Here is a 56,425-nt window from a genome sequence, read left to right as displayed (position 1 = left end):
CGCGGCGACCAGCACGTCGCGGACGTAGCCGTCGGTGGTGTCGAGCGTCAGCGCGAACTTCTCGTCGCCCTCGTGCGCGGCGAACTTGCGGACCTGGTCGACGTAGGCGCGCACGTAGGTCTCGATGAGCCGGCGGATGTCGGCGTCGGAGATCGCCTTCTGCCACGCCAGCAGCGCCAGGCTGGCCACCAGCCGCTTGACGTCCCAGGTGAAGTGACCGACGTAGGCCTCGTCGTAGTCGTTGACGTCGAAGACGAAGACGCCGTCGTCGTTCATGTAGGTGCCGAAGTTCTGCGCGTGCAGGTCGCCCTGGATCCACACGCGGGACGTGCGCTCGTCGGCCCACGGGTCGTCGTCGTGGACGATGTCGGCGTAGAACAGGCAGGCGCTGCCCCGGTAGAACGCGAACGGGTCGGACGCCATCTTGCGGAAGCGGCGGCGGAACTCGGCGGGGCTGCGCTCCATCAGGTCCGAGAACGCGTCGACCAGGACGTCGACGATCTGCGCCTGGCGCTCCTTGGGGTCCCGTCCGCGCAGTTCCTCGGTGATGCTCGCCATGCTCTCTCCCTCGATGATCGGACGGTCCCCGCCACGGCCGGGATGTTTCCGGTCATTCTGCCGAATCCGCACCGGTCCGGGAGGTGAACAGCGCACGCACGGCGGGTTCCGACCGCACGAGTTCCAGGGCGGTCTCGGCGTGCCCGGGGACGTAGCCGTTCCCGATGAGCATCGTGACGTCGGCGGCCAGCCCCTCCGCGCCGAGCGCGGCGGCCGGGAACGAGGTCGCCATCGAGAAGAACACGACGGTGCCGCCGGGCGCGGTGGCGAGGATCGCGCCGTGCTCGCAGCCCGGCACGTCCACGCACACGATGGTGACGTCGGCCGGCTCGCCGACGGCCGCCGCGACCGCCACCGGGTCGCGGGCGTCGGCGCGCACGACGGCGTCGGCCAGGCCCGAGGCCGCCAGCCGCTCCTCCTCCTCGGCGGTGGGCACCAGCCCGATCACCCGGGACGCGCCGGCGCGCCGGGCGGCGGCCAGCGACAGGCACCCGCTCTTGCCGGCCGCGCCCAGCACCAGCACCACGGGGCCGTCCTCGCGCGCCGCCACGACCCGGCGGGTGAGGGCCGGCGCGCCGCACACGTCCATGACGGCGAGGGCCAGCGGCACCGGCAGGTCGTCGGGCAGGACGGCGGCGATGGAGCGCGCGAACAGGATCGCGTGGCCCCGCGCGGGCACCTGCTCGGACCGCCCGTCCCACTCCGCGAGCCCGTCGGTGACGGCCAGCGGAGTGAGGGTCAGGGACACCAGGGTGGCGACGCGGTCGCCGGGCTTCAGCCCGAGCGGCGAGTCCGGCCCGGCCTCCTCGACCACGCCGACGAGCATGCCGCCCGACCCGGTCACCGGGTTGTGCATCTTGCCGCGCTCCCCGATGATCCGCAGCACCTCGGCCCGGATCGCGTCCGGGTCGCCGCCGAGCGCGGTGTGCAGCTGGCGGTAGGACGCGGCGTCCAGATTGAGGCGCTCGACGCCGATCCGCACCTCGTCCGGCCGGATCCGCGGGTCGGGATCCAGCCGGAGCGCGGCCTGCGGCAGGACGCCCGCGGGCTCCAGCACCCGGTGCAGCCCGACCGCGGTCCCCGTCCCGCCTCCGGTCATCGCCATGCCGCCTTTCTCCCAACATCGGGTGGTGTTACGCAAGATATGCAGGGCACCCCTGGTTTCATCGAAAGTCTTCCCGTAACGTCGGCGGCACACAAGACTTTTATGCGATCAATGTGAGGCGAGGAGGCGGTCGACGATGACCACTGCCCTGCACCCGGACGCCCTCCAGTCCGAGGAGGCCGCGCGCCAGCCCTACGCCTACCGGCGCCGGCCGCTGGCAGAGCCCGACTGGCGGCGCCTGCCCGGATGGCGGGACGTCACGGAGGCCGAGTGGGAGTCGGCGCAGTGGCAGCGCGCCCACTGCGTCAAGAACGTGCGGCAGTTGCGCCGGGTCATGGGCGACCTGCTCGACGAGCGCTTCTACGCCGACCTGGAACGCGACCAGGCCGAGCGCGCCACCATGTCGATGCTGCTGCCGCCGCAGATGCTGAACACGATGGACGCCTCCTCCACCGAGGCCTTCTACGCCGATCCCGTGCGCCGCTACATGCTCCCGGTGTTCAGCGACCGGCGCACCGACTGGCCGTCCCACCCGCACGCCTCCCGCGACTCGCTGCACGAGGCCGAGATGTGGGCCGTCGAGGGCCTCACCCACCGCTACCCCACCAAGGTCCTGGCCGAACTCCTGCCGACCTGCCCGCAGTACTGCGGCCACTGCACCCGCATGGACCTGGTCGGCAACTCGACTCCAAACGTCGACAAGCACAAGTTCACCATCAAGCCGCCGGACCGGCTCGGCGCCATGCTGGACTACCTGCGCCGCTCCCCCGGCGTCCGCGATGTGGTCGTCTCGGGCGGCGACGTCGCCAACATGCCGTGGGCGCGCCTGGAGTCGTTCGTCGACTCGCTGCTGGACATCGACAACATCCGCGACATCCGGCTGGCCAGCAAGGCGCTCATGGGGCTGCCGCAGCACTGGCTGCAGGACGACGTCCGCGCCGGGATGGAGCGCCTGGCGACCAAGGCGAACGCGCGCGGCGTGCAGATCGCGATCCACACCCATGTCAACGCCGCCCAGTCGGTGACGCCGCTGGTCGCCAAGGCGGCCCGCGCGATGCTCGACACCGGCATCCGCGACGTCCGCAACCAGGGCGTGCTGCTGCGCGGCGTGAACGACACGCCCGAGGCGCTGCTCGACCTGTCGTTCGCGCTGCTCGACGAGGCCGGGATCCTGCCGTACTACCTGTACATGTGCGACATGATCCCGAGCAGCGAGCACTGGCGGCTCGCGGTCTGGGAGGCGCAGGAGCTGCAGCACGCGATCATGGGCTACCTGCCCGGCTTCGCCACCCCGCGGATCGTCTGCGACGTCCCCTACGTCGGCAAGCGCTGGGTGCACCAGCTCGCCGACTACGACCGCGAGCGCGGCATCTCCTACTGGACCAAGAACTACCGCACCGGCCTGGAGCTTGCCGACCCGGACGCTCTGACCAGGCGCTACGAGTACCACGACCCGATCTACACGCTGCCGGAGGAGGGTCAGGAGTGGTGGCGGCAGCGGTCGGGGACGGTCTGAGCCGTCGCAGCCGACGCCTTTACGTTGTAGATCCGAAACATGGCGGATTAGGCTGGGACGGGTGACCCTCGACCTGACCTCCCGTTTCCCGCTCGGCGCGTCGGTGACGGCCGCCGCCCTGGAGGACGACCCCCACCCGCACCTGGCCCGGCTCCGCGAGCGCGAACCCGTCTCCTGGCTGCCCGCACTGGGCGGCTGGCTGGTGACCGCCCGCGGCCCGGCGCTGGCGGTCATGCGCGACGCGGCCTCCTACACCGTGGACGACCCGCGCTTCTCCACCGCCCAGGTCGTCGGGCCGAGCATGCTGTCGCTGGACGGCCCCGCCCACACCCGGCACCGCGACCCGTTCGCCCGGCCGTTCCGGCCGGCCCGGACGCGGGAGCGGTTCACCGCGTTCGTCGAGGCCGAGACCGGCCGGCTGGTCGGCGCCCTGGCACCGGCCGGCCGGACCGAGCTGCGCGGCGAGCTGGCCGGGCCGCTCGCCGTCGCGGTCGTCACCGAGGCCCTCGGCCTGCACGGGGTCGACGCCGCGACCGTCCGCTCCTGGTACGGCGCGTTCGTGGAGGCCGTGTCCGCCATCACCGCCGGCGGCGCGGCGCCCGCACGCGCCGACGAGGCGTACCGGCTGCTGCGCGCGGCCGTCGAGGAGGCGATCGCCGCGGCCCGCCCCGGGTCCCTCCTGGCCGAGGCCGCCGGGGCCGACCTGGACGCCGCCGAGGTCGTCGCCAACGCCGCGATCCTCATGTTCGGCGGCATCGACACCACCGAGGGCATGATCGTCAACGCCGCGCTGCACCTGCTCGGCCACCCGGACCAGCTCCGGCTCGTCCTGGACGACCCGGAACTGCTTCCCGCCGCGATCGAGGAGTCGCTGCGGCTGGAGCCCTCGGCCTCGGTCGTCGACCGGTACGCCGTCCGCGACGCCGAGCTCGGCGGGGCGGCGGTCCGGGCGGGCGACCTCGTGCGGGTGTCGATCGCCGGCGCCAACCGCGACCCGTCGGTGTTCCCCGACCCCGACCGCTTCGACGTGCGGCGCGGCAACGCCGCCGAGCACCTGGCGTTCGCGCACGGACCCCACTTCTGCTTCGGCGCCCAGCTGGCCCGGATGGAGGCCCGCACAGCGCTCGCCGCGCTGCTGGGCCGCCTGCCCGGCCTGCGGCTCGATCCCGCCCGCCCCGCCCGGCCGCACGGGCTGGTGTTCCGCAAGCCCGCGCGGCTGGACGTCCTCTGGGACGTCTGAGGACCGGTTGTGGACCGTTCCCGGCGTCGCTCCGCGCCGCGCCGCTGTGGGAGCATTCCCCCATGATCGTGGAACGCCGCGTCGAGCTGCGCTTTTGCCAGGAGAGCCGGGACGCGCAGACGCACGTCAACCTGTCCGCCGTGCGCCAGGACGGCCGCTGCCTGTGGGTGGCGGGCGACGAGACGGCCACCATCGAGCGGCTCACCGCCGTCAGAGGCGAGGACGGGCGCGTCACCGGCTACGACGGGCAGGCCACCATCGCGCTCGCCGACCTCGTCCCGCTGCCGGCCGGCGCCGACGAGGAGGCCGACATCGAGGGCCTCGCCCGCGCCGACGGGTGGCTGTGGGCGATCGGCTCGCACAGCCTCAAGCGCAAGAAGATCAAGCCGGGGAACGGCGACGCCAAGGCCCGCAAGCGCCTCGCCACCGTCGTCCGGGAGGACAACCGCTTCATCCTCGCCCGCATCCCCCTGGTCACCGGCGACGACGGGCTCCCCAGCGCCGTCGCCGAGGACGGCGGGCGGACCGCGGCCGTCCTCGGCCTGGACAAGGACTCCATCGCCGACCTGCTGGCCGGCGACCCGCACCTCGCGCCGTTCCTCGCCATCCCGAGCAAGGACAATGGCCTGGACATCGAGGGCGTCGCCGTGCACGGCGACCGCCTCTACATCGGGCTGCGCGGGCCCGTGCTGCGCGGCTGGGCGGTGCTGGTGGAGATCCGCCCGGACTCCCACCCGCGCGACCCGCGGCGCCTGCGGGCGCTGCCGATCGGCGACGACGGCGAGCCCTACCGCACCCACTTCCTGGACCTCGGCGGCCTCGGCGTCCGCGACCTGTGCCCGCACGGCGACGACCTGCTCGTCCTCACCGGGCCGAGCATGGACCTGGACGGCCCCGTGCGGCTCGTGCGGTGGCCGGGGGCGGCCCGCGCCGACGCCGGGTCGATCGTCGCGGCCGACGAGCTGGAGGTGCTGGGCGAGCTGCCCCACGGCGACGGCGACGACCACGCCGAGGGCATCGCCGTGCTGGACGAGCCGGGCACCCGCCTGCTGGTCGTCTACGACAGCCCCGCCCCGGACCGGCTCACGGCGGACGGCGGCGTCCTCGCCGACGTCGTCGAACTCGGCTAGCGGGCCCCAAATAAGCGCTCGCTTTCAGACTCTGCTTGGATGGGCCCCGGTACCCGGCGGGAGTCGAGAGGGCGGGAACAGAGCATGATCGAATGGTCCGAGGAAGACCTGATGATCCGGGACGCGGTGCGCGACTGGATCGACGCGGAGGTCCGCCCGAACCTGGACGCGCTGGAGTCGGGCGAGCTGCCGCCCTACGACCTTCTCCGCAACCTCTACAAGACGTTCGGCATGGACGAGATGGCCCGCTCGTCCTTCCACGCCCGGCTGGCCAGGGAGCGCGAGGGCGGGCAGGACGGGGGCTCCGCCTCCGCCGAGGACTCCGGCGACGACCGGCCCGGCGGCGGCAACGCGGCGATGTCGATGCTGCCGGTCATCGAGCTGTGCAGGGTCGCGCCCGGCCTGGTCTCGGCGATGGGCGTCGGGCTCGGCCTCGCCGCCGGGACGATCATGAAGCGCGGCACGCCCGAGCAGAAGGAGCGCTGGGCGCTCCCGCTGCTCACCATGGACAAGGTCGGCGCCTGGGCGATCACCGAGCCGAACTCCGGGTCGGACGCGTTCGGCGGGATGCAGGCCACCGCGCGCAAGGACGGCGACGAGTACGTCATCAACGGAAGCAAGACCTTCATCACCAACGGCCCCTACGCCGACACGATCGTCTTCTACTGCAAGCTCGACAACGGGGACGCCCCGCGGGACAGGGAGATCCTCACCTTCGTCCTCGACCGGGGCATGCCCGGCCTGGAGCAGAGCAGGCCGCTGCGCAAGATGGGGCTGCACTCCTCCCCCACCGGCGAGCTGTTCCTCAACGACGTCCGCGCGGGCGCCGACCGGCTCCTGGCCTCCGGCGCGCAGGGCGGCAAGGAGTCGGCCCGCCAGAACTTCGTCACCGAGCGCGCCGGAGTCGCCGCGATGGCGCTCGGCGTCATCGAGGAGTGCCTGAAGCTGTCGGTCGAGTACGCCAAGACCCGCGAGCTGTGGGGGCAGCGCATCGGCGACTTCCAGCTCATCCAGCTCAAGCTGGCGAAGATGGAGGTCGCGCGCCTCAACGTGCAGAACCTGGTGTTCCGCCACATCGAGATGCAGCGCGCCGGGCGCTCCCCGACCCTGGCCGAGGCGTCGGCGATGAAGCTCTACGCCGCGCAGGCGGCCAGCGAGGTCGCGCAGGAGGCCGTGCAGCTGTTCGGCGGCAACGGCTACATGAGCGAGTACCGCGTCGAGCAGCTCGCCCGCGACGCCAAGTCCTTCCAGATCTACGCCGGCACCGACGAGATCCAGGTCACCCACATCGCCCGCGACCTGCTGTCGCGCTGACCGCCCCGTCCGAGAAGGCGCCGCGTCCGCTCGACGCCGCCCCGCCCGCGAACTTCCGGGGACCGGGCGGCGTCGAAAAGGTGGAGGGCGGGTGAGGGCGATCGCCCGCCCTCGGCCGACGGGCCTTTCTGGACAGCCGACGACGGGGACTGGATACTCACAGCTATGGACGGTCAGCCCTCATTCCCGGTGAGAGCGTCCGACACGGAGCGGGACCGGGTGCTGCGCGTCCTCAGCGAGCGCGTGGCCGAGGGCCGGATGTCGAACGAGACGTTCGAGCGCCGTGTCGACCAGGTGCTGCAGGCGCGCAACCAGGCCGAGCTGGCCGACATCGTGCACGACCTGCCGAACTCCAGCCGCGTCGTGAACCGGCTGACCGGCCTCATCTCCTCGGTCTCGCAGGCGACCGCGCGGATCGAGGCGGCCTGGCGGGCCCCGCGGCTGCCCAAGTTCATGCTCCCGCCGCGCGAGCTCGGCCGCATCGTCGTCGGCCGCGCCCCCGCGTGCCAGTTCATCCTCACCGACCTCACCGTCTCCCGGTTCCACGCCGAGATCTACCGCGCGGACGAGGGCTGGATGATCTCCGATCTGGGGTCGATGAACGGCACCCGCGTGAACGGGTACCGGCTGACCGGCCCCGCCCGCGTCCGGCCAGGCGACGAGGTCGGCTTCGGCAACTCCGCGTTCCTCGTCACCGCCCCCTGATCCGTCCCGGGTCTTGACGGAACCGTAAAGAGTCCTTACTTTCACCTCCAAGTTAGGAAACCTTCTTAACTCGGAGGAGCCGCCGTGTCCGTGCCCGTCCCCGGAACGCCCAGCCTGCTGCGGGCGATCAACGACCGCGCCGCGCTGGAGGCGCTGCTCGCCCGGGGGCCGCTGACCCGGCCGCAGATCTCCGACCTCACCGGCCTGTCCAAGCCCACCGCCTCCCAGCTGCTCGCGCGGCTGGAGCAGGCCGGGCTCGTCGTCCGCGACGGCGTCCGCGAGGGCCTGCCCGGCCGCACCGCCGGGCTGTACCGCATCAACGGCGCCGCCGCCCACGTCGCCGGCGCCGACGTCACCCCCGCGCGGATCCGCGTCAGCGTCGCCGACCTCGCCGGGACGGTCGTCGGCGAGCACACGCTGCCCACCCCCGGCCGCACCGGCGTGGACGTCGTCGCCCGGATGGCCGCCGCGCTCGACGGCGCCGCCGCCGCGGCCGGCCTCACCCGGGACCGCCTCGACCGGGCCGTCGTCGGCATCCAGGGCGCCGTCGACCCCGCCACCGGCCGCCTCGGGTACGCCTCGCACATCCCCGGCTGGCACATCCCCGACCTCGTGGACACCCTGAGCGGCGGGCTCGGCGTGCGCGTCGCGATCGAGAACGACGTCAACCTCGCCGCGCTCGCCGAGCGGGCCGGCGGGCGCGCCGAGGGCGCGTCGGACTTCGTCCTGCTGTGGGTCGCCGACGGCGTCGGCATGGCCGTCGTGCTGAACGGGACCCTGCACCGGGGCGCGACCGGCGGCGCCGGAGAGATCGGCTACATGCCCGCCGTCGGCGCCCCGCTCATGCGGGACGTGCGGCGCACCCACACCGGCGGGGTGCACAGCCTCACCGGCGGGGCGGCCGTGCTGAGGCTGATGCGCGAGCACGGCTTCCGCGGACGGGACGCCGCCACCGCGCTCAGCCGCGCCGCCGCCGACGTGCAGACCGCGGGCCGGCGCACGGCCACGGACGCGGGCGCCCGCGCGGAGCGCGCCCTCACCGAACTCGCCACCAGGCTCGGCGCCACGCTCGCCACGGTCGTGGCCGTCATCGACCCCGCGCTCGTCGTCCTCACCGGCGACGTCCTGCGCGCCGGCGGCGAGCCGCTGCGCGCACGCGTCCAACAGCACCTGCACAGCCTCACGATCCCGCGCCCCGAGGTGCGGCTCAGCACCGTGGAGGGCAACCCCGTCCTGGCCGGGGCCCTCCAGCAGGCGCTCCGGGAGACCCGCGACGAGGTCTTCACCACCACCGTCCCCTGACCCGTCCTCACCCCGCCGTTCCCCACCCCCCGAAGGAGAACCGGAGTGCCCACCACCACAACGCGCCCGCTCGCGGCGGTCGCCGCCGCCACCGGGCTCGTCCTCGCGGCCGCGTGCACCGCCGGCGGCGACCAGTCCGGCAAGGGCCCGGCGTCCGGCGAGAAGCAGACCATCGAGGTCTGGCACGGCTGGAGCGCCCCGCACGAGGTGAAGGCCTTCCAGGACGCCGTCGCCGGCTTCAACCAGACCCACCCCAACATCACCGTCAAGCTCGTCAACGGCCAGACCGACGACCGCATCACCAACGCCATCCGCGGCGGGAACCCGCCGGACGTGGTGTCGTCGTTCACCACCGACAGCGTCGGGCAGTGGTGCAAGAGCGGCGCCTGGCAGAACCTCTCGCCCTACATCGCCAAGTCCGGGCTCGACCTGAACCAGTTCCCGAAGGCGGTGCGGAACTACACCGAGTACAAGGGCGTCCGCTGCGCGATGCCGCTGCTGGCCGACGCCTACGGCCTCTACTACAACAAGAGGCTGATGAAGGGCGAGCAGCCGCCGAAGACGATGGGCGAGCTGACCGCGCTCGCCAAGAAGCTCACGGTCCGCTCCCCCGACGGGACCATCAAGGTCGCCGGGTTCATGCCGTCCGTCCAGTACTACGAGCACCAGGTCCAGCACCTGGCCCCGCAGTTCGGCGTCAGGTGGCTGACCGGCGACGGCAGGGCCAACTTCTCCGGCGACCCCGCCTTCCAGGCCTACCTGAAGTGGAACAAGAGCCTCATCGACTGGTACGGCTACGCCAACGTCAAGAAGTTCCTGCGCTCGATGGGCCAGGAGTTCGAGTCGTCCAACCCCTTCGAGAAGGAGCGGACGGCGATGGCCGTGGACGGCGAATGGCGCACCAAGTTCATCCAGAAGGAGGCGCCCGGGCTCGACTACGGCACGGCGCCCGTCCCCGTCTCCGACGACCGCGCGAGCGCCTACGGCGGCGGGTTCGTCACCGGCACCGTCATCGGGATCCCGCGCGGCGCCAGGCACGCCCCCGCGGCCTGGGAGTTCGTCCGGTACCTCACCACGGACACCGGCGCGCTGGTCACCTTCGCCAACGCGCTCGGCAACGTGCCCTCCACGATCCCGGCGCTGTCGTCGCCGAAGCTGACGCTGCCGCCGCAGTTCCGCACGTTCCTCGACGTCTTCAGGAACCCCAACAGCTCCACCACGCCGCCGACACCGAACGGCAACGACTACGTCGTCCGGTTCGAGAAGTTCACCCAGGAGGAGTGGGAGCCCGGCAAGGTGAGCGACCTCGGCCAGGCGCTGAAGAGGCTCGACGGCGAGGTCGACGACTCCCTCAAGCTCGCCGGAGGCTGACCGTGGCATCCGGCTCAGCGCGCCTCCCGCTGCCCGGGGCGCGGCGCGGGACGGCGGCGGCGCGGGCGCGACGGCGCCGGCGGCTCCGGGTCGCGGCGTTCCTGTCCCCCTGGCTCGCCGGGTTCGGCCTGTTCTTCGTCTACCCCCTCGCCGCCACCGTCTACTTCTCCTTCACCCGGTACAACCTGTTCACGCTGGAGTACGTGGGCCTCGACAACTACGCCTACCTGCTGCACGACCGCGACGCCTGGACGGCGATGCGCAACACGCTGTGGCTGGTCGCCGTGCTCGTCCCGCTGCGGGTGCTGTTCGGCCTCGGCGTCGCCCAGCTGCTCACCAGGGTCAGGCGGGGCGCCGGCCTGCTGCGCTCGGTCCTCTACCTGCCGTACCTGGTCCCGCCCGTCTCGGCCACGGTCGCGTTCGTGTTCCTGCTGAACCCCGGCACCGGCCCCCTTCCGGCCCTCGCCGCGCGGCTCGGGATCCCCCTGCCCGACTTCTTCAACGACGCCGCCTGGGCCAAGCCCGGCCTGACCCTGCTCGGCCTGTGGGCGGTCGGCGACGTCATGATCATCATGCTGGCGGCGCTGCTGAACGTGCCCGCGTCGCTGTACGAGGCGGCAGCGATCGACGGCGCCGGCGCCTGGGCCCGGTTCCGGCACATCACGCTGCCGACCGTGTCCCCCGTCCTGGCGTTCTCCGCCGTCACCGGCGTCATCGAGACGCTGCAGTACTTCACGCAGCCGATGGTGGCGGGCAAGGTGGCCTCCGGGCGCGCCGACCTGCCCGGGGTCCAGTACTCCCCCGGCTACCCCGACGGCTCCACGCTGACGTTCCCGCAGTGGCTGTACGACCAGGGGTTCCGCCAGTTCAACATGGGCTACGCGTGCGTGCTGGCGCTCGTCATGTTCGCCACCGCGATGGCGTTCACCGTGTTCCTGCTCCGCCGGTTCCGCGCGTTCGCCGGAGAGGAGGCGCGATGATCCCCGGAGGGCGCGCCCGCCGGGCGCTGCTGTGGCTCGCCGTGCACGCCACCGCCGTCGCGGTCGGCGTGATGTTCCTGGCGCCCCTGGCGTTCATGCTGCTGACCGCCGTGATGACCGACCGGCAGGCGCTCAGCGGCGAGCTGTGGCCGCGCGGCTGGCACCTCGCCAACTTCGCCGAGGTGTTCAGCGGCGACATGGTCCGCTGGACCGTCAACAGCACCGTGTACGCCGGCCTGTCCACGGTGTTCATGCTGGTCTCCAGCGTGCCGGTGGCGTACGCGCTGGCCCGCTTCCGGTTCCGCGGACGGGGCCCGGCGCTCGTCGTGGTGATCTCGGCGATGATGCTGCCGCCGCAGGTCACCATGGTGCCGCTCTACATCGTGTGGGCCCGGTTCGGGCTGACCGGCACGCTGTGGCCGCTGATCATCCCGCAGCTGTTCGGGGACGCGTTCTCCATCTTCCTGCTGCGCCAGTTCCTGGTGACGATCCCCCGCGAGTACGCCGACGCCGCCCGCGTGGACGGCTGCGGCGAGCTGCGCACGATGCTGCGGGTCGTCCTGCCGATGGCGAGGCCCGCCCTGGCCGCGGTGGCGCTGTTCCAGTTCTTCTACTGCTGGAACGACTACTTCCGGCCGCTGGTGTACGCCGACCCCGACCACTGGACGCTGGCCATCGGCGTCGCCACGTTCCGCGCCGCCCACCATGTCGAGTGGAACCTCACCATGGCCGCGACGCTGCTGACCATCCTGCCGGTGCTGGTCGTGTTCTTCCTCGCCCAGCGCGTGTTCATCCAGGGCGTGACCTTGACGGGAGTGAAGGGTTGAAGCTGACGGTCATCGGGGGCGGGTCCACCTACACCCCGGAACTGGTCGACGGGCTCGCGCGGGCGCACGCGGCGCTGCCGGTGTCGGAGCTCGTGCTCGCCGACCCCGACGCCCGGCGGCTGGAGCTCGTCGGCGGGCTCTCCGCGCGGATGCTCGCCCGCGCGGGCCACCCCGCCCGCGTCGTCACCACCGGCGACCTGGACGCGGCGGTCGCGGACGCGACGATCGTCGTGATCCAGCTGCGCGTCGGCGGGCAGGCCGCCCGGCACGTCGACGAGACGCTGCCGCTGGCCCGCGGCTGCGTCGGGCAGGAGACGACCGGCGCCGGCGGCCTCGCCAAGGCGCTGCGCACCGTCCCGGTCGTGCTGGACATCGCCGGGCGCGTCGCCGCCCGCGCCCCGCACGCCTGGATCATCGACTTCACCAACCCGGTCGGCATCGTCACCCGGGCCCTGCTGGACGCGGGGCACCGCGCGGTCGGCCTGTGCAACGTCGCGATCGGGTTCCAGCGGCGCGCGGCGGCGCTGCTGGGCGTCCCGCCCGAACGGGTCGGCCTCGGCCACGCGGGGCTCAACCACCTCACCTGGGTGCGGTCGGTCCTGCTGGACGGGCACGACGTCCTGCCGGACCTGCTCGACCGGCATCCCGGCGAGCTCGCCGCCGTCTCCGGCCTGCCCGCCCCGTTCCTGCGGACGCTCGGCGCCGTCCCGTCGTACTACCTGCGCTACTTCTACGAGCACGACCGCGTCGTCGAGGAGCAGCGGGGCGCGCCGTCGCGGGCCGAGGAGGTCGCCGCGCTCGAACGCGATCTGCTGGAGGCCTACGCCGACCCCGCGCTGGACACCAAGCCCGCCCGGCTCGCCGAGCGCGGTGGCGCGTTCTACTCCGAGGCGGCCGTGCAGCTGGCCGCGTCGCTGGTCGGCGGCCGCGGCGACGTGCAGGTCGTCAACGTGCGCAACCACCGCACGCTGCCGTTCCTGGACGACCGCGCGGTCATCGAGGTCCCGGCGCGGATCACCGGGTCCGGGGCGGTGCCGCTGCCCGTCCCCGCCATGGAGCCGCTGCTCGCCGGCCTGGTCGCGCACGTGTCGGCGTACGAGGAGCTGGCCCTGGACGCGGCGCTGCGCGGCGGGGTGGACCGGGTCGCCGCCGCGCTGCTCGCGCATCCGCTCGTGGGGCAGGCGGACGCGGCCGAGCGCCTCGCCCGCGACCTGGTCGCCGCCAACCGTGCCCACCTGCCCTGGGCCGCCTGATGGCCGCGGGCGTCCTCGTCGCCGTCGACGGCGGCAACAGCAAGACCGACGCGGCCGTCGCCACCACCGCCGGCGAGCTGCTGGCCACCGTGCGCGGCGACGGCTTCCGCCCGCAGGCCGACGGGCTCGACGCCGCGCTCGACACGCTGACGGCGGACATCGGCAGGGTGCTGCGGGACGCCGGGGTCCGGCCCGGCGGCGTCGTCCACCTGGCCGCCTACATGGCCAACGTCGACCTGCCGGGCGAGGAGGAGCGGCTGGAGAAGCTCCTGCTGTCCCGGGGCGCCGCGCCGAGCGTGACGGTCGGCAACGACACGTTCGCGCTGCTGCGCAGCGCCGTCACCGAGGGCTGGGGCGTCGCGGTGGTCTGCGGCGCCGGCATCAACTGCGCGGGCGTCGCCCCCGACGGGCGCACCGCGCGGTTCCCGTCCCTCGGCGCCCACACCGGCGACTGGGGCGGCGGCGGCGAGCTCGGCCGCTCGGCTCTGTGGCACGCCATCCGCGGAGAGGACGGCCGGGGACCGGAGACGGCGCTGACCGCCGCGGTCGCCGCCCACTTCGGTCTGGCCCGCGCCATCGACGTGGGCCTCGCCCTCCACCTCGGCGAGATCGAGCAGGGGCGGCTCACCTCCCTGGCGCCCGTCCTGCTCGACATCGCCGAGGCCGGCGACCCGGTGGCCCGCGGCGTGGTGCTCCGGCTGGCGGAGGAGGTGGCGATCCTCGGCTCGGTCGCGCTGCGCCGCCTGGACCTGCTGGACGCCCCCGCCGACGTCGTCCTCGGCGGCGGGGTCCTGGCGGCCCGCCGGCCGCTGCTGATGGAGGCGGTCGCGGACCGCTACGCCGACCTCGCCCCCCGCGCCCGCCTGCTGGTCCCCGAGGACCCCCCGCTGCTCGGCGCCGCGCTCCTCGCCCTCGACCACGTCGCCGCCCCGCCGTCCGCCCACGCGGCCCTGCGCACCGCGTTCCGCCGCCGCTGACCCGCGGTCGGGCCGCCGTCGCCGGGATGCCTACCATGGCGATGGACGGGTGGTCCGGAGACCTGGATCCGCTGAACGGCCCCCGCCCTTGACGTTGTAAGGTTCCGCCGGTGCGGGAGGGGGACGCCGTGGAGATCGGGTTCGCGGTGCCGGGGTCCGGCGCGTGGGCGACCCCGCGCAACCAGGTGACGGTGGCGCGGCGTGCCGAGGATCTCGGCTACCGCTCGCTGTGGACGCTGCAGCGAGTCCTCAACCCGGCCGGGTCGACCGACCTCACCTACCGCAACGTCCCCGACCCGCTGATCACCCTGGCCTACCTCGCCGCCCACACCTCCCGGGCGCGGCTCGGCGTCGCGGTCGTGAACCTTCCGTTCTACGCGCCGCCGATCCTCGCCAAGCAGGCCGCCACCCTCGACCACGTCAGCGGGGGACGCCTGGACCTCGGGCTCGGGATCGGCTGGATGCGCGAGGAGTTCGCGGCGGTCGGCGCCCCCATGGAGCGCCGCGGCGCCCGCGCCGAGGAGTTCATCGCCGCGCTGCGCGCCCTGTGGGCCGGCGGGTCCGGGGACCCGGCGCGATTCCACGGCGAGTTCTACGACATCCCGCCCGTGACGATGGACCCGCCCCCGCTCCAGCCGTCCGGGCCGCCGATCCTGCTGGGCGGCGGCGCCGAACCCGCCCTGCGGCGCGCGGGCCGGCTGGCCGAGGGCTGGGTCAGCTCCAGCCGCGCCGACCTCGCCGCGATCGGCCGCTCCGTGGAGGTGGTGCGGGAGGCCGCCGAGGAGGCCGGGCGGGACGCGTCCGCGCTGCGGTTCGTGTGCCGGGGCGCGGTCCGGGTCCGCCCCGCGGGGCGACAGGAGCGGCGCCCGCTCACCGGCTCCTTCGAGGAGATCCGCGGCGACTTCGGGGCGCTGGCGCGGCAGGGCGTCACCGAGCTGTTCGTGGACCTGAACTTCGATCCGGAGATCACCGGGCCGGACGCCGATCCGGACGCGTCGCTGGACCGCGCCCTGGAGGCGCTGGAGGCGTTCGCGCCGGGCCGATGACTACAGGGGCGGCCGCCGCGCCTCCCAGGGGGTGCTGAGCACGACCGTGGTGCGCGTCGCGACGTTCGCGGCGGCGCGGATCTTCTGCAGCAGGTCCTCCAGCTCGTTCGGCGAGGCGACCCGGACCTTGAGGATGTAGCTCTCCTCCCCCGCCACCGAGTGGCACGCCTCGATCGCCTGCAGGTGCGCCAGCCGGTCGGGGGCGTCGTCGGGGGCCGCCGGGTCGATCGGCTTGATCGACACGAAGGCGGTCAGCGGCAGGCCGATCTCCCGGTTGTCGAGCTGGGCGGCGAAGCCCTTGATGACGCCGCGCTTCTGCAGCCTCCGGACGCGCTGGTGCACCGCCGACACCGACAGGCCCGTCTCCTTGGCCAGGTCGGTGAAACTCATCCGCCCGTCGTCGGCCAGCAGGGCCATGATCTGACGATCGATCTCCTCCACGCGGGAAATCTAGCGCGCCGGGGCCCGTGCGCGGGCCCCCGTTCGATCACGGATCGGCTTTCCCGCAGGGGCGGGAGCGCAGCGCCGACGGCGCGCGGCTAGCGGCGGGCGCTCCGCAGCGGCCCGCAGCTGCCGCGCACCACCAGCTCCGTCGGCAGCACGACCGGGCCTCCCCTGCCGCGCCGGGCGGGCTCGCGCAGCAGCAGCTCGCAGGCGCGGTAGCCGATGTCGTGGCCGGGCCTGGCCACGGCGGTCAGCGGCGGATCGCACAGCTCCGCCCACGCGACGTCGTCCACCATCGCGATGGACACGTCGGCCGGCACCCGCAGGTCGAGCTCGCGGGCGACCAGGACGGCGGCCTCGCCGAGCAGATGCCCGGCGGCCAGGACGGCGGTGACGTCAGCGCGGCGCTGCAGCAGCCCGGCGGCGGCCGCGTAGGCGGCGTCGCGGGCGGGACGGGCGGCCACGACGAGGTCCTCCTCCGCGGGCAGGCCCAGCTGCGCCAGGGTTTCGCGGAACGCCCGCTCGCGCGCGCCCGCGGGACGGCCCGGCGCGCCGCCGAGGAACCCGATGCGGCGGTGCCCGAGCCCGGCGAGGTACTCGGTGAGGGACCGCACGCCGCCCGCGTCGTCGGCCAGCACGGACGGGACGTCGGGCAGCCCGGGCAGGACCCGGTCGGCGAACACGACGCTGGAGCACACCCGGGCCGCGGCGCGCCAGTCGGCCTCGTCCCCGGCGGGCAGCGCGATGATCCCGTCGACCCGCTGCTCGACGAGCCGGTCGACGATCTCGGCCTCGCGGGAGGGGTCGCCGTGCGCGGCGTCCACGATGACGTGCTCGCCGAGGGTGCGGGCGCAGGCCAGCACACCCGCGACCACCTCGGCGCAGAACGGGTCGGTGACGTCGGGGACGACCAGGCCGATGCCGCCGCTGCGGCGCAGCTTCAGGCCCCGGCCGAGGGCGCTCGGCCGGTAGTCCAGCTCGCGGGCCGCGGCCAGCACCCGCTCGCGGGTCGCGGCGCTCGCCGAGCCCGTCCCGGAGAACACCCGCGACACCGTGGCGATGCCGACGCCCGCCGCCGCGGCCACGTCCTTGATCGTCGCCGACCGCCGATCCGCCACCCGCGCACCGTCCCTTTCCGCCCGTTTCGATCATCTTCTCACGATGACGTCTCCCCTGGAAACGATTCCATGATGTTTACTCCAGCCAATACGACATATCCCCTGCTCGGCGGGGGAACGGCGGAAACGTTTCCAAAGGGGTTCGGATGGCCAAGATCGTGCTGGACCGGGTCGACAAGGTGTACGGCGGCGGAGTCAAGGCCGTCGACGGGCTCGATCTGGAGATCCGCGACGGCGAGTTCATGGTGCTGGTCGGGCCGTCCGGCTGCGGCAAGTCCACCGCGCTGCGGATGATCGCCGGGCTGGAGGAGATCTCCGGTGGGAAGATCTCCATCGGCGACCAGGTCGTCAACGACCTCGCGCCGAAGGACCGCGACATCGCGATGGTGTTCCAGAACTACGCCCTCTACCCGCACATGACGGTCGAGCAGAACCTCGCGTTCGGCCTCAAGCTGCGCGGCACGCCGAAGGCGGAGATCAAGCAGAAGGTCCGCGACGCCGCCAAGATGCTCGGCCTGGAGCAGTACCTGTCCCGCAAGCCGGCCGCGCTGTCGGGCGGCCAGCGGCAGCGCGTCGCGATGGGCCGCGCCATCGTCCGCCAGCCGCAGGCGTTCCTGATGGACGAGCCGCTGTCCAACCTCGACGCCAAGCTCCGCGTCTCCATGCGCGCCTCCCTCAGCCAGCTGCACGAGCGGCTCGGCGTCACCACCGTGTACGTCACCCACGACCAGGTCGAGGCCATGACGCTCGGATCGCGGGTGTGCGTGCTGCGCGAGGGCAAGCTCCAGCAGGTCGACACCCCGCAGCGGCTGTTCGACAACCCCGTCAACCTGTTCGTGGCCGGGTTCATCGGCTCGCCCGCGATGAACTTCGTGCTCGCCGACCTCGAGACCGGCGACGGCGGGGCGCGGGTCTCCTTCGCCGGCTACACGCTGCCCGTCCCGGCCGCGGTCATGGACGACAAGCCGGGCCTGGGCGACTACCTCGGCAAGAAGGTCATCCTCGGCATCCGCCCGTCGGACTTCGAGGACTCCGCGCACGCCCAGCCCGGCTGGGCGCCGATGGCGGTGCGCAGCAGCGTCACCGAGGAGCTCGGCAGCGAGATCAACGTGATCTTCACGATCGACGCCCCGCCGGTCGAGCACAAGGACACCGCCGACCTGGCCGAGGACGCCGCCGAGGGCGAGGCCGAGGCGATCCCGCTGATCGACAACAAGGCGCTGTGGACGGCCCGCGTCAACTCCCGCTCGCACGTGCGCCCGGGGCAGGACGTGGACCTCGCCGTCGACACGCGCCGCCTGCACTTCTTCGACCCGTCCAGCGGTCTGGCCATCGGGCACCCCGACGTCGCCGAACGGCACGGCGCCGCGGACCTGCGCAAGTCCGGCTGACCGTCCCGCTGCGACAGGGCGGTGCCCACGGCCTCGGTGAGGCCGTGGGCACCGTTGTCCCGGCGGGCGTCACTTCACCGAGCCGGCGAGGACCCCCTGGACGAAGTAGCGCTGGAAGGCGAAGAACACGATCAGCGGGACGACCAGCGACAGGAACGCGCCGGGCGCGAGGATGTCGATGTTGCCGGTGAACTGCCGCATCTGCGACTGCAGCCACTTGGTCATCGGCTGCGACCCGGTGTCGGCGAACACCAGCGCGACCAGCAGGTCGTTCCACACCCACAGGAACTGGAAGATGCCGAGCGAGGCGATCGCCGGGCCGCCCAGCGGGAAGATCACCCGGCGGAAGATCGTCCACTCCGAGCCGCCGTCCATCCGCGCCGCCTCCAGCAGGTCCCGGGGGATCGCCGCGAAGAAGTTGCGGAGCAGGAAGATGGCGAACGGCAGCCCGAAGGCCACGTGGAACAGCACGACGCCGGTGATCGAGCCGAACATGTGGAAGCTTCCGAACTCGATGTAGCCGTACAGCCTGGCGACCGGGATCAGCGCGACCTGGACCGGCACCACCAGCAGCGCCACGACGCCGAGGAACAGCCAGTCCCGGCCGGGGAACTCCATCCAGGCGAACGCGTAGGCGGCCAGCGAGGCGATCGCGACCACCAGCAGCGTCGCCGGGACGGTGATCAGCACCGTGTTCCAGAACGAGTCGACGAAGTCGCCCTTGTCCAGCAGCGCGCCGTAGGACTCGGCGGTCAGCTGCGCCGGCTTGGCGAACACGTTCCACCAGCCGTCGGCGTTGTTGTCCTCGTTGGAGCGCAGCGAGGCGACCAGCAGGCCGAGGGTCGGCACCAGCCAGAACAGCGCGACCAGGACCAGCAGCGCCTGCGCGGCGCCGCCGCCCGCCCTGCCGACGATCCGCGCGGCCAGGCCGCGCCGCGGCGCTCCCGCCGCGCCGCCGCCCTCCGCCCCGGAGGGCGCCTGCGGGGCCTTCTCCGCGGTGCTCATTTGCGCTCCTGCCGCATTCTCCGGATGTTGAACAGCATGGCGGGCAGCACCAGCACGAACAGCAGCACGGCGATGGCGCTGCCGGAGCCCTGGTCGTTGCCGCCGCCGAACGACTCGGTCCACATCTGCAGCGCCAGCACGCTGGCGTTCGGATCGCCGCCGCCGATGATGTAGACGAGGTCGAAGACCTTCAGGACGTTGATGACCAGCGTCACCAGCACCACCATCAGGACGGGCGCGAGCAGCGGGATCGTCACCCGCCGGAACACCTGCCACTCGGTGGCGCCGTCCACCCGCGCCGCCTCCAGGGCGTCGCGCGGGATGGCCGCGAGCCCGGCGGCGATGAGCACCATCGCGAAGCCCGACCACACCCACAGGTACGACCCGATGATCGCCGGGGTGATGAGGGTGTCGCCGAGCCACTCGGCGCCCTGGTAGGCGGTGGTGAAGTTGTCCTTGGGCAGCCGGATCGTGTACGTCCCGGCGGGCACCTTCCGCATGGTGAAGGTTCCGTCGGCCTCCGTGGTGGCCTTGGCGACGACCTTGCCGCCCTGGACCGCCTCGACCCGGATGCCCGGCAGGCCGGACTCTCCGGAGTTGGGGGCGTTCTGCTGGCCGCCCCCGCCCCGGGTGAAGTCGAACCAGACCGTGCCGGTCAGCCGGCCCGGCCCGGCCGCCGGGGGCGGCGCGGCGGGCTCGGCGCCCTTCGGCAGGTACTCGGGCTTGATCTTCAGCAGCGGGACGAGCGCGCTCTGCCCCGCCGAGTACGGCCGCACCGAGACCACGGCGCCGCCGTCCTGCCGGACCGGCGAGTTCCCGCCGTTGCGGGGCCCGGCCCCCGGGTAGGTGGTGTCCTGCCGGAACATGTCGTGGACCGCGACCATCGCCGCGTTCGCCACGCCCTTGTCCGGGTCCTGCTGGTACACCAGCCGGAAGATCACGCCGGAGGCGAGGAACGAGATCGCCATCGGCATGAACACCACGAGCTTGAACACCGTCGCCCACCGGATCCGCTCGGTGAGCACGGCGAACACCAGGCCGACGATGGTCACCACGGTCGGCGCCACGACGACCCAGATGGCGGTGTTGCGCACCGCCACGAGGTTGTCGTGCCCCTTGAAGACCCCGGTGTAGTTGTCGACGCCGACGAACGAGCCGCCCGAGGCGTCGAAGAAACTGCGGATCACCGAGTAGACGATCGGGTACACGACGAGGAAGCCGAGCAGCAGCAGCGCCGGCAGCAGGAACGTCAGGGCCAGCCACGACGGCGGGGTCAGCCGCTCGCGCGCGCCGCGGGCGCCCCTGCCGGCGGGCGGCGCGTCGATGGCGGCGGCGCCGCCGGCCGTCGCGGCCGGCGGCACCTCCTCATTCGGAGCCTTCATCCAGGGATTCCCTACTTGTAGGCCCTACTTGTACGCCTTGGCCGCCTCGGCCTCCAGCTTGGCCTGCGTGCCCTTGACGTCGGTCGGGTTCTGCACGAACTGGCGCAGCGCCTCCCACTCGCCCTTGCCGGGCGTCGCGCCGAACGCGGCGGGAGCCAGGTCGGACATGTCGTAGCGGGCGGCGTCGCCGGCCTGCTGGAGCTGGGTGATCAGCTGCTTGGCGATCGGGTCGGAGTAGGCGTCGGGCTTGACGTTCTTGTTCGGCGTCAGGTAGCCGCCGAGCCCGGCCCACACCGTGCCCGCCTCGGGCGAGGCGAGGTACTTCATGAGCTCCTGCGCGCCCTTGCCGTCCTTCAGCGCGACCGCGACGTCGCCGCCGAGGATCGCCGGGGCGGTGCCGCCGGCCTTCGGGAACGCGAAGACCTTGGCGTCCGTGCCGACCTTGGCCTTGGTGGTGCCGATGTTGGCGGCGGCGAAGTCGCCGCCGTAGACCATGGCGGCCTTCTGCTGGCCGAACACCTGGGTGACCGACTCGTCGAACTTGGTCTTGGTCGCGGTCGCGACGCCGCCGTTCAGGTAGTCGGGCTTGCCCCAGACCTCGGCGAGCGTCTGCAGCGCCTTGCCCACGCTCGGGTCGGTCCACTTGATCTCGTGCTTGGCGAGCTTGTCGTAGTTCTCCGGCCCGGCCTGCGACAGGTAGACGTTCTCGAACCAGTCGGTCAGCGTCCAGGAGTCCTGCGGGCCCGCGGCGAGCGTGAACGGGGTGGTGCCCGCGTCCTGCAGCGTGCCCGCCGCCTTGGTCAGGTCGGCCCACGCCGCGGGCGGCTGGACGCCGGCCTCGTCGAACGCCGCCGGCCGGTACCACAGGATCGACTTGTAGGCGGCCTTGACGATCACGCCGTAGGTCTTGCCGTCGGAGGAGCCGAGCTCCTTCCAGTACGGCGCGAAGTTCTGCCCGACCTGCGAGACCACGTCGTCGCCCAGGGGCTTGAGCGCCCCCTTGCCGGCGTACTGCTGCATGAGGCCCGGCTGCGGCAGGATCGCCACGTCCGGCGGGTTCTTGGCCTCGATGCGCGGGCCGAGGTAGGCGTCGGTGTTCTCCCCGGTGGAGGCGTAGTTGACCTTCGCCCCGGTCTTCTTCTCGAACGCCTGCAGGACCTTGCGGAAGTTCGCCTCCTCCGGACCGGTCCACTTGGCCGCGACCTCGATGGTGGTGCCCTTCAGCTCACCCCCGCCGGAGGGCGACGACCCGTCCCCGTCCTTGTCGTCGCCGCCGCAGGCGGCGGCCGCGGACAGCAGCAGTCCCGCCGCGACGGCGACTCCCGTCACGCGCCTGCCGACGCCGGCGGAGCCGTGTCGGGGGGTGCGGGGGGAGGTCCCCCCGCCGGCAAAGCTGACCCTCATTCCTCATCCTCCCTGGCCGGAGCGGCGTCGCCTGTTCCCCAGATCGACGCGCCGGACTCGATATCGAAGAAGTGCAGGCGTCCGGTGTCGACGCGGATCGTCACCGGGTCGCCCACCTTCACGCGGGTGCGCGGGCTGAACCGCGCGACCAGGTCCGTGCGGGGGCTCTCCAGGTCCCCCAGCACGTCGGTCCCCGCGTCGCGCGCGAGCTCCTTGGTGTCCTCGGTGACGACCTGGGACGCCTCGATCGCGAAGTGCACCAGCACGTCCGAGCCCATCGCCTCGACGAGGTCGGCGGTGGAGGCCAGCCCGGATCCCTCGGGCGTCTCCACGAGCTCGGAGTCCTCCATGTCCTCGGGGCGGATGCCGACGACGACGTCGCCGCCGAGGTGGGATGCCAGGGCCGGACGCTCGGTCATGACCTCGGCCGGAAGCGCCAGGGTCTGGCCGCCGATCTCCAGGCGCGGGTTCTCCGCGTCGCCGGACAGCGTGCCCTGGACCAGGTTCATGGCCGGTGAGCCGATGAATCCGGCGACGAACAGGTTCGCCGGCCGGTCGTAGAGCTCCTGCGGCGCGGCGACCTGCTGCAGGCGCCCCTTCTTCATCACCGCGACCCGGTCGCCGAGCGTCATCGCCTCGGTCTGGTCGTGGGTGACGTAGATCGTGGTGACGCCGAGGTCGCGCTGGAGGCGGGCGATCTCGGCGCGCATCTGGACGCGCAGCTTGGCGTCGAGGTTGGACAGCGGCTCGTCCATCAGGAACGCCTGCGGCTCCCGGACGATCGCGCGGCCCATCGCGACGCGCTGCCGCTGCCCGCCCGAAAGGTTGCGAGGCTTCTTGTCCAGGTAGTCGGTCAGGCCCAGGGTCCGCGCGGCCCGGTCGACCTTCTCGCGGATCTCGGCCTTCGGCAGCTTGCGCAGCGACAGGCCGAAGCCGATGTTGTCGCGCACCGACAGGTGCGGGTAGAGGGCGTAACTCTGGAACACCATCGCGACGTCGCGGTCCCGGGACGGCACCCGGTTGACGACCCGCCCGCCGATCGTGACCTCGCCCTCGGAGATCTCCTCCAGCCCGGCGACCATCCGCAGCGCGGTGGTCTTGCCGCAGCCCGACGGGCCCACCAGGACGAGGAACTCCCCGTCGGCGATGTGGAGGTTCAGGTCGGTCACGGCCCGCGTGCCGTCGGGATAGACCTTCCCGACGCTGGTCAGGTCGACCTCTGCCACGGCGTCTCCTCTTCGTCACGGCACGTCGATGCGGAAGAAAGTCGACTTACTCCCGCGTAACAGTGCAACAAGGAGGTACAGGGCCGGACACCCGGATCGCAACCGGCGGAGGCACGCTCCGGCGCATTTGATACAGAGATCGTTACCGAGCCGTTTCCGTCTCAATTTGCGCTGCCCGAAAACAGCACGTGGGCATGAACGCAAACCCGTTCATGCCCACGGTCGTCCGGGCGCCCGAAGCGCCGGACCGGCGTCAGCCCACGACCACCAGCCCGCGCTCGGTGACGTTCATCGGCGCGTAGCCCTCCTCGGTGCACACGACGATGTCCTCGATGCGGGCGCCGTGCGGGCCGGGGTAGATGCCGGGCTCGATCGAGAACGCCATCCCGGGCTCCAGCGGCTCGCGGTTGCCGGCGACGATGTAGGGTTCCTCGTGCGACTCCAGCCCGATGCCGTGGCCCGTGCGGTGGAAGAAGTGCTGGCCGTGCCCGGCGGCGGCGATGATGTCGCGGCCAGCCGCGTCCACCTCCTCCGGCGTCGCCCCCGGCCGCACGGCCTCGCAGGACGCGCGCTGCGCCTCCTCCAGCACCGCGAAGTACGCGCGGTACTCGGCGGGCGGCTCGCCCACGCAGTAGTTGCGGGTCGAGTCCGAGCAGTAGCCGCTCGGCATCGTCCCGCCGATGTCGACCACCACGGGCTCGCCGGGACGGATGACCCGGTCCGACAGCTCGGCGTGCGGGTTGGCGCCGTTCGGGCCGGAGCCGACGATGACGAAGTCGACCTGCGCGTGCCCCTCGGCGATGATCGCGTCGGCGATGTCGCGGCCCACCTCGCGCTCGGTGCGCCCGGCCCTCAGCAGGTCCGGGACCCGGCGGTGCACCCGGTCGATCGCCTCCCCCGCCTCGCGCAGCGCCGCCACCTCCGCCGCGCTCTTGCGCATCCGCAGCTCCCGCAGCACGCTCCCGGCCGCGACCTGCTCGGCGCCGGGCATCGCGCCGCGGAACCGCAGCGCCATCACCGCCCACATCCGGTCGGCCACGCCGACGGTCCCCACGTCCCGCGGGAGGCGGCCGGCCACCAGCGCGTAGGGGTCGTCGGTCTCGTCCCACGGCACCAGCTCCAGCCCGATGGACCCCGCCGGCGACTCCTGCGCGGCGGGAAGCTCCAGCCGGGGGACGACCAGGAACGGCTCGCCGCCGGCCGGGACCACCAGGCAGGTGAGCCGCTCGAGCTGCTTGGCGTCGTACCCGGTGACGTACCGCAGGTCGGGGCCGGGTGTCAGCAGGACCGCCCCGAGACCCGCCTTCACCGTCGCCTCGCGCACCAGGCCGACACGCTCGCGCGGATACAACTCCGTTGTCACATCCGTCTCCATATCCCAGCTCCTCTCCAGTGGCCGGTACCAGGATCCCAGGAGCGTCCGGGCGCCGGTGACCCGGCCCGCGTGGCAGCATGTGCCCCATGAGCGGGCTGATGCTGCTGGACACGCCGTCGTTGTACTTCCGCGCCTTCTTCGGGGTCCCCGAGTCGGTGACGGCCCCCGACGGGACCCCGGTGAACGCGGTGCGCGGGCTCGTCGACATGATCGCCCGGCTCGTCCAGGACCGCCGGCCGGAGCGGCTCGTGTGCTGCATGGACGCCGACTGGCGCCCGGCGTTCCGGGTGGAGGCGCTGCCCTCCTACAAGGCGCACCGGGTGGCCGAGGACGGCGGCGACCAGACGCCCGACGCGCTGGAGGCCCAGCTCCCGGTCATCGAGCAGGTGCTGGACGCCTTCGGGCTGGCGCGCGCGGGCGTCCCCGGCTACGAGGCCGACGACGTCATCGGGACGCTCGCGGTGCGGGGCGCGGCCGACGGGCCGGTCGACATCGTGACCGGCGACCGCGACCTGTTCCAGCTCGTCGACGACCGCGCCCCCGTCTGCGTCCTGTACACCGCGCGGGGGATCCGGAACCTGCAGGTGATGGGCGAGAAGGAGGTCGCGGCCAAGTACGGCATCCCGGGCCGCGGCTACGGCGACTACGCCACGCTGCGCGGCGACCCGAGCGACGGGCTGCCCGGCGTGCCGGGGGTCGGCGACAAGACCGCCGCCGCGCTCGTCACCCGGTTCGGCTCGGTCGAGGGGATCCTCGCGGCGCTGGACGCCGGCACCGACGAGGGGTTCCCGGCGGGCGCGCGCCGCCGGATGGAGGCGGCCCGCGAGTACCTGGCCGCCGCCGAGACCGTGGTGCGGGTCGTCACCGACATCGACGCCCCCGAGCTGGCGGGCCTGGACGACCGGCTGCCCGCCGAGCCGCGCGACCCCGAGGCCCTCGTCCGGCTCGCCGACACCTGGAACCTGTCCAGCCCGGTCAACCGCCTGCTGAACGCGCTCTCCCGCTGACCGGTCCCCGGTGCAAGTTGCGCCGAGAGTGTCAGATGACACAGACAGCGCGGTCTCCGGCGTGCAGCATTCGGAGCGGTGAGGGGTTCTCCTTGGCACATGAAGGCGACCGGTACCCGCGGCACTTGGGCCTCAACGCCCCACTCCCCCCAATTGCCGCGGGTACCGGTTAATCCGAACCCCGGACCGGAGACGGACGTGCCGTGACCGAGCGGACCCGACCCCGCGGCGGCCTCGCCGCGGGCCCCGGCGGCGGATTCTGGGCCGCGCTGGACGGCCCGGAGCGCGCGGCGCTGCGGGCCGCCGGGCGGGCGCGGAGCTACCAGCCGAGAACGCCCCTGTGCTACCAGGGCGACGACTCCGACCACATCATCGTCATCGAGTCGGGCTGGGCGAAGGTCACCTGCGCCGGCGAGGACGGGCGGGCGGTCGTGCTCGCCGTGCGCGGCCCCGGGGACCTCGTCTGCGAGAGCGCGGTGCTCGGCGGCCGCGAGCGGTCGGCGACGGTGCAGGCGCTCGACCACGTCCGGGCGCTCATCGTCCCGGCGGCCCGGTTCACCGCCTTCCTGGACGCCCACCCCCGGGTGTGGCGGCTGGTCAGCGGCACGTTCGTGCGGCGGCTCGACGACGCCGACCGCAGGCTGCGGGCGCACGTGTCGGCGCAGGGAGCCCGGCGGCTGGCGATCCTGCTGTCGGGCCTCGCCGAACTTTCGGCCCGGCACGCCCCGCCCGCCGCCGGCGGCGCGGTCGCGATCGGGCCGCCGCTGTCCCAGGAGGAGCTCGGCAGCTGGATGGACGCCTCCCGGGAGACCGTCGCGCGGGCGCTGTCCACGCTGCGGCGCGAGGGCCTGGTCAGCACCGGCTGGCGCAGGATCACCGTGGAGGACCCGCCGGGCCTGCGCGCGTTCGCGGACTCCCCGGAGGACTGAGGCCGCCCGGCCGGAATCGAGCGGCCGGGCCGGCGCCTTTACATTGTAGATTCACAACGGGATCGGGTGGTTCGTCCCGTACGCTCGGTCGTGTGCCGCGCCGACCGCTGCGACTGCGTACCGCCGAGGCCGACGCCGAGGTCCGCGCGGGACTCGACCGGATCCGCGCCGAGTTCTCGGTGTCCGGCGCGTTCCCGCCCGCCGCCCTCGCCGAGGCCGCCGCGTCCGCGCCTCCCCTGAACGGCCGCGCGGACCTGCGCGACGTCCCGTTCTTCACCCTGGACCCGCCCGGCTCGCTCGACCTCGACCAGGCGATGCACCTGGAGCGGCGCGGGTCCGGGCACCGGGTGCGGTATGCGATCGCCGACGTGGCGGGATTCGTCCGCCCGGGCGGCGCGCTCGACGCCGAGGCGCGCGCCCGCGGCGTCACGCTCTACCTGCCGGACGCGAGCTCGCCGCTGCATCCGCGCCCCCTGTCGGAGGGGACCGCGAGCCTTCTGCCGGGCCGGGAGCGCCCCGCCGTGGCCTGGACGATCGACATCGACGACGCCGGGCGGATCACCGGCGTCGACGTGCGGCGCGCCCTCGTGCGCAGCCGCGACCGGCTCGACTACGCCACAGCCCGCCGCGGCGACGGCGACCCGCGGATCACGCTGCTCGGCGAGATCGGCGAGCGGCTCATCGCGGCGGAGGCCGCGCGCGGCGGCGTGAGCCTGCCGCTGCCCGAGCAGGAGGTCGTGCACGCGGGCGGCGGCTGGGCGCTCAAGCTGCGCGGCGACCTGGCCACCGAGGCGTGGAACGCGCAGATCTCGCTGCTGACCGGGCGGGCCGCGGCCCGGCTGATGCTGGACGGCGGCGTCGGGCTGCTGCGCACCATGCCGCCCGCGCCGGCCGAGGCGGTCGAGCGGCTGCGGCTGGCGGCCCGGGCGCTCGGGGTCTCCTGGCCCGGGGACGCCTCCTACGGCGACATCGTCCGCGCCCTGGACCCGGCGCTCCCCCGGCACGCGGCGTTCCTGCACGACGCGGCGGGGCTGATGCGCGGCGCCGGCTACACCGCCTTCGACGGGGCGCCGCCGGAGCACGCCGCGCACGCCGCCGTCGCGGCCCCGTACGCGCATGTCACCGCGCCGATCCGGCGGCTGGCCGACCGGTACGCCACGGAGGTGTGCCTGGCGCTGGCGGCGGACCGCCCCGTCCCGCAGTGGGCGCGCGAGGCGCTGCCGCACCTGCCCGAGGCGATGCAGCGGGCGCTGCGCCGCGGCGCCGACATCGACCACGCGTGCGTCGACCTGGTCGAGGCGCTCCTCCTGCGCGACCACGTCGGGGACGTGTTCGACGCGGTGGTGGTGGACGTGAACGGCGACCGCACCGGCGGGCGCGTCCAGCTGGTGGCGCCGCCGGTGTTCGGCCGCTGCGACGGGGAGGGCCTGCCGCTCGGCGAGCAGGTCAGGGTGCGGCTGGAAGAAGCGGACCCGGCGCGCCGCCGGGTCCGCTTCTCTCGTGCGTCGTGAGCCCCGCCCGCCGGGTCCGGCGGCCGGGGCGGCCGGTCACCGGCGGCCGCGGCGCCGCGGCCGCCAGCTCGCGGAGGCGCCGGTGCCGACGCCGCCGAGGTGCAGGGCGACCAGCAGCAGGCCGAGGACGGTCAGGGTGCTGTTGTTGATGGCGTCCGAGGAGATGTCGGCCAGGTCGAACAGCAGGGCAAGTGCGAAGACGATCGCGGCGACGATCGCGAGCATGTCGGCCTCCGTGGGGGTCGGGGGCCCACCGCGGGCCCCTCGGCTGCCTACCGGATCTCCTCCAGCCCGCCGCCGAAACCGCGCCCCCTTTCCGGTCGGCCGATATCCGAATTTGCGACGGAACGAGCGTTCCCGCCGGTCAGCGGCCGGTCACGCGGCGTGCGCCGCCTACGGTTCGTCGGGAGCGTCCCGCCCGCCGGCGAGCGCGGCGCGGGCGCGCTCGGTCATGCGGACGACCTCGCGGCGCACCTGAGAACGTTCCGTGAGCCGCTCGCCGAACGGGATCCGGACCGGGTGCTCGACGCCCCCGTCGGCGACGGCGAACTCGATGCCCTCCGCGTCCAGTCCGGTCATCCGCGCCGCGGTCGCGCCGGGGCGCCCGCCGAGCGCGCGGCAGATCGTCAGGCAGTCGGCGGCGTGGTCCTCGTTCATGTGCCGGGCGATCTGCGTGACGACGTCGTCGGTGAAGGGGTCCGCGTCGGGCATGCGAGGGTCCTCTCGGGCGGGCGGCGGGACGGTCAGGCCCTTGTAGACCTGCAGGGCGTTGCCGGCGAGGACGAGCGCGAGGGTCTCCTCGTCGAGGCCGAGGGCGGCGACGGCGCGGGCGTTGCGGGCGATGCCGGGCACGCCGGGCCAGTCGCTGCCGAAGACGAACCTGCGGGCCAGGCGCCGCAGGTCGTGCCGGGCGTAGTACTCGGGGAGCCGGCGGGGCGGCAGCCCGGACAGCTCGATCCACACCTCCTCGCGGGACAGCGCGAGGAACGCGGCGGCGTCGTACCACCAGCCGCGCCCGCCGTGGGCGAGGACGAACGTCAGGCCGGGGAACAGCCGCAGCACGTCGTCGACCGCGGTGGGATCGGCGTACCGGTTGACCGAGCCGGGGAACGAGCTCGTCCCGCAATGGACGACGACCGGGACGCCGGCGTCGCGGCACACCTCGTAGGCGGGGTGGAGCTCGGGGTCGGCGACGCTGAACCCGCCGTGCACCGGGTGCAGCTTCAGGGCGACGGCGCCGAACCCGAGCTGCCGCTCGACCTCGGCGCCGATCGGGTAGTGCAGGTGGGGGTTGACGTTGGCGATCGGCCTGAAGCGCCGCGGGTTGTGCTCCAGCAGGGGCCGCAGGTCCTCGATGGGCTGCGTGCCGGTGGTCCGCGGGCTGTACTCGCACAGCAGCAGGGCGACGTCGACGCCCTCGCCCTCGAAGTAGGCGTCCACCCGCTCGGGCACGAGCGTGCCGTCCTCGTCGTAGAGGTCCTGCCAGGGGTGGGACGAGCCGAACTCCTCCGCCCAGCGCCGCCAGGCCGGGCGGAGCGTGGGCAGCCGGGCGGCGTGCACGTGCGCGTCGATCAGCGGGCGTCCGTCGAGCATGCGGCGGAGCCTACCCGCCGGCCGCTCAGGCGACGTCCGCGGTGTCCTGCTCCTCCAGCCAGGCGACGATGCCCTCCACGGCGGAGCGGCAGCTTCCGCAACCGGTGCTCGCCCGGGTGGCGCTCGCGACGTCCTCGGCCGTGCGGGCGCCGCGCTGCCAGCAGGCGCGGATCTGGCCCTTGCTGACGTTGTTGCACTGGCAGACGGTCGCCGCGTCCGGCATCCGCACCGGCGACTCGGCCTCGGGCGCCGCGCCGACGCCGGGGAACAGCAGGCCGAGGCGCTCGGCGGGCAGCGGCGAGGCCCGGTCGTAGAGCTGGGTGAGCGTCCCCGCGGTGGAGGTCTCGCCGAGCAGGATCGCGCCGATCAGCCGCCCGTCCCGGATCACGGCCTTCTTGTAGGTGCCGCGCGCCGCGTCGGTGAACCGGACGACCTCCACGTCCTCGTCGTCGTCGCCGAAGTGCGTCTCCCCCATCGACGCCAGCTCGATCCCGGCGGCCTTGAGCCGGGTGATCTGGCGGGCGCCGGTGAACCGCGCCGCGGGGTCGGTGCCGGCGAGCAGCCCCGCGAGCACGGCCGCCTGCTCCCACGCGGGCGCCACCAGCCCGTACACCTCGTCGCGGTGCTCGGAGCACTCGCCGATGGCGCGGACGGACGGGTCGCTGACCGACCGCAGCTCGTCGTCGACGATCACGGCCCGGCCGACGGCCAGGCCCGCGTCCCGGGCCAGGCCCACCTCGGGCCGGACTCCGCAGGACAGGACGACCAGGTCGGCGTCGACGACCTCGGTCCCGCCGCCGGGCAGGGCCAGCTCGACGCCGCTCACCGCGCCGCCCGCGGTGCGCAGCCCCGTGACCGCGGCCTGCAGCCGGGTGCCGATGCCGAGGGCCTCCAAGGTACGGGCCAGGACCTTCCCGGCGGCGGGGTCGAGCTGGCGTTCCATGAGGTGCCCGGCCAGGTGCAGGACGGTCACCTCCAGGCCGAGGCCGGTGAGCCCGCGCGCCGCCTCGATGCCCAGCAGCCCGCCGCCGACGACCACCGCGCGGCGCGCCGACTCGGCCAGGGCGGAGATGCGGCGGCAGTCCTCCAGCGTGCGGAACACCTGCGCGCCGCCCGGAAGGCCGTCCTCCAGGCCCGGCATCGGCGGGACGAACGCGGTGCTGCCGGTCGCGAGGACGAGCGTGCCGTAGGGGGTGACCGTCCCGTCCGATGCGTGCACGGTCCTTGCCGCGCGGTCGATGCGGGTGACCTCGACGCCGAGGCGGGCGTCCACGCCGTGCGAGGCGTACCAGGCGGCGTCGACCAGGCTGATGTGGTCGGGGCGCGTCTTCCCGGCGAGGACGTTCGACAGCAGGATCCGGTTGTAGGGGCGCTGCGCCTCCGCGCCGAACACCGTCACCGGCGTCGCGGCGTCCCGGGACCGCAGCTCGTCCACGAACCGGGAGCCGGCCATGCCGTTGCCGACGACGACCACGCCCGCCGGGTCCGCGGCGCTCACCGCTTCACCTCCAGGGGGAGCGGCTTGATCTGGTCGCGCTCGACCTCGAAGGCGATGCTCGGGTCGGGGGTCTGCGGCGCGTTGACGAACGAGACGAACCGGCGGAGCCGCTCGGGGTCCTCCAGGGTGTCGCGCCACTCGTCGGAGTAGGAGGCGACGTGGCGGGCCATGGCCGCGTCGAGGTCGGCGCAGATGCCGAGCCGGTCGTCCACGATCACCTCGCGCAGGTAGTCCAGGCCGCCGTCGAGGGACTCCAGCCAGCTCGCGGTGCGCTGGAGCCGGTCGGCGGTGCGGATGTAGAACATCAGGAAGCGGTCGATGTAAGTGATCAGCTCCTCGCCGGCGAGGTCGGTGGCGAACAGGTCGGCGTGCCGGGGCCGCATGCCGCCGTTCCCGGCGAGGTAGAGGTTCCAGCCGTTCTCGGTGGCGATGACGCCGAAGTCCTTGCTCTGCGCCTCGGCGCACTCGCGGGCGCAGCCGGACACGGCCGACTTCAGCTTGTGCGGGGCGCGCAGCCCCCGGTAGCGCAGCTCGAGCCGGATCGCCATCGCGGCCGAGTCCTGGACGCCGTAGCGGCACCAGGTGGAGCCCACGCACGACTTCACCGTGCGCAGCGCCTTGCCGTAGGCGTGGCCGGACTCGAACCCGGCCTCGACGAGCCGCCGCCAGATCTCGGGCAGCTGCTCGACGCGGGCGCCGAACAGGTCGATCCGCTGACCGCCGGTGATCTTGGTGTAGAGCCCGAAGTCGCGCGCCACCTCCCCGATCACGATGAGCCTCTCGGGGGTGATCTCGCCGCCGGGGACCCGCGGGACCACCGAGTACGTGCCGTTCTTCTGCAGGTTGGCCAGGAAGTGGTCGTTGGTGTCCTGCAGCGCCGCCTGCTCGCCTTCGAGGATGTGGCCGTTGCCCAGGCTGGCGAGGATGGAGGCGACGGCGGGCTTGCAGATGTCGCAGCCGCGGCCCGTCCCGTGCTCCTGCACGAGCTGGGTGAAGCTCCCGACCCGCCCGGCCCGGACGATGTCGAACAGCTCGGCACGGCTGTAGTCGAAGTGCTCGCAGATCGCCTTGCTGACCTCGATCCCCGCGGCGGTCAGCTCGGCGTCCAGGATCCGCTTCACCAGCGGGACGCAGCTTCCGCAGCTCGTCCCGGCCCTGGTGCGGTCCTTCACGCCCGCGACGTCGGTCAGGGAGCACTCGGCGACCGTGCGGCGGATGCCCTCGGCGGTGACGTTGTTGCAGGAGCAGATGACCGTCGCGCCGGGCAGGTCGCCGCCCGCCGCCTCGGTGCCGCCGAACAGCATCTGCTCGGGCGCGCCCGGCAGGCCGCCGCCGACGTGGGCGCGGAGCGTGCCGTAGGCCTCGGCGTCGCCGACGAGGACGCCGCCGAGCAGGGTCCGCGCGTCGTCGCTGACGACGAGCCGCTTGTAGACCCCGGCGACCGGGTCGGTGTAGGTGACGCCGAGCGCGCCCCGCTCGGGACCGGCGAACGGGTCGCCGAAGCTGGCGACGTCGACGCCCATCAGCTTGAGCTTGGTCGACATGTCCGCGCCCTCGAACACCGCCGTGCTCGCGGGGGACAGCAGCCGGTCCGCGACCACCTCGGCCATCGAGAAGCAGGGCCCGACCAGCCCGTACACCGTGCCGCCGACCAGGGCGCACTCGCCGATCGCGAAGACGGCGGGGTCCTCGGTGCGGCAGGAGGCGTCCACCACGACCCCGCCGCGCTCCCCCACCGGCAGCCCGCAGCCGCGGGCCAGCTCGTCGCGCGGGCGGATCCCGGCGGAGAACACCACGACCTCGGCGTCGAGCGCCGTGCCGTCCTCCAGGACGACGCGCCGGACCGAGCCGTCCTCCCCGGCCTCCAGGGCCCGCATGGGGGTGCCCGCGTGCACGGCCATGCCGAGCGCCTCGATGTGGCGGCGCAGCATCGCGCCGCCGCCCTCGTCCAGCTGGCGCGGCATCAGCCACGGCGCCACCTCCACGACGCCGCTGCGCAGGCCGAGGCCCTGGATCGCGCGGGCCGCCTCCAGGCCGAGCAGGCCGCCGCCGACGACGGCGCCGGTGGCCCGGCCCCGCGCGTACGCGCGGATCGCGTCCAGGTCGTCGATCGTGCGGTAGACGAAGACCCCCGGCAGGTCCCGCCCCCGGACCGGGGGGACGAACGGCGCGGACCCCGTGGCGAGGACGAGCGCGTCGTAGGGGACGGCGCTCCCCGCCGAGGTGGCGACCGTCCGGGCCGCGCGGTCGATCCCGGTGACCCGCTCCCCGGTCCGCACGGTGACCGCGCCGTCGTGCGCGGGGTAGGCCAGGTCGGCGCCCTCCAGATGCGTCGTGAGCGCCACGCGGTCGTAGGCGGTGCGGGGCTCCTCGCCGATCACTGTGATCGTCCACGTGCCGGCGGTGTCGCGCTCGCGCACCGCCTCCACCAGGCGGTGCGCGGCCGGCCCGTGGCCGGCGACGACCAGGCGCTTGTCCGGTCTGCTGTCGGCTCCCATGGGGCCGATCCTCGGCGGCACGTATTACTCGCGCGGATCTTCGCTGTCACCCCCGCGTTAAGTGGCCCTCACAGCCGGCCCGCCCGCGATGCGGGGCGGGAGCCCCGCGCCGCACCCGCCCCGGTCGTGCACCATGGAAGGGTGACGGAGCTTGCGGAGAACGGGACGAAGACCGGCCTGCCGATGCTGGCCGACCTCGTCTCGGACGGCGACGTGGTGGTGCTGAGCGGCGCGGGGCTGTCGACCGAGTCGGGCATCCCCGACTACCGCGGGGAGACGGGCCGCCGGCGGCGCGCGGAGCCGATGACCTACCAGGCGTTCACCGGGAGCGAGGCGGCGCGGCGCCGCTACTGGGCGCGCAGCCACCTCGGCTGGCGGCACATCGCGCGGGCCCGCCCGAATTCCGGGCACCGCGCGGTCGCCGAGCTGCAGCGGCGCGGCCTGCTGGCCGGGATCATCACCCAGAACGTCGACGGGCTCCAGCAGGCCGCGGGCGCGCGCGAGGTGATCGAGTTGCACGGCGCGCTGGACCGCGTCCTGTGCCTGTCCTGCGGCGAGCGGTCCGCGCGCGAGCGGCTCGACGAGCGGCTGCGCGCGGCCAACCCCGGCTGGACGGCCCGCGCCGAGACGATCAACCCCGACGGGGACGCCGTCCTGCGCGACGAGGCCGTCGAGGCGTTCCGGATCGTGGGCTGCGAGCGGTGCGGCGGCGCGCTCAAGCCCGACGTGATCTTCTTCGGCGAGAACGTGCCCCCGGCCCGTGTCGGGGACTGCTTCGCGCTGACGGAGCGGGCGGGGGCGCTGCTGGTGCTGGGGTCGTCGCTGACCGTGCTGTCGGGCTACCGGTTCGTCCGGCACGCGGCGCGGCACGGCGTCCCGGTGGCGATCGTCAACCGCGGCGCCACCCGGGGCGACCCGCACGCCCTGGTCACGCTGGACGCCCCGCTCGGCGCCACCCTGGACGCGCTGGTCGCCGAGCTGCCCGCCTGACGCGGACCGGCCCGGCCTACCCTCCGCCCACCAGCGTGGTCGCGGCCGGCGCCGGGCCGTGGGAGTGCCCGGGGTCCCCGGGCGGGGGCGCGCCGGTGGCCTCTGGCGGGTCGGGCAGCATGTCGCCGGTGACGAATCCGGTGCCCTCCAGCAGCCGCATGTGGGTGCGGACGAACGTCTCGCACTGCTCGGAGAAGTTCCGCACCAGCGTGTTGCGGGTGCTGCCGCGGACGGCGGCGATCGCCGGGTAGATCTGGCCGTGCGCCATCCGCAGGCGGGCGACGGCCGTCCGGTCGTAGTCGTTCCCCGACTTGCCGGTGATCTCCGACATCCAGCTCTGCTGGTCCGGTGTCGGCTGGTTCGGCAGCGGAACGTTCAGCCTGGCGGCGACCGCGCGGTCCAGTTCGTCCAGCCGGGCGTGCTGGCGCGCGATCTCGCCGAGGTTGCGGCGGGTCGCGGCCCGCGCGGCGCGGCGCTCGGCCTCCCGGCCCACGGGGATCTCCCACAGACCCGCCTGCCGGACCCGCACGACGAGGTCGCGGTCGGCGGGGCCGAGCGGCCCCCACGGGGTGTCGACGGTGGACTGGGCCGCGTTCCGGGCGTTGGCCTGCGGCGCCACGGCGCCGCCGTCGGAGGCCTGGCGGCCGATCGGCGCGCAGGCGCCGAGGAGCAGCGCCGCGGCGAGGCCGCACGCCGCAGCGACGACCGGTCGGGGTTCTCGCATCCGCCGCCGCCTTTCGTGTCGGGGAAGGGGCGTCGTCGCGCAGTACGCACGTCCGGGCGCGGAGGTTCGGCCGGGCGGGGAACGGACCGGGCCTCAGGTCCAGCCGAGCCGGGCCAGGGAGGTGACGGGCGGTTCGCCGCCGGCCTCGGTGAAGGCGCGCAGCGCGTCGACGAGGGCCCGCCGCTGCCCGGCCGGCATCCGGGCCACCACGGCGGCGATGTCGGCGCGGCGGCGGGCGGTCACGTCGTCGACGATGCCGCGCCCGGCCGGGGTGAGCTGGATGCGGACCTCGCGGCCGCTGTCGGGGCTGGCCTGCCGGTCCACCAGCCCGGCGGCGGCCAGCCGATCCACCATTCGCATCGCGGTCGAGGGGTTGACCTCCAGCAGCCCGGCGAGAGTCACGAGCTTGGCCGGCCCCTGCGAGGCCAGCACCACCAGGAGCCGGAACTGCGGCAGGGTGACGGCGCCCTCCACCGCGGCCAGGGAGCGCACCGAGACCGCCACCAGCAGGCGGGACGCGGTCAGCAGCGCCGAGGTCACCGCGTCGACCCCGTCGTCCTGCAGCTCGTTCATGACGACTTTCTACCGGGGCCGGTCCCGCCGCCGCCAACGCCGACCGGAACCGGCCCGGGGTCACCGGCCCTCCTCGTCCGGGAGGAGGTCGGCGAGGAGCTCGGCGAGATGGCGCGGGCGGGCGGCGGTCCCCGGCTCGATCTGCGTCCGGCAGGAGGACCCGTCGGCGAGGACCGCCGTCCCCTCGCCGGCGTCGAGCGTCCGCACATCGACCCCGGCGCGCGCCAGCACGCACTGGTCGGCGCCGAACCCCATCACGGCGTGCTGATGGCAGTGCGGTTGAGCGATCACGCGGACCGTTGTCGGTGAACGTGTCGGACCGTAGCCGAACTCCTCGATGAGGGCGCGGAAGTCGCGCAGGTAGTCGCCGAGCCGGTCGGGCGGGACGGCGGCGTCCTTCCAGCCCTCGTGCGTGTCGGCCCGTCCCGGCGGGTAGGCGGTCGCGCCGAGTCCCGCCTCGCGCACCCTCCAGAGCCGCTCCTCCTCCCGCGGGTCGTGCACGAAGGTGCAGCGCGGCGGGTTCGGCCCGTTCTCCAGGTCGCTCGATGAGCGACCGGGCCCTGCGGTCGGCCTCGTCCTCGGTGTCGCCGCCGAAGCGGACCATGAGCCAGCCCGCTCCCTCCGGCATGTCCTTCACCACGCGGGGCGCGGCGAGGTGGTCGCGCTTGGCCAGGCCGAGGAGCCGCTCGTCCATGCCCTCCAGCGCGAGCGGGCGCGACGGCAGGACGCGCGGCACGGCGTCGCCCGCCTCCGCGATGCCGTCGTAGCCGAGGACGGCGAGCGACTCGAACGCCGGGACCGGCACCAGGCGGATCTCCGCGCGCAGCACCGCCACGAGCGTGCCTTCCGAGCCGACGAGGGCGCGGGCCACGTCGAAGCCCTTCTCCGGCAGCAGCGAGTCAAGGTTGTAGCCCGACACGCGTCGCGGGATGTCGGGGTGGCGGGCGCGGATCAGCTCCATGTCCTCGTCGCGCAGGTCGCGCAGCGCCCGGTAGATCTCGGCGCGCCGGCCACCCTCGGCGATGATCCGCTCGTACTCCTCCCGCGAGGTCTCGCCGACCCACATCCGCAGCCCGTCGCAGGTCAGCACCTCCAGCCGCACAACGGAGTCGACCATCTTCCCGTAGGCCTGCGCCGACGCGCCGCACGAGTTGTTGCCGATCATCCCGCCGATCGTGCAGGTGTCGTGGGTGGACGGCCTGGGCCCCATCAGGCGGTGCTCGGCGCGCCGGGCTCCACGACGGCGCGGCGCGCCCCCGGGTCGACCGACACCAGCGCGCGGCAGTACTCGCACGCCGTGGTTCAACCGCCCGGACCCGCCGGTCCCCCGCGGGTCAGCCGGCGAGGCGGGAGGCGGCCTCCAGCAGCAGGGCGTGCACGAACGCCTGGGGCATGTTGCCGCGCAGCTGCCGCTGCCTGACGTCGTACTCCTCGGAGAACAGGCCGCTGGTCGGGCAGCCCGACCGGGTCCGCTCGAAGGCGGCGAGAGCGCGGGCCGTGTCGCCCTGGCGGTCCTCGGCGAGGGCGAGGAATAAGCCGCAGAGGATGAAGGCGCCCTCGGCCACGCCGAGCGGCTCGTCCCCCACCCGGTACCGGTAGACGAACCCCTCCTCGACGAGGTCCTCGCGCACCGCCCGCAGCGTGGCGGCGGTGCGCGGGTCGTCGCTCGGCAGCGCCCCCCGCAGCGGCGGGATGAGCAGCGCCGCGTCCACCCGGTCGTCGCCGGGCGCCCGCCTCCACCGGCCCTCCGGGGTGAGCGACGTCCGGGACGTCTCGGCGAGGATGGCGTCGGCGAGCGAGGTCCACCGGTCGGCCTCGGCGCGGCCCGCCAGCGTCCGGGCCGCCTGGCGCAGCCCGGCGACGCAGGTCAGGCGCGAATGCGTCCACAGGTCGTCGTGGATCTCCCAGATGCCCGCCTCGGGCCGGGTCCAGCGGCGCGCGACCGCGCCGGCCGCGACGCGGGCGGCCTCCACCGCCTCCGGGACCCGGCGGTCGTGCTCGGCGGCGGCGGCGAAGAGCAGCAGCGCCTCCCCCAGCGCGTCCAGCTGGAACTGCTCGCCCGCCTTGTTCGCGAAGACCGCCCGGGCGCCGGGATAGCCGGGCAGGTCGCCGGTGCTCTCGGCCGGCACCGGCCCCCCGGTGACGGTGTAGGCGGGTTTCAGCCCCTCACCGTCGGCGAGGACGCGGGCCGACACGAACTCCACGGCGCCGCGCAGCAGGCGGGGCGGGCCGCCGTGGAGGGCGACGGCGCGCCCGGCGAAGCACTGGTCGCGGATCCAGGCGTAGCGGTAGTCGAAGTTGCGGCCCTCGTCCGAGCGCTCCGGCAGCGCCGTCGTGGCGGCGGCGACCATGCCGCCGCCGGAGGCGGTGAGGCCGGTGAGGACGGAGTAGGCGAGGCGGGCGTCGCGCGGGGCGATGGTGTCGCGGCAGTCCGGCACGGCCCCGTGCCAGTCCCGCTCCGTGGCCTCCCACAGATCGTCGGCGTCCAGCGGGCCGCGGGCGCCACCCTCGGCTATCTCCAGGACGAGGTCGCGGGTCTCGCCCTCGTCCAGGTCGAAGGCGAGCTCCAGCACGGGCCCGCCGTCGCGTCCCGCCCGCACGACGGCCCCGTCCGCTCCGCGCCAGCGCAGCGACGCGCCCCCGCCGCCGGCCGTCCAGTCCGGGCCGTCCCGGCGCGGGTCGCCCATCCGGGACGCGCCGTGACCAATGCGGACGTCCAGCAGGGCGCGGACGCGGGAACGGCCGCGGACGGCCCGGCACGCGCGCAGGATGACCGCCCGGTCAGGGGTCGCCGGGCGGGCGAGGGCCTCGCGGCACTCCAGGATCGCGCCGCCGGTCACCCACTGGCTGTGCCAGATGAGCCCGCGGTCCTCGTAGTAGCCGCCCCAGACCCACCGCCCTGGAGCGGGCTGCACCGCGTACGCGCCAGGGCCGCCGAGCAGGCCCGCGAAGGCGGGCGGCGAGTCCCAGGATGGGAAGCACATCCACGCGTACTCGCCGTGCGGGCCCACGAGAACGCCGCGTTCGCCGTCGGCGATGAGGGCGTAGTCGCGGAGGGCCTTCGGGAGGGAGTCCTCGGCTCCGGGGTCGTCCAGCATGCCCCTCCACTACCCGGGGACCTGCCGTTACTCGGAGCCGGGCGGGAGGACGGGCGTTCCGGTCCCGGCCTCCCCGTGCGCCAGACCCGTCCGGACCGCCCTTGCGGGCGGCCCAGACGGTCCGGACGGCGCCGGCGCCTCAGGCGTCGCGGCGCTTGAGCAGGACGGCGGCGACGGCCAGCAGAACGCCGGTCCAGATCGCGAAGACCCCGTACCCCTGCCAGGGGGTCAGCAGGTCGTCGGGGCCCTGGCGGGACTGGGCGATCAGATGGCCGGCCTCGGACGGCAGGTAGGCGTGGATGTGGTCGCCGACGCTGCCGGGCAGCAGCGTGGCCAGCGGCGCCAGCACCAGCACGAACCCGATGACGCCGGTGATCCCTCCGGCGGGGTGCCGCACGATGGCGCCGATCGCCAGGGCGAACAGCCCGAGCATCGCCAGGTACAGGCCGCCGCCGACGACGGCGCGCAGCACGCCGTCGTCGCCCAGCGACACCTCCGCCTTGTCGCCGATGAGCGCCGAGCCGATGAAGAACGAGACGAACGACACCGCGACGCCGAGGACGAGCACGACCGCCGCGAACACCAGGGCCTTCGCCCACAGCACGGGCAGCCGCCGCGGCACCGCGAGCAGGCTCGCGCGGATCATGCCGGTGGAGTACTCCGAGGCGATGACCAGCACGCCGAGCACGCAGATCGTCAGCTGGCCGAGGAAGAACCCGCTGCCGAGGATGAAGCCGGTCGGGTCGGCGACGACCGAGGCGCGGTCGGCGGGGTCGGTCTTGTCCCACTGCGCGACGGTGAGGCCCACCAGCAGCGCGGTGAAGCCGAGGTCGACCACGACGAGCAGGATCAGCGTCCACAGCGTGGACCGCACGGTGCGGATCTTCGTCCACTCTGAGAGCAGCAACCGGCCGAAGCCGGGGCGGGGGTGGGCCGCGGGGTCGGCGGCGGGCGTGGCGGTGGCGGTGGTCATCGGGTCTCCCCCTCCTCGACGGGCACCGCGCTCGGGGCCGGGACCGGGCCCGGGGCGGGCGCGCCGCCTCCGCCGTACTCGACGCTGTCGCGGGTCAGTTCCATGAACGCCGACTCCAGCGAGCCGCGGGTCGGGGTGAGCTCGTGCAGGACGATGCCCTCGGCCGCCGCCAGCTCCCCGACGCGGGGCGCCTCCATGTGGGTCACGTTGAGCAGCCCGTCCCCGTTCGGGAAGGCCTTGCCGCCCTCGGCGGCGACGAGGTCGGCGAGGCGGGCCGCGTCCGGGCTCCGGACGATCACCGCCTTCTCGGTGCTGCGCTCGATGAACTCCTCGGTGGAGCAGTCCGCGATCAGCCGGCCGCGGCCGATGACGATGAGGTGCTCGGCGGTGACGGCCATCTCGTTCATCAGGTGGCTGGAGACGAAGACCGTGCGCCCCTCGGCGGCGAGCCGCTGCATCAGCGTGCGGATCCACACGATGCCCTCGGGGTCGAGGCCGTTGACCGGTTCGTCCAGCACGAGCACCGACGGGTCGCCGAGCAGCGCGGCGGCGATGCCGAGCCGCTGCCCCATGCCGAGCGAGAAGCCGCCGGCGCGCTTGCGGGCCACGCCGGTGAGGCCGACGAGCTCGACCACCTCGTCGACGCGCTTCCGGCCGATGCCCTGCGTCTGGGCGAGGCACAGCAGGTGGTTGTAGGCGCTGCGGCCGGTGTGCACGGCCCGCGCCTCCAGCAGCGCCCCGACGACGCGCAGCGGCGCGTTCAGGTCGCGGTAGTGGCGGCCGTGGATCCGGGCGTCCCCGCGGTCCGGCCGGTCCAGGCCGAGCAGCAGCCGCATGGTGGTCGACTTCCCGGCGCCGTTGGGGCCGAGGAACCCGGTGACCCGCCCGGGGACCACCGTGAACGACAGGTCGTCCACGGCCGTCCTGTCGCCGTAGCGCTTGGTGAGGTTCTCCGCCTCGATCATGCCTCTCCCGGCGTCTCTCGGTAGTTGTTCCGTGACCGGAATCACACTAGCGCCCCGGCGCGGCGACCGGATCCTCCTCAGTGCCGATGATCCCGCGCGGCGGGACCGCGGGGCCTCCGCCGCCAGGAGGAGGCCGCCTTATTGACCTGTCTGCCAATAGGTGCGGGAGGATGGCCGGGCACGATCCGACCGCCGGGAGGCGCCGTGACCGCCCCGTCCCAGACCACGCCGGACCGCCTCGCCGACCGCGACGTGCTGCGAACCCTGGCCGCCGAACCACTGGTCGGCCTCGCGGCCGGCCGGGCGCTGCTCATGCAGCTCGCCCACCCGGCCGTGGCCCGCGGCGTCGCCCGGCACAGCGACTTCGCCGAGCGCCCCCTGGCCCGGCTGTTCGGCACCCTCGACTTCCTGCTGATCGTCACCTTCGGCACGCCGGAGCAGGTGGCGCGCATCGCGGCCAAGGTGCGCGGCATCCACACGACCGTGCGCGGCGAGGACTACTCCGGCAACGACCCCGGCCTCCAGCTCTGGGTCAACGCGACCCTCATCGACTCGGCCCTGCATGTCTACGAGCACGTCATGCGGGGCGACGACCCCGGCCTGGCCGAGGCCTACTACCGGCAGGCGCGGGTGGTCGCCGAGGTCCTCGGCTGCCCCCTGGAGGCGCAGCCGCCCGACCTGGCCGCGTTCCGCGCCTACATGGCCGACACGATCGCCGGCCTGGAGGTCACCGGCACCGCCCGCGAGGTCGCCTCCGCGGTCCTGTGGCCCCGCCGCCTGCGCGCCCTGGCCCCCGCGCTCGCCGTGTTCCGCCTCCTCACGGCCGCGCTCCTGCCGGACGAGCTGCGCGACCAGTTCGGCCTGCCGTGGACCCCCGCCCGCCGCCGGGCGGCCGGCGCGCTCCTGCGGACCGCCGGACTCGCCCACCGCCTGTCCCCCGCCTGGCTGAGGCGCCCGCCGGAGCCCCTGCTGGTCCGGCTGGCCGCCCACCGCGTCGACCGGACGCTCTCGGCCCGGCGGGCGCGGCGCCGGGCCGCCTAGGCGACGGACGAGTAGGCGACGACGCCGCGGCGCATGGCGTCCATGGCGCGGCGGGCGGTCTTGCGGATGTGGCTGTTGGCGGGCGCGGCGTCGGTGACCTGGCCGAGAAGGTCGAGGAGCTGCTTGACGGCCCGCACGAAGTCGCCCGCGGTGAGGTCGCTCTCCATCAGCACCTCGTCGAGGTCGTCGCCCTTGGCCCACCGGTAGGCCGTCCACGCGAAGCCGAGGTCGGGCTCGCGCAGGAACGAGACGCGGTTGTCGCGCTCGACGCCCTCCAGCACCCCCCAGAGCCGCACCATGGACGCCAGCGCGTCCTGCGCCGGGCCGGGGGGCGTGCGGGGAGGCGTCGCGTCGTCGGGCTGCCGCGACTCGTAGACGAGGGCGGACACGCACGCGGCCAGCTCGGCCGGGCCGAGCTTCTCCCACAGGCCCTCGCGCAGGCTCTCGGCGGTGAGCAGGTCCAGCTCGTTGTAGATGCGGCCGAGGCGGCGGCCGTCGGCGGTGACGGAGTCGCCGTCGAGGTAGCCGAGCTGCTGCAGGACGGCGCAGACGCGGTCGAAGGTGCGGGCGATGACCTGGGAGCGGCCCTCGACGCGGCGCCGGAGCTGCTCGGTCTCGCGCTCCAGGCGGTGGTAGCGCTCGGCCCAGCGGGCGTGGTCCTCGCGCTTGTCGCAGCCGTGCACCGGGTGCGCGCGCAGGCCGGCGCGCAGCCGGACGATCTCGGCGTCGTCGGTGGTGGGCGAGTCGCCGCGCGAGCGTTTGCGCTCGCGCGCGTCGTCGGGGACCTTGTTGCGCAGCGTGGACGCCAGGTCGCGCCGGTCCTGGGGGTTGCGGGGGCTGAAGGACTTCGGGATGCGGATCCGCTCGACGGGCTCCACCGCGCGCGGGAAGTCCTGGATCGACAGGCGCTGCACGGACCGGTTCACGGTCAGCACGAGCGGCGCGGGCCCGTCGGAGCGGCGGCCGACGCCGGGGTCCAGGACGACGGCCAGGCCCGAGCGCCGCCCGGACGGGACGAGGATGACGTCGCCCGGCCGCAGCCGCTCCAGGGACCGGGCGGCCTCGGCGCGGCGGGCCCCGGCCCGCTCGCGCGACAGCTCGGACTCGCGGTCCGACAGCCGCCGCCGCATCGCGGAGTACTCCATGAAGTCGCCGAGATGGCACTCGGCGGCCTTGGCGTAGCCCTGGAGGGCCTCCTCGTTCTTGTGCACCTGCCGGGCCAGGCCGACGACGGCGCGGTCGGCCTGGAACTGCGCGAACGACTCCTCCAGGAGCGTGCGGGCCCGCTCGAGGCCGACGGCGCCGACCAGGTTCACGGCCATGTTGTAGGACGGCCGGAAGCTGGAGTTCAGCGGGTAGGTGCGGGTGCCGGCCAGCCCCGCCACGGACGCGGGCTCGACGTTCGGGCCCCACACGACCACGGCGTGGCCCTCGACGTCGATGCCGCGCCGCCCGGCGCGCCCGGTGAGCTGGGTGTACTCACCCGGGGTGAGGTCGACGTGGGCCTCGCCGTTCCACTTGTCCAGCTTCTCGATCACCACGGTGCGGGCCGGCATGTTGATGCCGAGCGCGAGCGTCTCGGTCGCGAACACGGCCTTGATCAGCCCGCGGGTGAACAGCTCCTCGACGATCTCCTTGAAGGTGGGGAGCATCCCGGCGTGGTGGGCGGCGACGCCGCGCTCCAGGGCCGCCAGGAAGTCGCCGTAGCCGAGGATCCGCAGGTCCTCCGGCGCGATGTCGGCGGTGCGCAGCTCGGCGTGCGCGCGGATCTCCTCGGCCTCCTCCCGGGAGGTCAGCCGGATCCCGGCGTGCAGGCACTGCAGGACCGCGGCGTCGCAGCCGGCGCGGCTGAAGATGAACGTGATCGCCGGGAGCAGCCCGGCGCGCTCCAGCCGCTCGATCACGTCGGGCCGGGCGGGCGGCCGGAACCGCTGCGGGCGCGCGGCCCGGCGGCGGCCGGTGCGGCGGCCCTGGTTGACCTTGGCGCGCCGGACCTCCTCCACCGCCATCCGCGTCAGCTGCGGGTTCAGCCTGGCCTGCCGGTCCCCGCCCCGGCCGGTGTCGACGAACAGGTCGTACAGCCGCGTCCCGACCAGCATGTGCTGGAACAGCGGGACGGGGCGGTGCTCGTCCACGATCACCGCGGTGTCGCCGCGGACCTCGTGCAGCCACTCGCCGAACTCCTCGGCGTTGCTGACGGTCGCCGACAGCGCCACGATCCGCACCGAGTCCGGAACGTGGATGATCACCTCTTCCCAGACGGCGCCGCGGAACCGGTCGGCGAGGTAGTGCACCTCGTCCATCACGACGAACGCCAGCCCGGCGAGGGTCTGGGAGCCCGCGTACAGCATGTTCCGCAGGACCTCGGTCGTCATGACGACGATCGGGGCCTCGCCGTTGACGCTGTTGTCGCCGGTCAGCAGGCCCACCTTCTCCGGGCCGTACCGGCGGACGAGGTCGGCGTACTTCTGGTTCGACAACGCCTTGATCGGCGTCGTGTAGAAGCACTTGGTGCCGCCGGTCAGGGCGAGGTGGACCGCGAACTCCCCCACCACCGTCTTCCCGGAACCGGTGGGGGCGGCGACCAGCACGCCGCTGCCCTCCTCCAGGGCCTGGCACGCCTCCAGCTGGAACGCGTCGAGCTCGAAGTCGTACAGCGTCCGGAAGTCCAGCAGGGCCGGGCCGTGCCCGGCGGTGCGCCGGCGGTAGGCGGCGTAGCGCTGGGCCGGGCTCTGTCCGGCCGACGTGGTGTCGGGGGTGGTCATACCTTCGAGCCTACGGTTTCGACAGGCCCGATACCCAATCAGCGGGCCCGGTCGCCCTTCTCCAGCTCCGCGTCGATCGACTCGAGGTCGAGGGGCGAGACCTCGTCGTCGGACAGGCCCGCGTACGGGTCGGGCCGGCGGGCCCGCCTGCGGTCGTTGAGGAAGGCCAGCAGCGCGGCGATCTCGAACAGCAGGACGGTCGGCAGCGCGAGCGCGAGCATCGTGAACGGGTCGGCGCTCGGCGTGGCGACCGCCGCGAAGACGAAGATCCCGAAAAGGATCAGCCGCTGGGACCGGCGGATCCGCGACGAGCTCAGCACGCCCGCCATGTTCAGGACGACGACGAACAGCGGGAGCTCGAACGTCAGCCCGAACACCAGCAGCATCGTCAGCACGTAGCTGAGGTAGCTGTCGACCGTGATCAGGGGCTTGACGTCGTCGGCGACGAACCCCAGGAAGATCGCCAGGCCCTTGTCGACCGTCAGGTACGCCAGGGCGGTGCCGACGAAGAAGAGGGGGACGGCGGCGCCGAGGAACACGTACGTCCAGCGCCGCTCCCGCTGGTACAGGCCGGGCGCCACGAACGCCCACATCTGGTACAGCCAGAACGGCGACGAGATGACCCCGCCGATGATGCAGGAGATCTTCAGCTTCAGGAAGAACGAGGAGAAGATCCCGTTGACGAACAGGGAGCACTGGTCCTTGTCGACCACGTGGGACTGGGGCAGGGAGCAGTACGGCTGCTTGAGGAAGTCCCAGACCGGGTCGAACAGCAGCCAGCCGACGATCGCGCCCACCGCGAAGGCCAGCACGGCCTTGATCAGCCTGTTCCGCAGCTCACGGAGGTGGTCCATGAGGGGCATGCGGCCGTCGGGGGCGGCGGCGTCGCGCCTGTTCAGCTTCATCGTCGGCATTCGGTTCGGGGGTGGCGGGTCGGGGCGGGGGCCGGATCAGGCCTTGCGCGCCTGACCGGGGTCCGACACCGGCACGCCCTGGATCGGCTCGCCGGAGCCCAGCACGCCGCGGGAGCGCTGCCCGCCCTCGGCCGCCGCGGCCTCGCGCTCCAGCCGGGCCGCCTCCTCGCGCAGCCGCGCCGCCCTGTCGCGCGCGTCCTCGCCCTGCGAGGACGGCATGGTCTTGGCGGGCCGGTCGGCCGGCGCGTCGTCATCGTCCTCGCGCAGGCCCTTGGTCTCGGCCTTCAGGATGCGCGCCGACTTGCCCAGCGAACGGGCGAGCTGGGGCAGCTTCGCCGACCCGAAGATCAGGACGACGACCAGCAGGATGATGAGCAGTTCGGGGGTCCCGATGTTCGGCATGTGCAAGTCCTTCTTCGACGGGTGACACTCAGGACGATCGTACGCCGTCCCGGGGCGGTTGTGGCGACCGATCGTCCTCGAGCCGGGAGAGTTCATCGCTCAGCGCCGACCGTTCCGGCTCCAGCCGGCGCCTGGTGCGCTCCAGTTCACGTCCGAAACGCCGCACGCCGAGCCACACCTTGAACGCGCACCAGGCGAGCACGGCCAGCCCGGCGAACCCGAGCGACACCGACACCGAAACCCACGCCACGCCCGCCACGCTATCCGATCCGCTCACGCCAGGCCGTACCGGGCCAGGGCCCGCGACGCGTCCTCCCGCACCCCGGCCGCGATCGCCTCCGGGGCCACGACGCGGCCCTGGTCGCCGAGCCGCAGCGCCAGGCCCCGCACCCAGCGGGCGTCAGGGGTGCGCAGGACGACCCGGAGCCGCCCCTCCCCCAGTTCCTCCACGCTCTCGCACGGGTAGTAGTCGGCGACCCACCGGCCGCGCGGGGACAGCTCCAGGGTGACCGCCTCGTCCTGCGGCGAGGGGCGGAACAGGCCGGCGTCCACGTCGATCGGCTCCGCGTCGTCCGGCACCTCGGCGGGCACGTCCAGCACCGACAGGTCGGCGATCCGGTCCAGCTTGAACAGCCGCACCCCCTCCGCCCGGCGGCACCAGCCCTCCAGGTAGGTGGTGCCCTCCACGACCAGCAGCCGCATCGGGTCGACGTCGCGCTCGGTGTTCTCGTCGCGCGCCGGGACGTAGTAGGTCAGGTGGACGCGGCGGCCCGCCGCGATCGCCTCGCGCAGCACGCCGACCGCGGTGCGAGCCGAGTCGGCCGAACCGCCGCGGGCGTCCACCTCCACGGAGACCTTGCTGGACACCGCCGCGGCCGCGCCCGCCGCACCCTCCAGCTTGGCGATCACGCGGCTGAGCGCGTCCCGGTCGTGCAGCTCGGGGATCTCGGCCAGCATCCGCAGCGCCACCAGCAGCGCGCTCGCCTCGTCCACCTTCAGCCGCAGCGGCCGGGCGATCGACTCCGCCTCCGCCACCGTGATCTCCCCGCCCTCGTAGGACAGGTCGATCGGGCAGTAGGGGTCGGGCGCGCGCAGCTCCACGCACCACAGCAGGTTCAGATCGTCGATCAGTTGCTTCTCGGTCACCCCGAACGCGGCCGCGGCCTCGCCGAGCGCGACCGAGTCGCGGTTCACCACGTACGGCACGAGCGCCAGCAGGCGCGCGAGCCGGTCGGTGGACGTCGTCGCCGCCTTGGCCGCCGTCTTCGCCGTCATCGGCCGCTCATCTCCCCATGCTCGCCGTGCGCCGCCGGGTGCGCGCCGGCCGCGGCCAGCACCGACTTCAGGTGCTGGATGACCGCCTCGCGCAGGTCGGGCGGGTCGAGGACCACCAGGTCGTCGGCGAACCGCGCGAGGTAGGGCGCGAACCGGTCGACGTCCCGGAAGGTCAGGACCGCCTCGTCCCACTCCCCGTCCCAGCCCGGCGCGTCGGCCGGGCGGACGTCCCGGGCCCACCGCCGCGGGCCCTGCGCCGCTCCGCGCCGCAGGCGGACGACCGCCGGGCGGGGCTCGCCGAGCGGCTCGCTCCAGTCGAACGCGATGCGCCGAACGTCAACGCCGTCCGGGACGGTCACCGACCCGGGCGGGCCGTCCGTCGCGACGTCGCCGACGATGCGGCTCAGCCGGAACACCCGCTGCTCGTCGCGGTCACGGTCGAACCCGACCACGTACCAGCGGCCCCGCCGGCTCACCACGCCCCAGGGGTCCAGGTGGCGGCGCGCCACCGACGTGCGCCCGATGCCCTGGTAGTCGAAGGCGACGGGGCGGCCGTCGCGCACCGCCTCCCACAGGGCGGGGAAGGACGGGTCCTGGGTGTTCACCCGGGGCTCGATGCCGGTCGCGGCGGCCACGTCGGTCTCCACCCCGGCCGCGCGCAGCTTCAGCAGCGCGCCCGACGCCGCCTCGGCCATGCTGGCGCGCTGCCACACCCGCGCCGCCAGGCCCAGCACCGCCGCCTCGTCCGGGCTCAGGTGGATGTCGGGCAGCTCGTAGGCCTGCGGGGGGATCCGGTAGCCGATCTCCTCACCGCCGCCGCCCTGCTGGTCGCTGCCGACCTCCAGCGGGACGCCGAGCTCGCGCAGCTCCTCCTTGTCCCGCTCGAACATGCGCTTGAACGCCTCGTCGGAGTCGGGGTAGCCGGGCACCGCCCGGCGGATCTGCTCGGCCGTCAGATAGCGCCGGGTGGCGAGCAGGCAGACCACCAGGTTCAGCAGCCGTTCGGTCTTGCGCCGCGACACTTCGCCACCACCTCGTTCCCTCCGTGAGCCCCGAACCCCGGCGGCGTGCCGATCGTCCCCACGTGCCGTCGTGCAGGACGCTACCGTTTCCCGGTGTGATCCGATGGCGCAAAGGCACAGTCGAGGACATCCGCCGCGAATGGCCGGGGGCGGTCGAGCTGGACGTCTCGATCGGGGGCGAGGGGACGCACCGGGCCCTGGCCTATCCCGCCCTGGTGGGAAGGCCCGAACCGGGCGACACCGTCCTGCTCAACACTACGGCCTTGGCGATGGGTCTCGGCACCGGCGGGTACGCCATGGTCGTCGCGGTGCCCGACCGGCTCCCGCCCGACCCTGAGGGGCCGGGCCACCTGGTCAAGGCCCGCTACACCCCGCTGCAGGCCACCGTCCTCGGCGCCGACGAGCAGGACTCGCCCCACCACGCGGCCCTGCGCGACGCCGACTCGCTGGACGGGATGCCCGTCGTCGTCGCCGACCTGCACTCCGCGCTGCCGCCGATCCTGGCCGCCCTGCTGGCCGGGCGCCCGGACGCCCGGGTCGTCTACGTGATGCCGGACGGCGGGGCGCTGCCGGCGTGGTTCTCCATGTCGATCGCCCGGCTGAAGGACGCCGGGGCCCTCGCCGCGACCGTCACCGTGGGGCAGGCGTTCGGCGGCGACCTGGAGGCCGTCACCGTCCACACCGGCCTGCTGGCCGCGCGCCTCGTCCTGGAGGCCGACGCGGTGGTCCTCGCCCAGGGCCCCGGCAACCTGGGCACGGGCACCAGGTGGGGCTTCTCGGGCGTCTCGGCGGGTGAGGCCGTCAACGCCGCGTCCGTGCTGGGCGGCCGGCCGGTGGGGTCGCTGCGGGTCAGCGAGGGCGACAGGCGCGAGCGGCACATCGGCGTCTCGCACCACTCCGTGACCGCCTACGGGCGCGTGGCGCTGGCCCGCGCCGACATCCCCGTCCCCGAGCTCGGCGGCCACTTCGGCGCCCGCGTCGCCGCCGACGCCGCGCCGCTGGGCGACCGGCACCGGCTCGTCCCCGTCCCCGTGGACGGCCTCCACGAGGTCCTCAGCGCCGCCGAGAAGGACTGGGGCGTCCGGCTGTCGACCATGGGGCGTCGGCTGGACGAGGACCTCCCCTACTTCCTGGCGGCCGCCGCCGCGGGCCGCCACACGGCCGCCCTGCTCGGCTGACCCCTAGGGCGCCGCGGGCCCGGCGCCGGCCGGCTCTGCGCCGGCGCCCGCGGGTCCGGCGCCCGCGGCCTCCTCGGCGGTGTAGGACGACGTGAAGGTGAACGCCCGCGGCGAGGGGCCGCCGGCGCGCAGCAGCGCGAGGCGCTCCAGGGCCTCGCCGACGCTCGGGATGTGGCCCGCCGGCACCCACCACAGCACGAGATGCGCGTCCACGTGCCGCTGGAACCACTCGCGGCGGCGCCGCATCGTCTCCAGATGGGCGCTTCGATAGACGAAGTCCCACAGCGCCTCCGCCGACTCCCACACCGAGAAGTTGACGATGACGTCCTCGCCGGCGGGGCGCATCCCGGTGGCGTCGGCCTCCCCCTCCTCCACCAGACGCCAGACGAACCCCGGCGTCCCGTCGGCGAGCGCGTTGACCGGCTCCAGCAGGGCGACGAAGTCCGCCATGCGCGGGTCGCCGAGGGGGAAGCGGAGCGTGGCGGTGTTGAACTGCGCGAGGTGGTACCGGGTCCGTGTGCTCATGGGGTCACCCCACCACGCCCGCCACTTCTATGTCAATGCTCATTGTTTTTAGAAGGACGGGCCGCGACGCAGCACCACCCGGGCCGGGGATCCATCCGGACCCGGACCCGCGAGCCCTCCACCAGGCCTTCGAGCAGCGCCAGGTTCATCCCGCAGACGAGCGGCGGGAACTGCTCGGCGACGGCGTGGAAGGGGCAGTTGCGCATGCGCAGGACGGCGCCGTCATCGTCCATGACCGGTTCGTAGCCGCGGTCGGCCAGCACGGCCGCGAGATCGTCCAGACTCGCGAAGGGGGCGCCCCGGTCCCGCAGCGCCCTGCCCCTGCGGCGGGCCGCGTCCTGCAGTTCCATGTCGAGACCGGCCGTCTCCGCCGCCTCGGCCAGCAGGCCCGCCGCCGTCCGGTAGTCGCGGGCGGGCAGCGACACGTCCCGCTCCGCCGCCGAGCGCCGGTACACCTTCGCCGGGCGCCCCGCCCCGGGCCCCGACCGCCCCGTCAGCCGCCTGCTGCCGGCCTCCAGGAGCCCGGCGTCGACCAGCTTGTCCAGGTGGAACGCCGCCAGGGTACGCGCGACGCCGGCCGCCTCGGCGGCCTCACCGCGCCCCACCTCCCGGCCCTGCGCCGCGACGAACTCGTACAGCCGCCGCCGCACCGGATCCTGCAGCAGCGCGATCGCGTCGATGTCCTCCATCCCGCCATTCTAAGAACGACGGGCACTCGACTTAGAGACCTCGGCTCAGTGCGCGCCCAGGAGGTCCACGACGAACACCAGCGTGTCGTCGCCCCTGATGCCGAACTGCGCCAGCCCCTTCGCCCCGTACCCGAGGGCAGGAGGCACCACCAGCAGCACCCGGCTGCCCACCTTCTGGCCCACCAGGCCCTGGTCCCAGCCCTTCATCACCTGGCCGGTCCCGATCATCGCCCCGAACGGGTGGCCCTCCGACCAGGAGGAGTTGAACACCTTCCCGTCGCGCCAGAAGTAGCCGCCGTACTGCAGCGCCACCAGCTGGCCCTTGCGCACGGCCGGGCCGTCCCCCTTGACCAGGGTCCGGACCTGGAGGCCCTTCGGCGGGGCCGAGCGCGGCATCGTCACCGCCGGCGTCTGCCCCGCCGCCGCGTCCGCCACCTTCGGCAGCCCCGGCTCGTTCAGCGGCGCCTGCCGCGCGCCGTGCGGGCCCGCCGTCCGCGGGTACACCGCCCGGACGTCCAGGACGTACACCAGCGTGTCGTCGCCGCCCACCTGGTGCTTCGGGTCGCCCTCGTCGCCGAAGCCGTCCTTCGGCGGGATGCGGGTCACCACCCGCGACCCCGGCCGCACCCCGTCGAACGCCTTCGTCAGGCCGGGCACCAGCCGGCCGGTGGGGAACGCGCCCGGCTCGCCCTTGGAGTAGCTGCTGGCCAGCAGCTTGCGCCCGCCCTTGTTCCACCGGTAGCCGACGTAGTCGGCCACGACGAGGTCGCCCTTGCGCGCCGCCGTTCCCGTGCCCTTCTTGACGGTCTTCACGGCGAAGGAGTCACCGGGCGCCCCCTTCGGGAACTTCACCTGCGGCAGCTTCCCGAAGTCCCCGCTCACCTCGACGTCCACGCCGCCGCCCGAGCAGGCGGTGGACAGTGCGAGCGGCAGGGCGAGCACGACGGCCGCGGGGAGGAACCGAACACGACGGCGCATACGGGGTCCTTCGGGGGGTGGTGAGCGCTACTGCGCGCTCACCCTACCGCCCTGGTGACCTGCCGGTAACCTGCCGTGCGCGTGTCGTCCCGCGCGGTCCCGGACGCGCGTCCGGGACCGCCGCGCCCGTGCCTACATGCCGGCGATGAGCTTGTCCACGCGCTCGTCCACGGAGCGGAACGGGTCCTTGCAGAGCACCGTCCGCTGCGCCTGGTCGTTCAGCTTCAGATGGACCCAGTCCACCGTGAAGTCGCGCCGCTTCTCCTGCGCCTTGCGGATGAACTCGCCCCGCAGCCGCGCCCGCGTCGTCTGCGGAGGCACCGACTTCGCCTCGAAGATGTCGAGGTCGCGCGACACCCGGTCGACCGAGCCCCGCTTCTCCAGCAGGTAGTACAGCCCGCGGTCGCGGTGGACGTCGTGGTAGGTGAGGTCGAGCTGGGCCACGCGCGGCGACGACAGCGGCAGGTCGTACTTGCGCCGGTACCGCTCGATCAGCTTGTACTTGATCACCCAGTCGATCTCGCGCGAGACCAGGTCCAGGTCGCCGGTCTCGACCGCGCGCAGGGTCCGCTCCCACAGCTCGAGCACGCGCTTGGCCGTCGCGTCGCCGCCCCGCGCGTCCACGAAGTCGCGCGCCTTGCCGTAGTACTCCTTCTGGATCTCCAGCGAGCTGGCCTCGCGGCCGTTGGCCAGCCGCACCTTCCGGCGGCCCGTCATGTCGTGGCTGACCTCGCGGATCGCCCGGATCGGGTTCTCCAGGGTGAGGTCGCGCATCACCACCCCGGCCTCGATCATCCGCAGCACCAGGTCGGTGGCCCCGACCTTGAGCAGCATCGTCGTCTCGCTCATGTTGGAGTCGCCGACGATCACGTGCAGGCGCCGGAACCGCTCGGCGTCGGCGTGCGGCTCGTCGCGGGTGTTGATGATCGGACGGGACCGCGTCGTCGCCGACGACACGCCCTCCCAGATGTGCTCCGCCCGCTGCGACACGCAGTACACCGCGCCGCGGGGGGTCTGCAGGACCTTTCCGGCGCCGCAGATGATCTGCCGCGTCACCAGGTACGGGATCAGCACGTCCGCGAGCCGGCCGAACTCGCCGTGCCGCCCCACCAGGTAGTTCTCGTGGCAGCCGTAGGAGTTGCCGGCCGAGTCGGTGTTGTTCTTGAACAGGTAGATGTCGCCGGCGATGCCCTCCTCGCGGAGGCGCCGCTCGGCGTCGACCAGGAGACCCTCCAGGATCCGCTCGCCCGCCTTGTCATGCGTCACCAGGTCGACGACGCTGTCGCACTCCGGCGTCGCGTACTCCGGATGGCTCCCCACGTCCAGGTAGAGCCGGGCCCCGTTGCGAAGGAACACGTTGCTGCTGCGGCCCCACGACACGACCCTGCGGAACAGATAGCGCGCCACCTCGTCCGGTGACAACCGCCGCTGCCCGCGGAAGGTGCAGGTGACGCCGTACTCGTTCTCAAGCCCGAAGATGCGCCTGTCCACACCAAGACCCTATGCGGCGCGGCCGTCACTTGGCAGTCTCTCGACCCACCGTTTCCGGCGAACGCGGCCGCCGCGCCCGGAGGCCTCCAAGGCGCCCGGCGCGCCGCGGGCCCGCCGCGGGCCGGGACGGCTGGTCACCGTCCCGGCCCGCGGCGGGCCCGTGTGGGCGGGCGGGCCGCCGGCCGGAGGCCCGCCCGCCTGCGCGTCAGTCCTCGTCCGCTCCGGTGGAGCCCGTCCCGCCGGAGGCGTCCTCGCCGCCGGAGGTGATGCCGGGGCCGGAGTCCTGCGCCGCCAGCAGACCCCCGATGCGCGCCGCGGACAGCCGCTTGAACAGCCGGTGCTCGCGGTTGCGGTCGAGGACCGCGACCTCCAGCGAGGTGGCCTCCAGGTGCCGGTCGGAGTCCTGGGCCTCCAGCGCCCGCACCGCCGTGCGCAGGGCGTCCTCCAGCGAGGAGCCCTCGCGGTAGCCGTCCTTCAGCGACTGCGCCACCGCCTCGGCCTGCCCGCCCATGGCGACGTAGCCGTGCTCGTCGGCGACCGAGCCGTCGAACGTCAGCCGGTAGATCTGGTCGGTGTCGGCGTCCTCGCCCACCTCCGCGACGACCAGCTCCACCTCGTACGGCTTGTTGGTCTCGGTGAAGATCGTGCCGAGCGACTGCGCGTACACGTTCGCCAGGCCGCGCGCCGTCACGTCGCGGCGGTCGTACTGGTAGCCGTTGATGTCGGCGTAGCGGACGCCCCCGAGCCGCAGGTTCTCGAACTCGTTGTACTTCCCCACCGCCGCGAACGCGATCCGGTCGTAGATCTCACTGATCTTGTGCAGCGCCCGCGACGGGTTGTCCGCCACGAACAGGATGCCGTCGTCGTACTGCAGCACCACGACACTGCGGCCGCGCGAGATGCCCTTGCGCGCGTAGTCCGCCTTGTCCTTCATCTGCTGTTCGGGCGACACGTAGAACGGCATGGACACCGGTCTGGATCCCTTCTATCGCAGCGGGGCGGTCGGACCGCCCGGCGAGTCGTAACGTGCGTCGACGACGGCCTGCGCCAGCGCGCCCACCTCGTCCTCGCCGAGCCGGCGGTACCCGTCCGCCGTCACCGACGCCACCACCGGGAAGATCCGGCGCGTCAGGTCGGGCCCGCCCGTCGCCGAGTCGTCGTCGGCCGCGTCGTACAGCGACTGGACGCACACCAGCGCCGCGTCCTCCGCCGACAGGTCGGGCCGGTAGAGCTTCTTCAGGGCGCCGCGCGCGAAGACCGACCCCGAGCCGATCGAGTGGAAGTCGCGCTCCTCGTAGCGGCCGCCCGCCGGGTCGTAGGAGAAGATCCGCCCCTCGTCCCGCTCCTCGTCGTAGCCCGCGAACAGCGGCACCACCGCCAGTCCCTGCATCGCCATCCCGAGGTTCTGCCGGACCATCGTCGCCAGGCGGTTGGCCTTGCCCTCGACCGACAGCGTCCGGCCCTCGCGCTTCTCGTAGTGCTCCAGCTCGACCTGGAACAGCCGGACCATCTCGATCCCGATCCCGGCCGTGCCGGCGATCGCGATCGCCGAGAACTCGTCGGCCCGGAAGACCTTCTCGATGTCGCGCTGCGCGATGACGTTGCCCGCCGTCGCCCGCCGGTCGCCCGCCATCACCACCCCGCCGGGGAAGCCGACCGCGACGATCGTCGTCCCGTGCGGGATGTCCTCGCCCGCCCGCGAGGACGGCGGCGTCCGCCGGCCGGGCAGCAGGTCCGGGGAGTACGCCCCGAGGAACTCCGTGAACGACGACGTATCCGGGCTCGCGAACAACCCCGGCAGACGTCCGGTGTGCGAATCGTGGGACGCCACGCGACTCCCTTCCCCTCCACCATTGCGCCGGCTTCGGCAATCTCACCGGCGCGGACTCTACGACCCTACTGTTCAAGGTCGCCCGCGCGCATGCCGCCCGATCACCGGTCCGATCAGCCCACGGCGAACCGCCGCGCGCGCCACGCGCGCCGCGCACGGGCGCGAACACACGAACATGGGCGGGCCGCCGCGGCCCACCCATGTCCTCACTGCCGTGTCAAGTTGGAGTTCCGTCCCGGAGAAACGGCGATTCCGCTACATGGCCGATCCGCCCGATTCGGGGTTCACTGTCCGCCCTTTTGGATGTAGGCGCGGACGAAGTCCTCGGCGTTCTCTTCCAGCACCTCGTCTATTTCGTCCAGGATCGAGTCCACGTCGTCGGTGAGCTTCTCCTGGCGCTCCTGCACGTCCTCGGTGGTCGTGGCCTCGGTCTCCTCGACCTCTTCCGTGCGCCGGGTGGTCTGCTTCTGACCGCCGGTGTCCTTCGTGGCCATTCCGTACCTCCGCTCTGCCGGTGCCTCCGACCCTATCTCCGATCTTCGACGGTGCGCGGAACTCTCGGGTCCGTTTCGCCGTCTCCGCCCGGGGGCCGGGGGCATGCTCGGGTTATCGCCGGTCCACCGCCCAGCGAAACGGGCAATCCCTCCACGAAACCGGCCCGTTACCTGGCATGGCCGGACCGGCGGCGGCGCCGGCCGTCTCAGGCGGTCCAGCCGTCCAGCCGGGCCGCGGAGGGCCCCTCCGGGCGCGTGTGCCGCGCCCTCGCCGCGGTTCAGCCCTGGCCGGTCAAAGTGGCCACGAGGTCCGCGGCGGTGCGGCAGCGGTCCAGCAGGGCGCCCACGTGCTGCTTGGTGCCCCGCAGGGGCTCCAGGGTGGGCACGCGCTGCAGCGACTCCCGGCCGGGGACGTCGAAGATGACCGAGTCCCAGGAGGCCGCGGCGACGGACTCGGCGTACTGGCGCAGGCAGCGGCCCCGGAAGTAGGCCCGGGTGTCCTCGGGCGGGTCCTCGACGGCGGCCTCGACCTGCGCCTCGGTGACGACCCGGTCGATGCGCCCGCGCTCCACCAGGCGGTTGTACAGGCCCTTGTCGGGCCTGATGTCGGTGTACTGCAGGTCGACGAGCTGCAGGCGCGAATGGGACCAGTCGAGGCCGTCGCGGCTGCGGTACCCCTCCAGCAGGGACAGCTTGGCGACCCAGTCGAGCTCGCGGGACAGCTGCATCGGGTCGTCGCCGAGGCGGTGCAGGACCGACTCCCAGCGGTCGAGGACGTCCCTGGTCATCTCG

At 73.8% G+C, this 56,425-nt stretch carries 53 protein-coding genes (2 of these 53 cut by a window edge); 20 read left to right on the top strand and 33 right to left on the bottom strand.

What is annotated here, in order from left to right:
• Both AB0C87_RS29335 and AB0C87_RS29330 read right to left on the bottom strand, forming a co-directional pair.
• A protein-coding gene (locus AB0C87_RS29335) for a DUF2252 domain-containing protein (protein WP_360580484.1) crosses the window boundary here: on the bottom strand, positions 1-558 show its 5' portion. 774 nt of this gene lie to the left of the window's left edge; 558 of the gene's 1,332 nt are visible here — the first part of the coding sequence; it begins with the start codon at positions 556-558; the stop codon falls past the left edge of the window.
• Positions 559-610: 52 nt separating this feature from the next.
• Positions 611-1,663, bottom strand: coding sequence for a zinc-binding dehydrogenase (locus AB0C87_RS29330; RefSeq protein ID WP_353834376.1), 1,053 nt, complete (start codon positions 1,661-1,663; stop codon positions 611-613).
• A 136-nt stretch (positions 1,664-1,799) separates the two neighbouring features.
• Between AB0C87_RS29330 and AB0C87_RS29325 the strand changes: the two genes are divergently transcribed.
• The 12 genes from AB0C87_RS29325 (at position 1,800) to AB0C87_RS29270 (ending at position 15,324) form a co-directional block, all read left to right on the top strand.
• On the top strand, positions 1,800-3,179 hold the full coding sequence (locus tag AB0C87_RS29325) for a lysine 2,3-aminomutase (RefSeq protein ID WP_345183044.1): 1,380 nt from the start codon (positions 1,800-1,802) through the stop codon (positions 3,177-3,179).
• Between the two features lie 61 nt (positions 3,180-3,240).
• On the top strand, positions 3,241-4,419 hold the full coding sequence (locus AB0C87_RS29320; protein WP_360580482.1) for a cytochrome P450: 1,179 nt from the start codon (positions 3,241-3,243) through the stop codon (positions 4,417-4,419).
• A 62-nt stretch (positions 4,420-4,481) separates the two neighbouring features.
• On the top strand, positions 4,482-5,549 hold the full coding sequence (locus AB0C87_RS29315) for a DUF3616 domain-containing protein (RefSeq protein ID WP_360580480.1): 1,068 nt from the start codon (positions 4,482-4,484) through the stop codon (positions 5,547-5,549).
• An 84-nt stretch (positions 5,550-5,633) separates the two neighbouring features.
• Complete coding sequence (locus tag AB0C87_RS29310) at positions 5,634-6,863, top strand: acyl-CoA dehydrogenase family protein (RefSeq protein WP_360580479.1); 1,230 nt, start codon at positions 5,634-5,636, stop codon at positions 6,861-6,863.
• Positions 6,864-7,028: 165 nt separating this feature from the next.
• Positions 7,029-7,568 carry a DUF1707 and FHA domain-containing protein gene (locus tag AB0C87_RS29305; RefSeq protein ID WP_345183040.1) on the top strand — a complete coding sequence of 180 codons (540 nt, stop codon included), beginning with the start codon at positions 7,029-7,031 and terminating at the stop codon, positions 7,566-7,568.
• Positions 7,569-7,652: 84 nt separating this feature from the next.
• Positions 7,653-8,870 carry an ROK family transcriptional regulator gene (locus AB0C87_RS29300; RefSeq protein ID WP_360580477.1) on the top strand — a complete coding sequence of 406 codons (1,218 nt, stop codon included), beginning with the start codon at positions 7,653-7,655 and terminating at the stop codon, positions 8,868-8,870.
• 45 nt (positions 8,871-8,915) lie between these two features.
• A complete protein-coding gene (locus AB0C87_RS29295; protein ID WP_345183037.1) occupies positions 8,916-10,241 on the top strand; it encodes an ABC transporter substrate-binding protein in 1,326 nt (441 codons plus the stop codon).
• Positions 10,242-10,243: 2 nt separating this feature from the next.
• Positions 10,244-11,221: a sugar ABC transporter permease gene (locus tag AB0C87_RS29290; protein ID WP_345183036.1), complete on the top strand. Its 978-nt coding sequence runs from the start codon at positions 10,244-10,246 to the stop codon at positions 11,219-11,221.
• Positions 11,218-12,048, top strand: coding sequence for a carbohydrate ABC transporter permease (locus tag AB0C87_RS29285; protein ID WP_345183035.1), 831 nt, complete (start codon positions 11,218-11,220; stop codon positions 12,046-12,048). The genes AB0C87_RS29290 and AB0C87_RS29285 overlap by 4 nt, the downstream gene beginning before the upstream one ends.
• On the top strand, positions 12,045-13,301 hold the full coding sequence (locus AB0C87_RS29280) for a 6-phospho-beta-glucosidase (protein ID WP_360580475.1): 1,257 nt from the start codon (positions 12,045-12,047) through the stop codon (positions 13,299-13,301). The genes AB0C87_RS29285 and AB0C87_RS29280 overlap by 4 nt, the downstream gene beginning before the upstream one ends.
• A complete protein-coding gene (locus AB0C87_RS29275) occupies positions 13,301-14,278 on the top strand; it encodes a BadF/BadG/BcrA/BcrD ATPase family protein (protein ID WP_360580474.1) in 978 nt (325 codons plus the stop codon). The genes AB0C87_RS29280 and AB0C87_RS29275 overlap by 1 nt, the downstream gene beginning before the upstream one ends.
• A gap of 110 nt (positions 14,279-14,388) precedes the next feature.
• Positions 14,389-15,324 (top strand): TIGR03619 family F420-dependent LLM class oxidoreductase, encoded by a 936-nt coding sequence (locus AB0C87_RS29270; RefSeq protein ID WP_360580471.1) that lies wholly within the window; start codon positions 14,389-14,391, stop codon positions 15,322-15,324.
• Here AB0C87_RS29270 and AB0C87_RS29265 read toward each other — a convergent pair whose 3' ends face one another.
• Together AB0C87_RS29265 and AB0C87_RS29260 are read right to left on the bottom strand one after the other, a co-directional pair.
• On the bottom strand, positions 15,325-15,765 hold the full coding sequence (locus AB0C87_RS29265) for an Lrp/AsnC family transcriptional regulator (protein WP_345183031.1): 441 nt from the start codon (positions 15,763-15,765) through the stop codon (positions 15,325-15,327).
• 98 nt (positions 15,766-15,863) lie between these two features.
• Positions 15,864-16,886: a LacI family DNA-binding transcriptional regulator gene (locus AB0C87_RS29260; RefSeq protein WP_360580470.1), complete on the bottom strand. Its 1,023-nt coding sequence runs from the start codon at positions 16,884-16,886 to the stop codon at positions 15,864-15,866.
• A gap of 146 nt (positions 16,887-17,032) precedes the next feature.
• Here AB0C87_RS29260 and ugpC (AB0C87_RS29255) point away from each other — a divergent pair, with 146 nt between their 5' ends.
• A complete protein-coding gene (gene ugpC / locus AB0C87_RS29255; RefSeq protein ID WP_345183028.1) occupies positions 17,033-18,277 on the top strand; it encodes a sn-glycerol-3-phosphate ABC transporter ATP-binding protein UgpC in 1,245 nt (414 codons plus the stop codon).
• 69 nt (positions 18,278-18,346) lie between these two features.
• Here the strand turns inward: ugpC (AB0C87_RS29255) and AB0C87_RS29250 are convergent, their stop codons facing one another.
• The 5 genes from AB0C87_RS29250 to AB0C87_RS29230 form a co-directional block, all read right to left on the bottom strand.
• Positions 18,347-19,282, bottom strand: a complete 936-nt coding sequence (locus AB0C87_RS29250) for a carbohydrate ABC transporter permease (protein ID WP_345183027.1) — start codon at positions 19,280-19,282, stop codon at positions 18,347-18,349.
• A complete protein-coding gene (locus AB0C87_RS29245) occupies positions 19,279-20,664 on the bottom strand; it encodes an ABC transporter permease subunit (RefSeq protein ID WP_360580468.1) in 1,386 nt (461 codons plus the stop codon). The genes AB0C87_RS29250 and AB0C87_RS29245 overlap by 4 nt, the downstream gene beginning before the upstream one ends.
• Before the next feature lie 24 nt (positions 20,665-20,688).
• Positions 20,689-21,993, bottom strand: coding sequence for an extracellular solute-binding protein (locus AB0C87_RS29240; RefSeq protein ID WP_353834389.1), 1,305 nt, complete (start codon positions 21,991-21,993; stop codon positions 20,689-20,691).
• Positions 21,994-22,064: 71 nt separating this feature from the next.
• On the bottom strand, positions 22,065-23,294 hold the full coding sequence (ugpC, locus tag AB0C87_RS29235; protein WP_345183024.1) for a sn-glycerol-3-phosphate ABC transporter ATP-binding protein UgpC: 1,230 nt from the start codon (positions 23,292-23,294) through the stop codon (positions 22,065-22,067).
• Positions 23,295-23,547: 253 nt separating this feature from the next.
• The gene (locus AB0C87_RS29230) at positions 23,548-24,669 is read right to left on the bottom strand and encodes a Xaa-Pro peptidase family protein (protein WP_360580466.1); all 1,122 of its coding nucleotides are present in this window, start codon (positions 24,667-24,669) and stop codon (positions 23,548-23,550) included.
• Between the two features lie 86 nt (positions 24,670-24,755).
• Here AB0C87_RS29230 and AB0C87_RS29225 point away from each other — a divergent pair, with 86 nt between their 5' ends.
• The 3 genes from AB0C87_RS29225 to AB0C87_RS29215 all read left to right on the top strand — a co-directional run bounded on the left by AB0C87_RS29225 (position 24,756) and on the right by AB0C87_RS29215 (position 28,116).
• Positions 24,756-25,676: a 5'-3' exonuclease gene (locus tag AB0C87_RS29225; protein ID WP_345183022.1), complete on the top strand. Its 921-nt coding sequence runs from the start codon at positions 24,756-24,758 to the stop codon at positions 25,674-25,676.
• A gap of 203 nt (positions 25,677-25,879) precedes the next feature.
• Positions 25,880-26,605 (top strand): Crp/Fnr family transcriptional regulator, encoded by a 726-nt coding sequence (locus tag AB0C87_RS29220; RefSeq protein WP_345183020.1) that lies wholly within the window; start codon positions 25,880-25,882, stop codon positions 26,603-26,605.
• Between the two features lie 92 nt (positions 26,606-26,697).
• Positions 26,698-28,116 (top strand): RNB domain-containing ribonuclease, encoded by a 1,419-nt coding sequence (locus AB0C87_RS29215; RefSeq protein WP_360580464.1) that lies wholly within the window; start codon positions 26,698-26,700, stop codon positions 28,114-28,116.
• Between the two features lie 36 nt (positions 28,117-28,152).
• On the opposite strand, the gene AB0C87_RS29210 is transcribed toward AB0C87_RS29215, so the two are convergent.
• The 4 genes from AB0C87_RS29210 to nirB form a co-directional block, all read right to left on the bottom strand.
• Positions 28,153-28,341, bottom strand: coding sequence for a hypothetical protein (locus AB0C87_RS29210; protein WP_353834850.1), 189 nt, complete (start codon positions 28,339-28,341; stop codon positions 28,153-28,155).
• Between the two features lie 168 nt (positions 28,342-28,509).
• A complete protein-coding gene (locus AB0C87_RS29205) occupies positions 28,510-29,709 on the bottom strand; it encodes an amidohydrolase family protein (protein WP_353834849.1) in 1,200 nt (399 codons plus the stop codon).
• Positions 29,710-29,734: 25 nt separating this feature from the next.
• On the bottom strand, positions 29,735-31,207 hold the full coding sequence (locus AB0C87_RS29200) for an FAD-dependent oxidoreductase (protein WP_360580462.1): 1,473 nt from the start codon (positions 31,205-31,207) through the stop codon (positions 29,735-29,737).
• Positions 31,204-33,705: a nitrite reductase large subunit NirB gene (gene nirB, locus AB0C87_RS29195; protein ID WP_360580461.1), complete on the bottom strand. Its 2,502-nt coding sequence runs from the start codon at positions 33,703-33,705 to the stop codon at positions 31,204-31,206. The genes AB0C87_RS29200 and nirB overlap by 4 nt, the downstream gene beginning before the upstream one ends.
• A gap of 141 nt (positions 33,706-33,846) precedes the next feature.
• On the opposite strand from nirB, the gene AB0C87_RS29190 reads away from it, so the two are divergent.
• The gene (locus tag AB0C87_RS29190) at positions 33,847-34,695 is read left to right on the top strand and encodes an NAD-dependent protein deacetylase (RefSeq protein WP_345183014.1); all 849 of its coding nucleotides are present in this window, start codon (positions 33,847-33,849) and stop codon (positions 34,693-34,695) included.
• A gap of 16 nt (positions 34,696-34,711) precedes the next feature.
• Here the strand turns inward: AB0C87_RS29190 and AB0C87_RS29185 are convergent, their stop codons facing one another.
• From AB0C87_RS29185 to AB0C87_RS29175, 3 genes are all read right to left on the bottom strand, one after another.
• Positions 34,712-35,419 carry a DUF4142 domain-containing protein gene (locus AB0C87_RS29185; protein WP_345183013.1) on the bottom strand — a complete coding sequence of 236 codons (708 nt, stop codon included), beginning with the start codon at positions 35,417-35,419 and terminating at the stop codon, positions 34,712-34,714.
• A gap of 93 nt (positions 35,420-35,512) precedes the next feature.
• A complete protein-coding gene (locus AB0C87_RS29180; protein WP_345183012.1) occupies positions 35,513-35,992 on the bottom strand; it encodes a MarR family transcriptional regulator in 480 nt (159 codons plus the stop codon).
• Positions 35,993-36,052: 60 nt separating this feature from the next.
• Complete coding sequence (locus AB0C87_RS29175) at positions 36,053-36,493, bottom strand: FAD-linked oxidase C-terminal domain-containing protein (protein WP_360580458.1); 441 nt, start codon at positions 36,491-36,493, stop codon at positions 36,053-36,055.
• A 44-nt stretch (positions 36,494-36,537) separates the two neighbouring features.
• On the opposite strand from AB0C87_RS29175, the gene AB0C87_RS29170 reads away from it, so the two are divergent.
• Positions 36,538-36,759, top strand: a complete 222-nt coding sequence (locus AB0C87_RS29170) for a hypothetical protein (RefSeq protein ID WP_360580456.1) — start codon at positions 36,538-36,540, stop codon at positions 36,757-36,759.
• A 567-nt stretch (positions 36,760-37,326) separates the two neighbouring features.
• Here AB0C87_RS29170 and AB0C87_RS29165 read toward each other — a convergent pair.
• From AB0C87_RS29165 to AB0C87_RS29155, 3 genes are all read right to left on the bottom strand, one after another.
• Complete coding sequence (locus tag AB0C87_RS29165; RefSeq protein WP_360580455.1) at positions 37,327-39,090, bottom strand: glycoside hydrolase family 15 protein; 1,764 nt, start codon at positions 39,088-39,090, stop codon at positions 37,327-37,329.
• A gap of 139 nt (positions 39,091-39,229) precedes the next feature.
• Complete coding sequence (locus AB0C87_RS29160) at positions 39,230-40,063, bottom strand: ABC transporter permease subunit (protein ID WP_345183009.1); 834 nt, start codon at positions 40,061-40,063, stop codon at positions 39,230-39,232.
• Positions 40,060-41,028, bottom strand: coding sequence for an ATP-binding cassette domain-containing protein (locus tag AB0C87_RS29155; protein ID WP_345183008.1), 969 nt, complete (start codon positions 41,026-41,028; stop codon positions 40,060-40,062). The genes AB0C87_RS29160 and AB0C87_RS29155 overlap by 4 nt, the downstream gene beginning before the upstream one ends.
• A gap of 204 nt (positions 41,029-41,232) precedes the next feature.
• Here AB0C87_RS29155 and AB0C87_RS29150 point away from each other — a divergent pair, with 204 nt between their 5' ends.
• A complete protein-coding gene (locus AB0C87_RS29150) occupies positions 41,233-42,069 on the top strand; it encodes an oxygenase MpaB family protein (protein WP_360580454.1) in 837 nt (278 codons plus the stop codon).
• Here the strand turns inward: AB0C87_RS29150 and AB0C87_RS29145 are convergent.
• The 6 genes from AB0C87_RS29145 to AB0C87_RS29120 are packed head-to-tail and all read right to left on the bottom strand — an operon-like array spanning position 42,066 to position 48,447.
• Positions 42,066-44,834: a DEAD/DEAH box helicase gene (locus AB0C87_RS29145; RefSeq protein ID WP_360580452.1), complete on the bottom strand. Its 2,769-nt coding sequence runs from the start codon at positions 44,832-44,834 to the stop codon at positions 42,066-42,068. The two genes, AB0C87_RS29150 and AB0C87_RS29145, sit on opposite strands and share 4 nt — an antisense overlap.
• Positions 44,835-44,872: 38 nt before the next feature.
• The gene (gene tatC, locus AB0C87_RS29140; RefSeq protein WP_345183005.1) at positions 44,873-45,739 is read right to left on the bottom strand and encodes a twin-arginine translocase subunit TatC; all 867 of its coding nucleotides are present in this window, start codon (positions 45,737-45,739) and stop codon (positions 44,873-44,875) included.
• Positions 45,740-45,784: 45 nt separating this feature from the next.
• The gene (tatA, locus tag AB0C87_RS29135) at positions 45,785-46,150 is read right to left on the bottom strand and encodes a twin-arginine translocase TatA/TatE family subunit (protein WP_353834840.1); all 366 of its coding nucleotides are present in this window, start codon (positions 46,148-46,150) and stop codon (positions 45,785-45,787) included.
• Positions 46,151-46,178: 28 nt separating this feature from the next.
• Positions 46,179-46,400 carry a hypothetical protein gene (locus tag AB0C87_RS29130; protein WP_345183002.1) on the bottom strand — a complete coding sequence of 74 codons (222 nt, stop codon included), beginning with the start codon at positions 46,398-46,400 and terminating at the stop codon, positions 46,179-46,181.
• A 23-nt stretch (positions 46,401-46,423) separates the two neighbouring features.
• Positions 46,424-47,425: a WYL domain-containing protein gene (locus AB0C87_RS29125; protein ID WP_345183001.1), complete on the bottom strand. Its 1,002-nt coding sequence runs from the start codon at positions 47,423-47,425 to the stop codon at positions 46,424-46,426.
• The gene (locus AB0C87_RS29120) at positions 47,422-48,447 is read right to left on the bottom strand and encodes a WYL domain-containing protein (protein ID WP_345183000.1); all 1,026 of its coding nucleotides are present in this window, start codon (positions 48,445-48,447) and stop codon (positions 47,422-47,424) included. Before AB0C87_RS29120 ends, AB0C87_RS29125 begins: the two co-directional genes overlap by 4 nt.
• A 95-nt stretch (positions 48,448-48,542) precedes the next feature.
• Between AB0C87_RS29120 and AB0C87_RS29115 the strand changes: the two genes are divergently transcribed.
• The gene (locus AB0C87_RS29115; RefSeq protein WP_360580450.1) at positions 48,543-49,625 is read left to right on the top strand and encodes a DUF3866 family protein; all 1,083 of its coding nucleotides are present in this window, start codon (positions 48,543-48,545) and stop codon (positions 49,623-49,625) included.
• A gap of 3 nt (positions 49,626-49,628) precedes the next feature.
• On the opposite strand, the gene AB0C87_RS29110 is transcribed toward AB0C87_RS29115, so the two are convergent.
• The 8 genes from AB0C87_RS29110 to dop form a co-directional block, all read right to left on the bottom strand.
• The gene (locus AB0C87_RS29110; protein ID WP_345182997.1) at positions 49,629-50,150 is read right to left on the bottom strand and encodes a DUF3291 domain-containing protein; all 522 of its coding nucleotides are present in this window, start codon (positions 50,148-50,150) and stop codon (positions 49,629-49,631) included.
• A gap of 32 nt (positions 50,151-50,182) precedes the next feature.
• Positions 50,183-50,839, bottom strand: coding sequence for a helix-turn-helix domain-containing protein (locus tag AB0C87_RS29105; protein ID WP_345182996.1), 657 nt, complete (start codon positions 50,837-50,839; stop codon positions 50,183-50,185).
• A 45-nt stretch (positions 50,840-50,884) separates the two neighbouring features.
• The gene (locus tag AB0C87_RS29100) at positions 50,885-51,817 is read right to left on the bottom strand and encodes an FKBP-type peptidyl-prolyl cis-trans isomerase (RefSeq protein ID WP_345182994.1); all 933 of its coding nucleotides are present in this window, start codon (positions 51,815-51,817) and stop codon (positions 50,885-50,887) included.
• Between the two features lie 132 nt (positions 51,818-51,949).
• Positions 51,950-53,308: a Pup--protein ligase gene (gene pafA, locus AB0C87_RS29095; protein ID WP_089313247.1), complete on the bottom strand. Its 1,359-nt coding sequence runs from the start codon at positions 53,306-53,308 to the stop codon at positions 51,950-51,952.
• 205 nt (positions 53,309-53,513) lie between these two features.
• A complete protein-coding gene (prcA, locus tag AB0C87_RS29090; RefSeq protein WP_345183059.1) occupies positions 53,514-54,272 on the bottom strand; it encodes a proteasome subunit alpha in 759 nt (252 codons plus the stop codon).
• Between the two features lie 21 nt (positions 54,273-54,293).
• Positions 54,294-55,139, bottom strand: coding sequence for a proteasome subunit beta (gene prcB, locus AB0C87_RS29085; RefSeq protein ID WP_345182993.1), 846 nt, complete (start codon positions 55,137-55,139; stop codon positions 54,294-54,296).
• A gap of 284 nt (positions 55,140-55,423) precedes the next feature.
• A complete protein-coding gene (locus AB0C87_RS29080) occupies positions 55,424-55,633 on the bottom strand; it encodes a ubiquitin-like protein Pup (protein ID WP_021593619.1) in 210 nt (69 codons plus the stop codon).
• A gap of 278 nt (positions 55,634-55,911) precedes the next feature.
• Positions 55,912-56,425: the final stretch of a depupylase/deamidase Dop gene (gene dop, locus AB0C87_RS29075; protein ID WP_360580448.1), read on the bottom strand. 1,004 nt of this gene lie beyond the right edge of the window; only the last 514 of its 1,518 coding nucleotides appear in the window; its start codon lies beyond the right edge, outside the window — the gene reads right to left on this strand; it ends in the stop codon at positions 55,912-55,914.

The organism is Actinomadura sp. NPDC048021, from assembly GCF_040653135.1.
Classification (GTDB): domain Bacteria; phylum Actinomycetota; class Actinomycetes; order Streptosporangiales; family Streptosporangiaceae; genus Spirillospora; species Spirillospora verrucosospora.
Note: the sequence above shows the minus strand (reverse complement) of the source record. Positions and strands in the feature narration are given on the sequence as shown.

Bases quoted from the DNA above. Each gene is read 5' to 3' on its own strand.
- AB0C87_RS29225 (WP_345183022.1), top strand. From the start codon at position 24,756: ATGAGCGGGCTGATGCTGCTGGACACGCCGTCGTTGTACTTCCGCGCC.
- AB0C87_RS29330 (WP_353834376.1), bottom strand. From the start codon at position 1,663: ATGGCGATGACCGGAGGCGGGACGGGGACCGCGGTCGGGCTGCACCGG.
- AB0C87_RS29165 (WP_360580455.1), bottom strand. From the start codon at position 39,090: ATGCTGGACGACCCCGGAGCCGAGGACTCCCTCCCGAAGGCCCTCCGC.
- AB0C87_RS29125 (WP_345183001.1), bottom strand. From the start codon at position 47,425: ATGACGGCGAAGACGGCGGCCAAGGCGGCGACGACGTCCACCGACCGG.
- AB0C87_RS29080 (WP_021593619.1), bottom strand. From the start codon at position 55,633: ATGGCCACGAAGGACACCGGCGGTCAGAAGCAGACCACCCGGCGCACG.
- AB0C87_RS29305 (WP_345183040.1), top strand. From the start codon at position 7,029: ATGGACGGTCAGCCCTCATTCCCGGTGAGAGCGTCCGACACGGAGCGG.
- tatA (WP_353834840.1), bottom strand. From the start codon at position 46,150: ATGCCGAACATCGGGACCCCCGAACTGCTCATCATCCTGCTGGTCGTC.
- nirB (WP_360580461.1), bottom strand. From the start codon at position 33,705: ATGGGAGCCGACAGCAGACCGGACAAGCGCCTGGTCGTCGCCGGCCAC.
- AB0C87_RS29325 (WP_345183044.1), top strand. From the start codon at position 1,800: ATGACCACTGCCCTGCACCCGGACGCCCTCCAGTCCGAGGAGGCCGCG.
- AB0C87_RS29230 (WP_360580466.1), bottom strand. From the start codon at position 24,669: ATGGAGACGGATGTGACAACGGAGTTGTATCCGCGCGAGCGTGTCGGC.
- AB0C87_RS29310 (WP_360580479.1), top strand. From the start codon at position 5,634: ATGATCGAATGGTCCGAGGAAGACCTGATGATCCGGGACGCGGTGCGC.
- AB0C87_RS29245 (WP_360580468.1), bottom strand. From the start codon at position 20,664: ATGAAGGCTCCGAATGAGGAGGTGCCGCCGGCCGCGACGGCCGGCGGC.
- prcA (WP_345183059.1), bottom strand. From the start codon at position 54,272: ATGCCGTTCTACGTGTCGCCCGAACAGCAGATGAAGGACAAGGCGGAC.
- AB0C87_RS29205 (WP_353834849.1), bottom strand. From the start codon at position 29,709: ATGCTCGACGGACGCCCGCTGATCGACGCGCACGTGCACGCCGCCCGG.
- AB0C87_RS29185 (WP_345183013.1), bottom strand. From the start codon at position 35,419: ATGCGAGAACCCCGACCGGTCGTCGCTGCGGCGTGCGGCCTCGCCGCG.
- AB0C87_RS29210 (WP_353834850.1), bottom strand. From the start codon at position 28,341: ATGCTCGCGATCGTCGCCGCGATCGTCTTCGCACTTGCCCTGCTGTTC.
- tatC (WP_345183005.1), bottom strand. From the start codon at position 45,739: ATGAAGCTGAACAGGCGCGACGCCGCCGCCCCCGACGGCCGCATGCCC.
- AB0C87_RS29145 (WP_360580452.1), bottom strand. From the start codon at position 44,834: ATGACCACCCCCGACACCACGTCGGCCGGACAGAGCCCGGCCCAGCGC.
- AB0C87_RS29170 (WP_360580456.1), top strand. From the start codon at position 36,538: ATGAGCGACCGGGCCCTGCGGTCGGCCTCGTCCTCGGTGTCGCCGCCG.
- AB0C87_RS29110 (WP_345182997.1), bottom strand. From the start codon at position 50,150: ATGAGCACACGGACCCGGTACCACCTCGCGCAGTTCAACACCGCCACG.
- AB0C87_RS29180 (WP_345183012.1), bottom strand. From the start codon at position 35,992: ATGAACGAGCTGCAGGACGACGGGGTCGACGCGGTGACCTCGGCGCTG.
- AB0C87_RS29275 (WP_360580474.1), top strand. From the start codon at position 13,301: ATGGCCGCGGGCGTCCTCGTCGCCGTCGACGGCGGCAACAGCAAGACC.
- AB0C87_RS29160 (WP_345183009.1), bottom strand. From the start codon at position 40,063: ATGACCACCGCCACCGCCACGCCCGCCGCCGACCCCGCGGCCCACCCC.
- AB0C87_RS29100 (WP_345182994.1), bottom strand. From the start codon at position 51,817: ATGCGCCGTCGTGTTCGGTTCCTCCCCGCGGCCGTCGTGCTCGCCCTG.
- ugpC (WP_345183028.1), top strand. From the start codon at position 17,033: ATGGCCAAGATCGTGCTGGACCGGGTCGACAAGGTGTACGGCGGCGGA.
- AB0C87_RS29315 (WP_360580480.1), top strand. From the start codon at position 4,482: ATGATCGTGGAACGCCGCGTCGAGCTGCGCTTTTGCCAGGAGAGCCGG.
- AB0C87_RS29105 (WP_345182996.1), bottom strand. From the start codon at position 50,839: ATGGAGGACATCGACGCGATCGCGCTGCTGCAGGATCCGGTGCGGCGG.
- AB0C87_RS29285 (WP_345183035.1), top strand. From the start codon at position 11,218: ATGATCCCCGGAGGGCGCGCCCGCCGGGCGCTGCTGTGGCTCGCCGTG.
- AB0C87_RS29155 (WP_345183008.1), bottom strand. From the start codon at position 41,028: ATGATCGAGGCGGAGAACCTCACCAAGCGCTACGGCGACAGGACGGCC.
- AB0C87_RS29250 (WP_345183027.1), bottom strand. From the start codon at position 19,282: ATGAGCACCGCGGAGAAGGCCCCGCAGGCGCCCTCCGGGGCGGAGGGC.